51 protein-coding genes and 2 tRNA genes (2 of these 53 running past the window's edge) are annotated in these 57,671 nt (G+C 69.9%); 28 read left to right on the top strand and 25 right to left on the bottom strand.

Translation table 11 applies throughout. The features are described 5' to 3' along the window. A protein-coding gene (dnaB, locus tag ACN9M0_RS18320; RefSeq protein ID WP_116159964.1) for a replicative DNA helicase crosses the window boundary here: on the bottom strand, positions 1–1,011 show its 5' portion. 471 nt of this gene lie to the left of the window's left edge; 1,011 of the gene's 1,482 nt are visible here — the first part of the coding sequence; the start codon lies at positions 1,009–1,011; its stop codon lies off the left edge, out of view. Between the two features lie 424 nt (positions 1,012–1,435). Between dnaB and ACN9M0_RS18315 the strand changes: the two genes are divergently transcribed. Beyond that, positions 1,436–2,773, top strand: a complete 1,338-nt coding sequence (locus ACN9M0_RS18315; RefSeq protein ID WP_426403906.1) for an MATE family efflux transporter — start codon at positions 1,436–1,438, stop codon at positions 2,771–2,773. A gap of 119 nt (positions 2,774–2,892) precedes the next feature. On the opposite strand, the gene rplI is transcribed toward ACN9M0_RS18315, so the two are convergent. From rplI to rpsF, 4 genes are all read right to left on the bottom strand, one after another. Further along, positions 2,893–3,339 carry a 50S ribosomal protein L9 gene (gene rplI, locus ACN9M0_RS18310; RefSeq protein ID WP_053640001.1) on the bottom strand — a complete coding sequence of 149 codons (447 nt, stop codon included), beginning with the start codon at positions 3,337–3,339 and terminating at the stop codon, positions 2,893–2,895. An 18-nt stretch (positions 3,340–3,357) separates the two neighbouring features. Then, positions 3,358–3,594, bottom strand: a complete 237-nt coding sequence (gene rpsR / locus ACN9M0_RS18305; RefSeq protein WP_005315025.1) for a 30S ribosomal protein S18 — start codon at positions 3,592–3,594, stop codon at positions 3,358–3,360. 58 nt (positions 3,595–3,652) lie between these two features. Continuing rightward, positions 3,653–4,255, bottom strand: a complete 603-nt coding sequence (locus ACN9M0_RS18300) for a single-stranded DNA-binding protein (RefSeq protein WP_399696238.1) — start codon at positions 4,253–4,255, stop codon at positions 3,653–3,655. Between the two features lie 74 nt (positions 4,256–4,329). Next, complete coding sequence (rpsF, locus tag ACN9M0_RS18295) at positions 4,330–4,620, bottom strand: 30S ribosomal protein S6 (protein ID WP_017240415.1); 291 nt, start codon at positions 4,618–4,620, stop codon at positions 4,330–4,332. A 284-nt stretch (positions 4,621–4,904) separates the two neighbouring features. Here rpsF and ACN9M0_RS18290 point away from each other — a divergent pair, with 284 nt between their 5' ends. The 3 genes from ACN9M0_RS18290 (at position 4,905) to ACN9M0_RS18280 (ending at position 7,562) form a co-directional block, all read left to right on the top strand. Further along, complete coding sequence (locus tag ACN9M0_RS18290; protein WP_366037090.1) at positions 4,905–5,219, top strand: hypothetical protein; 315 nt, start codon at positions 4,905–4,907, stop codon at positions 5,217–5,219. Between the two features lie 119 nt (positions 5,220–5,338). After that, positions 5,339–6,457 carry a lipid II:glycine glycyltransferase FemX gene (locus ACN9M0_RS18285; RefSeq protein WP_366037089.1) on the top strand — a complete coding sequence of 373 codons (1,119 nt, stop codon included), beginning with the start codon at positions 5,339–5,341 and terminating at the stop codon, positions 6,455–6,457. A 73-nt stretch (positions 6,458–6,530) separates the two neighbouring features. Next, on the top strand, positions 6,531–7,562 hold the full coding sequence (locus ACN9M0_RS18280; RefSeq protein WP_366037088.1) for an alanine racemase: 1,032 nt from the start codon (positions 6,531–6,533) through the stop codon (positions 7,560–7,562). 90 nt (positions 7,563–7,652) lie between these two features. Here ACN9M0_RS18280 and ACN9M0_RS18275 read toward each other — a convergent pair whose 3' ends face one another. Further along, positions 7,653–9,170 (bottom strand): glycosyltransferase family 87 protein, encoded by a 1,518-nt coding sequence (locus tag ACN9M0_RS18275; protein WP_366037087.1) that lies wholly within the window; start codon positions 9,168–9,170, stop codon positions 7,653–7,655. 125 nt (positions 9,171–9,295) lie between these two features. Further along, positions 9,296–12,037 carry a transglycosylase domain-containing protein gene (locus ACN9M0_RS18270; RefSeq protein ID WP_366037086.1) on the bottom strand — a complete coding sequence of 914 codons (2,742 nt, stop codon included), beginning with the start codon at positions 12,035–12,037 and terminating at the stop codon, positions 9,296–9,298. 371 nt (positions 12,038–12,408) lie between these two features. On the opposite strand from ACN9M0_RS18270, the gene ACN9M0_RS18265 reads away from it, so the two are divergent. The 3 genes from ACN9M0_RS18265 to ACN9M0_RS18255 all read left to right on the top strand — a co-directional run bounded on the left by ACN9M0_RS18265 (position 12,409) and on the right by ACN9M0_RS18255 (position 15,554). Continuing rightward, positions 12,409–13,089, top strand: a complete 681-nt coding sequence (locus tag ACN9M0_RS18265; protein ID WP_366037085.1) for a PadR family transcriptional regulator — start codon at positions 12,409–12,411, stop codon at positions 13,087–13,089. Positions 13,090–13,137: 48 nt separating this feature from the next. Beyond that, a complete protein-coding gene (locus ACN9M0_RS18260; RefSeq protein WP_366037084.1) occupies positions 13,138–14,220 on the top strand; it encodes an inositol-3-phosphate synthase in 1,083 nt (360 codons plus the stop codon). A gap of 74 nt (positions 14,221–14,294) precedes the next feature. Then, positions 14,295–15,554, top strand: a complete 1,260-nt coding sequence (locus ACN9M0_RS18255) for an MFS transporter (RefSeq protein WP_366037083.1) — start codon at positions 14,295–14,297, stop codon at positions 15,552–15,554. A gap of 87 nt (positions 15,555–15,641) precedes the next feature. Here the strand turns inward: ACN9M0_RS18255 and ACN9M0_RS18250 are convergent, their stop codons facing one another. Then, complete coding sequence (locus ACN9M0_RS18250) at positions 15,642–17,108, bottom strand: CCA tRNA nucleotidyltransferase (RefSeq protein ID WP_366037082.1); 1,467 nt, start codon at positions 17,106–17,108, stop codon at positions 15,642–15,644. A gap of 212 nt (positions 17,109–17,320) precedes the next feature. On the opposite strand from ACN9M0_RS18250, the gene ACN9M0_RS18245 reads away from it, so the two are divergent. From ACN9M0_RS18245 to trxA, 7 genes are all read left to right on the top strand, one after another. Then, the gene (locus ACN9M0_RS18245; RefSeq protein WP_426403905.1) at positions 17,321–19,672 is read left to right on the top strand and encodes a DUF6049 family protein; all 2,352 of its coding nucleotides are present in this window, start codon (positions 17,321–17,323) and stop codon (positions 19,670–19,672) included. Between the two features lie 45 nt (positions 19,673–19,717). After that, the gene (gene murJ, locus ACN9M0_RS18240) at positions 19,718–21,940 is read left to right on the top strand and encodes a murein biosynthesis integral membrane protein MurJ (RefSeq protein ID WP_366037080.1); all 2,223 of its coding nucleotides are present in this window, start codon (positions 19,718–19,720) and stop codon (positions 21,938–21,940) included. 117 nt (positions 21,941–22,057) lie between these two features. Next, the gene (locus ACN9M0_RS18235; protein WP_366037079.1) at positions 22,058–23,749 is read left to right on the top strand and encodes a protein kinase family protein; all 1,692 of its coding nucleotides are present in this window, start codon (positions 22,058–22,060) and stop codon (positions 23,747–23,749) included. A gap of 25 nt (positions 23,750–23,774) precedes the next feature. Continuing rightward, on the top strand, positions 23,775–24,476 hold the full coding sequence (gene sigM / locus ACN9M0_RS18230; RefSeq protein ID WP_366037077.1) for an RNA polymerase sigma factor SigM: 702 nt from the start codon (positions 23,775–23,777) through the stop codon (positions 24,474–24,476). Further along, positions 24,473–25,411 carry a hypothetical protein gene (locus tag ACN9M0_RS18225; RefSeq protein WP_366037076.1) on the top strand — a complete coding sequence of 313 codons (939 nt, stop codon included), beginning with the start codon at positions 24,473–24,475 and terminating at the stop codon, positions 25,409–25,411. The genes sigM and ACN9M0_RS18225 overlap by 4 nt, the downstream gene beginning before the upstream one ends. Positions 25,412–25,550: 139 nt before the next feature. Further along, positions 25,551–26,516, top strand: a complete 966-nt coding sequence (gene trxB, locus ACN9M0_RS18220; RefSeq protein ID WP_366037075.1) for a thioredoxin-disulfide reductase — start codon at positions 25,551–25,553, stop codon at positions 26,514–26,516. A gap of 46 nt (positions 26,517–26,562) precedes the next feature. After that, on the top strand, positions 26,563–26,898 hold the full coding sequence (gene trxA / locus ACN9M0_RS18215; RefSeq protein ID WP_366037074.1) for a thioredoxin: 336 nt from the start codon (positions 26,563–26,565) through the stop codon (positions 26,896–26,898). Between the two features lie 71 nt (positions 26,899–26,969). On the opposite strand, the gene ACN9M0_RS18210 is transcribed toward trxA, so the two are convergent. The 9 genes from ACN9M0_RS18210 to rpmH form a co-directional block, all read right to left on the bottom strand. Then, on the bottom strand, positions 26,970–27,587 hold the full coding sequence (locus tag ACN9M0_RS18210; protein ID WP_366037073.1) for a GNAT family N-acetyltransferase: 618 nt from the start codon (positions 27,585–27,587) through the stop codon (positions 26,970–26,972). 164 nt (positions 27,588–27,751) lie between these two features. Then, on the bottom strand, positions 27,752–28,792 hold the full coding sequence (locus ACN9M0_RS18205; RefSeq protein ID WP_366037072.1) for a ParB/RepB/Spo0J family partition protein: 1,041 nt from the start codon (positions 28,790–28,792) through the stop codon (positions 27,752–27,754). Further along, a complete protein-coding gene (locus ACN9M0_RS18200; RefSeq protein ID WP_366037141.1) occupies positions 28,789–29,874 on the bottom strand; it encodes a ParA family protein in 1,086 nt (361 codons plus the stop codon). The genes ACN9M0_RS18205 and ACN9M0_RS18200 overlap by 4 nt, the downstream gene beginning before the upstream one ends. A 236-nt stretch (positions 29,875–30,110) precedes the next feature. Beyond that, positions 30,111–30,827, bottom strand: a complete 717-nt coding sequence (gene rsmG, locus ACN9M0_RS18195) for a 16S rRNA (guanine(527)-N(7))-methyltransferase RsmG (protein WP_366037071.1) — start codon at positions 30,825–30,827, stop codon at positions 30,111–30,113. A 118-nt stretch (positions 30,828–30,945) separates the two neighbouring features. Next, positions 30,946–31,458, bottom strand: a complete 513-nt coding sequence (locus ACN9M0_RS18190; protein WP_366037070.1) for a protein jag — start codon at positions 31,456–31,458, stop codon at positions 30,946–30,948. A gap of 29 nt (positions 31,459–31,487) precedes the next feature. Beyond that, positions 31,488–32,813 (bottom strand): membrane protein insertase YidC, encoded by a 1,326-nt coding sequence (gene yidC, locus ACN9M0_RS18185; RefSeq protein WP_366037069.1) that lies wholly within the window; start codon positions 32,811–32,813, stop codon positions 31,488–31,490. Between the two features lie 3 nt (positions 32,814–32,816). Beyond that, positions 32,817–33,143, bottom strand: coding sequence for a membrane protein insertion efficiency factor YidD (yidD, locus tag ACN9M0_RS18180; RefSeq protein WP_366037068.1), 327 nt, complete (start codon positions 33,141–33,143; stop codon positions 32,817–32,819). Continuing rightward, the gene (gene rnpA, locus ACN9M0_RS18175; protein ID WP_366037067.1) at positions 33,140–33,511 is read right to left on the bottom strand and encodes a ribonuclease P protein component; all 372 of its coding nucleotides are present in this window, start codon (positions 33,509–33,511) and stop codon (positions 33,140–33,142) included. Before rnpA ends, yidD begins: the two co-directional genes overlap by 4 nt. A gap of 20 nt (positions 33,512–33,531) precedes the next feature. Next, the gene (gene rpmH, locus ACN9M0_RS18170) at positions 33,532–33,669 is read right to left on the bottom strand and encodes a 50S ribosomal protein L34 (RefSeq protein ID WP_030205020.1); all 138 of its coding nucleotides are present in this window, start codon (positions 33,667–33,669) and stop codon (positions 33,532–33,534) included. A 397-nt stretch (positions 33,670–34,066) separates the two neighbouring features. Between rpmH and dnaA the strand changes: the two genes are divergently transcribed. The 11 genes from dnaA (at position 34,067) to ACN9M0_RS18115 (ending at position 48,193) form a co-directional block, all read left to right on the top strand. Continuing rightward, positions 34,067–35,818 (top strand): chromosomal replication initiator protein DnaA, encoded by a 1,752-nt coding sequence (gene dnaA / locus ACN9M0_RS18165; RefSeq protein ID WP_366037066.1) that lies wholly within the window; start codon positions 34,067–34,069, stop codon positions 35,816–35,818. Positions 35,819–36,637: 819 nt separating this feature from the next. Beyond that, on the top strand, positions 36,638–37,768 hold the full coding sequence (dnaN, locus tag ACN9M0_RS18160; RefSeq protein ID WP_041130169.1) for a DNA polymerase III subunit beta: 1,131 nt from the start codon (positions 36,638–36,640) through the stop codon (positions 37,766–37,768). Between the two features lie 110 nt (positions 37,769–37,878). Then, positions 37,879–38,757, top strand: a complete 879-nt coding sequence (gene gnd, locus ACN9M0_RS18155) for a phosphogluconate dehydrogenase (NAD(+)-dependent, decarboxylating) (RefSeq protein ID WP_150268264.1) — start codon at positions 37,879–37,881, stop codon at positions 38,755–38,757. Between the two features lie 59 nt (positions 38,758–38,816). Beyond that, positions 38,817–39,938 (top strand): DNA replication/repair protein RecF, encoded by a 1,122-nt coding sequence (gene recF, locus ACN9M0_RS18150; RefSeq protein WP_366037065.1) that lies wholly within the window; start codon positions 38,817–38,819, stop codon positions 39,936–39,938. Then, on the top strand, positions 39,935–40,489 hold the full coding sequence (locus tag ACN9M0_RS18145) for a DUF721 domain-containing protein (protein WP_366037064.1): 555 nt from the start codon (positions 39,935–39,937) through the stop codon (positions 40,487–40,489). Before recF ends, ACN9M0_RS18145 begins: the two co-directional genes overlap by 4 nt. Before the next feature lie 415 nt (positions 40,490–40,904). Further along, complete coding sequence (gene gyrB / locus ACN9M0_RS18140) at positions 40,905–42,932, top strand: DNA topoisomerase (ATP-hydrolyzing) subunit B (RefSeq protein ID WP_366037063.1); 2,028 nt, start codon at positions 40,905–40,907, stop codon at positions 42,930–42,932. 41 nt (positions 42,933–42,973) lie between these two features. Then, the gene (gyrA, locus tag ACN9M0_RS18135) at positions 42,974–45,571 is read left to right on the top strand and encodes a DNA gyrase subunit A (RefSeq protein WP_366037062.1); all 2,598 of its coding nucleotides are present in this window, start codon (positions 42,974–42,976) and stop codon (positions 45,569–45,571) included. Positions 45,572–45,677: 106 nt separating this feature from the next. Further along, entirely contained in the window at positions 45,678–46,241 is a 564-nt protein-coding gene (locus ACN9M0_RS18130; RefSeq protein ID WP_366037061.1) for a DUF3566 domain-containing protein, read from the top strand. A 98-nt stretch (positions 46,242–46,339) separates the two neighbouring features. Further along, positions 46,340–46,413, top strand: a tRNA-Ile gene (locus ACN9M0_RS18125). 160 nt (positions 46,414–46,573) lie between these two features. Continuing rightward, positions 46,574–46,708 carry a DLW-39 family protein gene (locus tag ACN9M0_RS18120; protein ID WP_003958712.1) on the top strand — a complete coding sequence of 45 codons (135 nt, stop codon included), beginning with the start codon at positions 46,574–46,576 and terminating at the stop codon, positions 46,706–46,708. A gap of 180 nt (positions 46,709–46,888) precedes the next feature. After that, positions 46,889–48,193 (top strand): hypothetical protein, encoded by a 1,305-nt coding sequence (locus ACN9M0_RS18115; RefSeq protein WP_399696234.1) that lies wholly within the window; start codon positions 46,889–46,891, stop codon positions 48,191–48,193. 1 nt (position 48,194) lies between these two features. On the opposite strand, the gene ACN9M0_RS18110 is transcribed toward ACN9M0_RS18115, so the two are convergent. Both ACN9M0_RS18110 and ACN9M0_RS18105 read right to left on the bottom strand, forming a co-directional pair. Continuing rightward, entirely contained in the window at positions 48,195–49,514 is a 1,320-nt protein-coding gene (locus tag ACN9M0_RS18110) for a serine/threonine-protein kinase (protein WP_426403904.1), read from the bottom strand. A 64-nt stretch (positions 49,515–49,578) separates the two neighbouring features. Further along, positions 49,579–50,127, bottom strand: a complete 549-nt coding sequence (locus ACN9M0_RS18105) for a helix-turn-helix domain-containing protein (RefSeq protein WP_189833709.1) — start codon at positions 50,125–50,127, stop codon at positions 49,579–49,581. A 128-nt stretch (positions 50,128–50,255) separates the two neighbouring features. On the opposite strand from ACN9M0_RS18105, the gene ACN9M0_RS18100 reads away from it, so the two are divergent. Then, positions 50,256–50,328 (top strand) — tRNA-Ala (locus ACN9M0_RS18100). Between the two features lie 82 nt (positions 50,329–50,410). On the opposite strand, the gene ACN9M0_RS18095 is transcribed toward ACN9M0_RS18100, so the two are convergent. Then, a complete protein-coding gene (locus ACN9M0_RS18095) occupies positions 50,411–51,304 on the bottom strand; it encodes a LysR substrate-binding domain-containing protein (protein WP_426403903.1) in 894 nt (297 codons plus the stop codon). 140 nt (positions 51,305–51,444) lie between these two features. Between ACN9M0_RS18095 and ACN9M0_RS18090 the strand changes: the two genes are divergently transcribed. Beyond that, complete coding sequence (locus ACN9M0_RS18090; RefSeq protein ID WP_366037057.1) at positions 51,445–52,221, top strand: SDR family NAD(P)-dependent oxidoreductase; 777 nt, start codon at positions 51,445–51,447, stop codon at positions 52,219–52,221. 31 nt (positions 52,222–52,252) lie between these two features. On the opposite strand, the gene ACN9M0_RS18085 is transcribed toward ACN9M0_RS18090, so the two are convergent. From ACN9M0_RS18085 to ACN9M0_RS18075, 3 genes are all read right to left on the bottom strand, one after another. Then, positions 52,253–52,897: a response regulator transcription factor gene (locus ACN9M0_RS18085; RefSeq protein WP_366037056.1), complete on the bottom strand. Its 645-nt coding sequence runs from the start codon at positions 52,895–52,897 to the stop codon at positions 52,253–52,255. Further along, complete coding sequence (locus ACN9M0_RS18080; protein WP_399696233.1) at positions 52,849–54,090, bottom strand: sensor histidine kinase; 1,242 nt, start codon at positions 54,088–54,090, stop codon at positions 52,849–52,851. The genes ACN9M0_RS18085 and ACN9M0_RS18080 overlap by 49 nt, the downstream gene beginning before the upstream one ends. 106 nt (positions 54,091–54,196) lie before the next feature. Continuing rightward, on the bottom strand, positions 54,197–54,994 hold the full coding sequence (locus ACN9M0_RS18075) for a CPBP family intramembrane glutamic endopeptidase (RefSeq protein WP_366037054.1): 798 nt from the start codon (positions 54,992–54,994) through the stop codon (positions 54,197–54,199). A gap of 360 nt (positions 54,995–55,354) precedes the next feature. Between ACN9M0_RS18075 and ACN9M0_RS18070 the strand changes: the two genes are divergently transcribed. After that, positions 55,355–56,197 carry an AfsR/SARP family transcriptional regulator gene (locus ACN9M0_RS18070; RefSeq protein ID WP_366037053.1) on the top strand — a complete coding sequence of 281 codons (843 nt, stop codon included), beginning with the start codon at positions 55,355–55,357 and terminating at the stop codon, positions 56,195–56,197. A 22-nt stretch (positions 56,198–56,219) separates the two neighbouring features. Here ACN9M0_RS18070 and ACN9M0_RS18065 read toward each other — a convergent pair whose 3' ends face one another. Beyond that, positions 56,220–56,828 (bottom strand): response regulator transcription factor, encoded by a 609-nt coding sequence (locus ACN9M0_RS18065; protein ID WP_366037052.1) that lies wholly within the window; start codon positions 56,826–56,828, stop codon positions 56,220–56,222. 45 nt (positions 56,829–56,873) lie between these two features. Continuing rightward, positions 56,874–57,671: the 3' portion of a sensor histidine kinase gene (locus ACN9M0_RS18060; RefSeq protein ID WP_399696231.1), read on the bottom strand. 459 nt of this gene lie beyond the right edge of the window; the window shows 798 of its 1,257 coding nt (coding positions 460–1,257); its start codon lies off the right edge, out of view; the stop codon is at positions 56,874–56,876.

Here is a 57,671-nt window from a genome sequence, read left to right as displayed (position 1 = left end):
GTACAGCGGGGCCTGGGAGACGTCCGGCATCCGGCGGGCGAGACGGGTCCAGTCCTCGTCGGTCATCGTGCCGGAGCGCATGTGGTGGAGCGCGACGCGGGCCTCGGCCGAGAGCAGACGCATCGCGATCTCGTTGCGGCCCATTTCGAGGGAGAAGATGACGCTGGGCAGGTTGTGCTTGATGGAGGCCGCCCGGGCGAAGTCCAGGGCGAGGGTCGACTTACCCATGGCGGGACGGGCCGCGATGATGATCATCTGGCCGGGGTGCAGCCCGTTGGTGAGCGAGTCGAGATCGGTGAAGCCGGTGGGCACACCGGTCATCTCGCCGCTGCGGGAGCCGATCGCCTCGATCTCGTCGAGCGCGCCCTCCATGATGTCGCCGAGCGGCAGGTAGTCCTCGGTGGTGCGCTGCTCGGTGACCGCGTAGATCTCGGCCTGGGCCGAGTTCACGATCTCGTCGACGTCTCCGTCGGCCGCGTAGCCCATCTGCGTGATCTTGGTGCCGGCCTCCACGAGGCGCCGCAGGACCGCGCGCTCGTGGACGATCTCGGCGTAGTACGAGGCGTTGGCCGCGGTCGGTACCGACTGGACCAGGGTGTGGAGGTAGGAGGCGCCGCCGACACGGGTGATCTCGCCGCGCTTGGTGAGCTCGGCACCGACCGTGATCGGGTCGGCGGGCTCGCCCTTGGCGTAGAGGTCGAGGATCGCCGCGTAGACGGTCTCGTGCGCGGGCTTGTAGAAGTCGTTGCCCTTGATGATCTCCACGACGTCCGCGATGGCGTCCTTGGAGAGCAGCATGCCGCCGAGGACGGACTGCTCTGCGTCGAGATCCTGCGGGGGCACGCGCTCGAAGCCGGAGAGGCCGCCGTCCCAGGGGCCTTCGCTGCCCCGCTCGTGCTGGTCGTCCCGCCCGCGGCCGCGGCCGCGCCCTTCGCCTCGCGTACGGGTGGGCAGCCGGTCGCTCGGTCCGCTGTCGGCCCAAGGGTCGTCCATGGGCTCGGGAACGCTCACCAAGCACCTCCTCCCGTCCGCTCCGCGGACCTCGCCGTGCCACTCTCTTCTTACGCCACGGCCTTGATCAACGAGTGGCTTTGCGACCGCTTCTGGCGAGTCGGGCGCCGGACCACGGTAGGCCCGCGGGGGGCGTCAGCCAATCTGGTTATCCACAGGCCCTGTGGGTGAAGGGCCAGATGCTGTGGAGAACTCGCCGGATCCTGTGCACGGAGCGGGGGACAGCCATGTGGACAAACTCATAACACCCCCGCCCTCACACACCTGACCTGCGCTTTTCCCATCCACGGGCTGTGGGGGAGAAAAACTTTTCCCCCTGGACCAAGATCAGAACAAACGGCCCACACCCGAAGCCTCGCCCCATCGGAAAGTAAGGATCACTGAGGCATTGCATCTCTTACCTGTGGAAGATTAGATTGAGCCCATGACCCAGGCCCCCGCGACCTCCAAGGCCGTCCGCCGACAGCACGACCGCGAGATCGTCTCCCTCGCCCTGCCGGCCTTCGGCGCCCTCGTCGCCGAGCCCCTGTTCCTCATGGTCGACAGCGCCATCGTCGGCCACCTCGGCACACCCCAGCTCGCGGGCCTCGCGATCGCCGCGGCCCTGCTCTCCACCGCCGTCAGCGTCTTCGTCTTCCTCGCCTACGCCACCACGGCCGCCGTCGCCCGGCGGGTGGGCGCGGGCGACCTCCCGGCCGCCATCCGGCAGGGCATGGACGGCATCTGGCTCGCGCTCCTCCTCGGCGCCGCCGTCGTCGTGCTGACCCTGCCCGCGGCGCCGTGGCTCGTCGACCTCTTCGGGGCCTCGGACACGGCCTCCCCGTACGCCGTCACCTACCTCAGGATCTCCAGCCTCGGGATCCCCGCCATGCTGGTGGTCCTCGCGGCCACCGGCGTTCTGCGGGGCCTCCAGGACACCCGTACACCGCTCTACGTGGCCATCGCCGGCTTCGCGACCAACGGCGCGCTCAACGTCGGCCTGGTCTACGGGGCCGGACTGGGCATCGCCGGCTCCGCCTGGGGCACGGTCATCGCCCAGTGCGGCATGGCCGTCGCCTACCTGGTCGTGGTCGTACGGGGAGCTCGGCGCCACGGCGCCTCCCTCCGTCCCGACCCGGCCGGTATACGCGCCTCCGCCCAGGCCGGCGTCCCGCTCCTGGTCCGTACGCTCTCGCTCCGCGCCGTCCTGATGATCGCGACGGCCGTCGCCGCCCGGCTGGGGGACGCGGAGGTCGCCGCCCACCAGATCATCCTGTCCCTGTGGAGCCTGATGGCCTTCGCGCTGGACGCGATCGCCATCGCGGGTCAGGCCATCATCGGCCGCTACCTCGGCGCGGACGACGCCGACGGCGCACGGCAGGTCTGCCGCCGCATGGTCCAGTGGGGCGTGCTCTCCGGGGTGATGCTCGGCGCGCTGCTCATCGTCGCCCGGCCCTTGTTCGTCCCGCTCTTCACCGGCGACACCACCGTGCAGGACACCCTGCTCCCGGCCCTGCTCGTGGTCGCCATCTCGCAGCCGATCTCCGGAGTCGTCTTCGTCCTCGACGGGGTCCTCATGGGCGCGGGAGACGGCCCCTACCTGGCCTGGGCGATGCTGCTCACGCTGCTCGTCTTCGCCCCGGTCGCCCTCCTGGTCCCGACGCTCGGCGGCGGGCTGACGGCGCTCTGGTGGGCGATGACCCTGATGATGTCGGTACGGATGGGCACCCTCTGGTTCCGGATGCGCTCCGGCCGCTGGATCGTCACCGGCGCCACCCGCTGATCTACCCGCGTGTTTCACGTGAAACGGCAGCACGAAACGTCATCGGAAACAGCGGAAGGGCCGCACCCCGAGGGGTACGGCCCTTCCTCACTGCTGAGCGCAGACTGCCAAGGGCAGCGTTACGCGGCGACGACCTCGACGCCGAGCTTCGCGGCAACCTCGGGGTGCAGACGCACGGACACCTGGTGCGAGCCCAGGGTCTTGATCGGCGAACCGAGCTCGACGCGACGCTTGTCGACGTCGGGGCCACCCGCGGTCTTGATCGCCGAGGCGATGTCGGCCGGGGTCACGGAGCCGAAGAGACGGCCGGCGTCGCCGGAGCGAACGGCCAGGCGCACCTTCGTGCCCTCGAGCTGGGCCTTGATCTCGTTGGCCTGCTCGATGGTCGCGATCTCGTGGATCTTGCGGGCGCGGCGGATCTGCGCCACGTCCTTCTCGCCACCCTTGGTCCAGCGGATCGCGAAACCACGCGGGACCAGGTAGTTGCGAGCGTAGCCGTCCTTGACGTCGACGACGTCGCCAGCGGCACCGAGGCCAGAGACCTCGTGGGTGAGGATGATCTTCATTTTTCGGTCACCCTTCCCTTATCGCGCGGTGGACGTGTAGGGCAGCAGCGCCATCTCACGGCTGTTCTTGACGGCCGTGGCGACGTCACGCTGGTGCTGCGTGCAGTTGCCGGTCACGCGGCGGGCACGGATCTTGCCGCGGTCGGAAATGAACTTCCGCAGCATGTTCGTGTCCTTGTAGTCCACGTACGCGGTCTTGTCCTTGCAGAAAGCGCAGACCTTCTTCTTAGGCTTGCGCACAGGCGGCTTCGCCATGGTGTTTCTCCTGTGTGATCAAGAAGTGGGGGTACGAGCTGCTTCGAGGGCGCGAGCCCTAGAAGGGGGGCTCGTCCGAGTAGCCGCCGCCGGAGTTTCCACCCCAGCCGCCACCGCCACCGCTGCCGCCCTGCTGGCCGCCGCCGGAGGAGGGGCTGCCGGTCGCCCACGGGTCGTCGGCGGGAGCACCGCCGCCACCCTGCTGGGAACCGCCGGAGTTTCCACCCCAGCTGCCGCCGCCACCGCCGCCGCCGGCCTGCTGGCCGCCGCCGCCGTATCCACCCTGGCCGCCTCGACCGGTGGTCTTGGTGACCTTGGCCGTGGCGTTCTTGAGGCTGGGGCCGACTTCCTCGACATCCAGCTCGTAGACCGTGCGCTTGACGCCCTCACGGTCCTCGTAGGACCGCTGCTTCAGCCGGCCCTGCACGACGACGCGCATGCCTCGCTGGAGCGACTCGGCGACGTTCTCCGCCGCCTGACGCCAGACCGAGCAGGTCAGGAACAGGCTCTCGCCGTCCTTCCACTCATTGGTCTGACGGTCGAAGGTGCGGGGGGTGGACGCGATACGGAACTTCGCGACCGCCGCACCGGACGGGGTGAAGCGCAGCTCGGGGTCGTCGACAAGATTGCCGACGACCGTGATGACGGTCTCGCCTGCCATGGGGGAACCTCTCGGCGGGTTTGCTTCTGGCTGCTTTGTAGCTACTCGGACCCGATGACCTCTGAGCTAGAAGCTCAGTGGGTCTCGGGACGGAGGACCTTGGTCCGGAGGACCGACTCGTTCAGGTTCATCTGGCGGTCGAGCTCCTTGACGACCGCAGGCTCGGCCTGCAGGTCGATGACCGAGTAGATGCCCTCGGGCTTCTTCTTGATCTCGTACGAGAGACGACGACGGCCCCAGGTGTCGACCTTCTCGACCTTTCCGTTGGCCTCACGGACAACGGAGAGGAAGTTCTCGATCAGGGGGGCGACAGCGCGCTCCTCCAGATCGGGGTCGAGGATGACCATCACCTCGTAGTGACGCATGTGGAACCCACCTCCTTTGGACTCAGCGGCCACGGTCGTTCCGTGGCAGGAGGGTCGTGATGCGTAAGCAACGGTATCCGCCACCACTGACAGTCCCCCTCGGCGAGCGAGGAGTGCTGTCGGGGCCCCGGAGGGACCTGGGCAGACACCGGCGCAGCTGTACAGAGTACCCGCACATCTGCTTCCGGTTGAAATTCCCCGGGGAGGGGACGCAATCTGTACACAACGGATATGGGCGGCGCTACGATGCGCCGCCTTCCGGCAGGCACGCCAGGAGGTGCCCCATGGCACAGGCAATGCGACCCGACCCCGGCCACTCTCTCTTCGCGACCGACGGCAAACCCCATCCGCTCCAGGACACCCTGATGGCTGTGACCCTGGTGCTGGGGATCCTCTCCTTCGTCACCGCGCAGTTCGACAACCTGCATCTGCTGAGTTCCTGGTCGGGCCTGGTCGGCATCCTGACCGGCGCGTACGGACAGTTCATCTCCGTGACGACGCGCGAGCGCTTCCTGCTGATCCTCGGACTCGGCGCCTCGGCGTTCGGGTTCTACCTCGGAATGGCGCACGGCGGCCTCTTCGGCGGCGTCGTCAGCTGAGACGGGCGCCACGTCGGCGCACACACACCCATTCGGGGCGCTCCCCGGTCACAGTAGGCTTCGGCGCGAGAGCCGGAGCCCCTGACCGATGGGGACACACCTGCCGAGGAGCGCCCCGCATGAGCCTGACCCTTCGGACCATCAGCCGTGAGCAGCATCTGGCATTCATCCAGAGCCAGCCCGCGGCGAGCCACTGCCAGGTCCCGGCGTGGGCTGATGTGAAGACCGAGTGGCGCTCGGAGAACCTCGGCTGGTTCGACAAGTCCGGTGAGCTCGTCGGCGCCGGCCTGGTGCTCTACCGCCAGCTCCCGAAGATCAAGCGCTACCTCGCCTATCTGCCCGAGGGCCCGGTCATCAACTGGTACGCGCCGAACCTGGACGACTGGCTGCAGCCGATGCTGGCGCACCTCAAGCAGCAGGGCGCCTTCTCGGTGAAGATGGGTCCGCCGGTGGTCATCCGCCGCTGGGACTCGACCGCCATCAAGGCCGGCATCCAGGACCCGGACGTCAAGCGCCTCAAGGACGTCGAGGCCAGCCACATCGAGCCGCGCGCCTTCGAAGTCGCGGACCGGCTGCGGAAGATGGGCTGGCAGCAGGGCGAGGACGGCGGCGCCGGCTTCGGCGACGTGCAGCCCCGCTACGTCTTCCAGGTCCCGCTGGCGAACCGCTCGCTCGACGACGTCCTCAAGGGCTTCAACCAGCTGTGGCGCCGCAATATCAAGAAGGCCGAGAAGGCCGGTGTCGAGGTCGTCCAGGGCGGCTACGAGGACCTGGCCGAGTGGCAGCGGCTGTACGAGATCACGGCCGTCCGTGACCACTTCCGGCCGCGCCCGCTCTCGTACTTCCAGCGCATGTGGACCGTCCTCAACAACGAGGACCCCAACCGCATGCGGCTCTACTTCGCGCGCCACAACGGTGTGAACCTCTCCGCCGCGACGATGCTCGTCGTCGGCGGGCACGTCTGGTACTCCTACGGCGCCTCCGACAACATCGGCCGTGAGGTCCGGCCCTCGAACGCGATGCAGTGGCGGATGCTCCGCGACGCGTACGCCATGGGTGCGACCGTCTACGACCTGCGGGGCATCTCGGACTCGCTCGACGAGACCGACCACCTCTTCGGCCTCATCCAGTTCAAGGTGGGCACGGGCGGCGAGGCAGTCGAGTACGTCGGCGAGTGGGACTTCCCGCTGAACAAGCTGCTGCACAAGGCGCTCGACATCTACATGTCGCGTCGCTGACCGTTCCGTAGGTTTCGTAGTCTCGTACACACCTCTGACACACCGCTCCCATCAGAAAGGTTCCGGGCCGGCCATGGCGCTCTCCCTCTACGTCGACACCGCTCGCTGGCGGGCGCACCAGAAGACCGTCATCGACCAGTTCCCCGGGCTCATCCCGGTGTGCAAGGGCAACGGGTACGGCTTCGGGCACGAGCGGCTCGCGGACGAGGCGGCCCGGTTCGGCGCCGACATGCTCGCCGTGGGCACCACGTACGAAGCCGCGCGGATCAAGGACTGGTTCGGTGGCGACCTGCTGGTCCTCACCCCCTTCCGCCGGGGCGAGGAACCGGTTCCGCTGCCCGACCGGGTGATCCGTTCCGTGTCGTCCGTGGACGGCGTCCACGCCCTGGTGGGCGCCCGCGTCGTGATCGAGTGCATGAGCTCGATGAAGCGGCACGGAGTCCGCGAGGAGGAGCTCCAGCAGCTCCACGCCGCCATCGAGGACGTCCGCCTGGAGGGCTTCGCCCTCCACCTGCCCCTGGACCGTCCGGACGGCACGGACGCGGTCGAGGAGGTCATCGCCTGGATGGACCGGCTGCGGAACGCCCGGCTGCCGCTGCACACCATGTTCGTGAGCCACCTGCGGGCCGAGGAGCAGGCCCGGCTCCAGCAGCAGTTCCCGCAGACCCGCTTCCGCGCCCGGATCGGCACCCGGCTGTGGCTCGGCGACCACGACTCCACGGAGTACCGGGGCGCCGTCCTCGACGTGACCCGGGTCGCCAAGGGCGACCGGTTCGGCTACCGCCAGCAGAAGGCCGCGTCGGACGGCTGGCTGGTCGTCGTCGCCGGCGGCACCTCCCACGGCGTGGGCCTGGAGGCCCCGAAGGCGATGCACGGCGTCATGCCGCGCGCCAAGGGCGTGGCCCGGGCGGGCCTCGCCACCGTCAACCGGAACCTCTCGCCCTTCGTCTGGGACGGGAAGCAGCGCTGGTTCGCCGAGCCGCCGCACATGCAGGTGTCGATCCTGTTCGTGCCGGCCGACGCCCAGGAGCCCCGGGTGGGCGACGAGCTCGTGGCGCATCTGCGCCACACCACGACGCAGTTCGACCGGATCGTCGAGCGCTGAGCCGTCCGGAAACGATCAACCCCCGGGAGCCCTGCTCCCGGGGGTTGATCGTTTCGGTCCTTGTCCGGTGCTCTCCACGGGGAGTTCCGGCTAGTCGGGGGCGCCCCACGGGTAGTTCGGGTCGTCGGTGGTGCCCCAGCGCACCCGCTGCCCCTCCTCCAGGGCCGGGGCGGCGTGCCGGGCCGGGTGGGCCGCCCTGCCCGCCACGAAGACGTCCTCGGCGCCGTCCAGGACGCCCCCCGACGGGTCGTCCGAGCCGTCCTGCCGGACCGGGTCCTTCTCGGGCGTCAGGATGTCGCGCACGACCATCGCGCACAGGTACAGCGTGCCGAGCAGGTGCAGGACGATCGCGAACTGGTAGCCGTCCACCGGAAGGCCCTGCTTGCTGTTGCCGCTGGTCGTGAAGGCCAGGTACATCCAGACGCCGACGAAGTACGTGACCTCGCAGGCCTGCCAGACCAGGAAGTCGCGCCAGCGCGGCCGGGCGAGCGCCGCCAGCGGGACCAGCCACAGGACGTACTGCGGCGAGTAGACCTTGTTGGTCAGCACGAACGCGGCGACGACCAGGAAGGCCAGCTGGACGAAGCGCGGCCTGCGCGGCGCAGTGAACGCCAGGAACGCGAGACCGGCCACCGCCGCCGCCATCAGCAGCAGGGCGTACAGATTGGCCCGGCCCGGCGCGATCGTGTCACCCGTCCGCTGGCTGACCAGCAGCCAGATCGAACCGAAGTCGACGTTCCGGTCCCGGCTGAAGAGGTAGAACTGCTTCCACCCCTCGGGAGCGAGCAGCATCACGGGCAGGTTCACGACCAGCCACGCACCGCACGCGCCGAGCACCGCGGTCCCGTACGCCCGCCATTTCCCGGCACGCCAGCAGAGCAGCAGCAGCGGGCAGAGGAGCAGTATCGGGTAGAACTTGGCGGCCGTGGCCAGGCCCAGCAGGATCCCGAAGGCCAGCGGCCGGCTCCGCGACCACATGAGGACGGCGGCGGCGGTCAGCGCGACGGCCAGCATGTCCCAGTTGATCGTGGCCGTGAGCGCGACCGCGGGCGCGAGCGCGACCAGCAGACCGTCCCAGGGGCGCAGGCGGTGCGTCCGGGCCACACAGACCGCCAGGACGGCCGCGCAGACCATCAGCAGGCCGGCGTTGACGAGCCAGTACGACTGCTCGCGTTGCGTCATGTCGCCGCCCCCCGGCGTCAGCCAGGCCGCGACCTCCATGAAGAGGCCGGTCAGGACCGGGTACTCCAGGAACGGTATGTCGCCGCCCAGCCGGTCGAAGTACGGGACCAGGCCGTCCGCGAAGCCCCGCCCGGCGAAGAGGTGCGGGATGTCCGAGTAGCAGGCGTGGGTGTACTGGGAGGTCGTGCCCCGGAACCAGGCCCAGTTGTAACAGGGCAGCTTCTGCACCATGCCGAGGGCGTACATGCCGAGGGCCACGAGCGCGATCACCCGCACCGGCGTCAGCTGCCCGGTGCCGGCCGCCGCCCGGCGGCCGTAGGGGCCACCGATCAGCTCGCTGCCCGCGGCGGCCACCTTGTCCCGGTGGGTGGGGATGACCGTCTGCGAGCGGTCCTGCGGCGCGCTCGACTTCTGGAGGCTCGGCATGGGGGACATCCTGCCGTACGTCCCCGGGAAAACGGCGAGGGCCGCCGCGGCCGGTCCGTACGGAAGGTACGGAGCGGACGCGGCGGCCCTCAGGACATCCGGGTTCTCGCCCGAAGGCGAAGGGATCAGGGGAAGGTCCCGCCGGGTTTGCCGTTCCCGCCCCCGGAGGTGTCCGTCGGCGAGTCGGTCGGCGTCGGCGAGTCGGTGGCGGGTGGTGTGGTGGTGGGCTGCCCGGTGTTGCCACCCGAACCGCCCGTGTCGTTGCAGTTGAAGTCCCACACGCCACAGGTCGTCTTGCCCGGCTTCGGCGTCCTGGTCGGCGTCGCCGGGGGAGTCGTCGTCGGCGTGGCCGGCGGAGTCGTCGTCGGCGAGGCGGAGTCGGTCGGCGTCGGGGTGGCCGTCGGCGTCGGCGTCGGGCTCTTCGCGCCACCGCCGAAGACGGCCTCGGCGCCCTCCAGCTTCTCCGGCTCGGGGAAGTCCACGATCGGCATGCCCTCCACGGCATCCGTCATGTAGTCCCGCCAGATCCGCGAGGGGAACGACGAACCGTGGATCGTCGGCTGGGCACCGGTGCCGTACATCGACTGGAACTCGCGGCCCTGCTTCGTCTCGTCGTCGTCGAAGCGGTACATGTCGATGGCGGTCGCCAGCTGCGCCGTGTAGCCCACGAACCAGGCCGACATGTTGTCATCGGTCGTACCGGTCTTGCCGGCCACCGCCCGGCCGGGGATCCGGGCCTTGCGGCCGGTGCCCCGGTCGTCGTCCACGACGGACCGCAGCACGTCGGTGACGTTGCTCGCGATGGCCGGGCTGAAGGCCGCCTTGGGCTTGGCCTCGTGCTTGTGGATGACTTCGCCGCTCCGCTTCACCTGCTCGACGGAGTAGGGGTCGTTCTGCTCACCCTTGTTGGCGAAGGTGGAGTAGGCGCCGGCCATGCGGATGGCGCTCGGGCTGGAGACACCGAGGGAGAAGGAGGGCACGTCGGCCTTGACCAGGGATTCCTCGCGGAGTCCGGCGTCCATCGCGGCCTTGCGGACCTTGTCGATGCCGACGTCCATGCCGAGCTGAACGTACGGCGAGTTGGCCGACTTGATCATGGCGTAGCGCAGGGAGACGGGGCCGTAGCTGGCGTTCTCGTCGTTGCTCTGCTTCCACTCCTTCCCCTTGTCATCGAGCCAGATGTCCCCGTTGTACTTGCGGATCTCCAGATCGTCCTTGCCGTTGTAGAGGCTCTTGTCCGGGTCCAGGATCTTGCGCTCGGAGGCGCCCTGGTCTGGCCCGAGCTTCGGGTTCCGGACGCCGTCCCTCATCGCTGCGGCGAGCACGAAGGGCTTGAACGTCGATCCGACCTGGGCACCGGTGCTGTCGGCGTTGCTCCGGAAGTGCTTGGTGGCGTCGACGCCACCGTAGAGAGCGACGATCTTCCCGGTCGCCGTGTCGACGGAAGCGCCACCGAACTGGACGTTGCTGTCCTCCTTCGGGCGCTTCTTCGGGTCGATGTGCTCCTTGATGACGGCCTTGACCGCTTCTTCCATCTTGTCCACCTTCTTCTTCTCGAAGGTGGTGTAGATCTCGTAGCCGCCGCGCTCCAACTCCTGCTCGGTGATCCCGAACTGGTTCAGCATGTTCTGGTTGGCGGTGCTGACCAGGTAGCCGATCTGACCGCTCAGGTTGGCGCTCTTCCGGAGCTTCTCCGTCTTGGGGAAGGTGGTGTACTTCGCCCGTTCCTCAGCCGAGAGGTGGTTGTCCTTCACCATCTCGTCGAGGATCCACCTCCACCGCTTGGTGGCCCTCGCCGTGTTCTTCACGGCCGATGCCTCGGGATCGATATCCGGGTAGCCGGCGGGGTCGTAGTACGTCGCGCCCTTCAGCACCGAGGCGAGCAGAGCCGACTCGCTGGCGTTGAGGTTCTTCGCGTCCTTGTTGAAGTAGGCGCGGGCCGCCGCCTGGATGCCGTACGCACCACGTCCGTAGTACGAGGTGTTCAGGTAGCCGGTCATGACCTCGTCCTTGCTGAGCTCATTGCCGACCTTCATGGAGATGAAGAGTTCCTTCACCTTCCGGGTGATGGTCTGCGACTGGTCGTCAAGGCGGTTGTTCTTCACGTACTGCTGGGTGATCGTCGATCCACCCTGGGTCTCGCCGCCCTTGGCCATGTTCCACACGGCGCGGGCGATACCCATGGGGTCGATACCGGAGTCGTCCCGGAAGGTCTTGTTCTCCGCCGAGATCACCGCGTCCTGCATGGACAGCGGGATCTGCTCGATGCCCACGATCTGCCGGTTGGTGCCGCTGCCCGTCGCGACCATCCGGGTCTTGTCGGCCCAGTAGTAGATGTTGTTCTGCGAGGTCGCGGTGTCGGCCGTGTTGGGGATCTCCACCTTCGAGTACGCGATCGTCGCAGCGCCCATGAGACTCGCCACGAAGAACAGGAACGTGCCCGTCACGAGCTTCCACGACGGCATCCAGCGACGCCAGCCGTACTTGTTGTGGCGCGGGTAGTCGATCAGCCGCTTCTTGCCCGGCGGGCGACCGCCGGAGCCCCGCCCCGGACCGCTGCCGCGGCCGCCACCACCGCCGCCACGACGTCCCCCACCAGGACCGCCCGGCCCACCGGGGCCGGGGTCGGCACCACGGCGGCGGCTGCCGCGCTGGGCGGCCCGCCGGGCCTCGGCGCGCCCTCCGTAGGGACGCTGCTCCTCTCCGTGGGAGGAGGGAGGGCCGTACGAGGCCGAAGGGGCCCCCGTACCGGCGTCATGGGCCGGGGCCGACCTGCGGCCCATCGGCTGCTGGGCAGCGCGCCGTGCCGCTGCGCGACCGCCCGTCGGCGGCTGCTGCGGCGGCATTTTGCGACGATGCTCGCTCATCGAACGACTACTCCTCGGGCAGGCGCGTACGCCTGGAAGCGGCAGTTGAGTTCCGGTCCCCCCGAAATGCGCACGGCCGGAACCCATCGGAGGTCCCTCCGTACCGCAGCCGGTCACCCGCAGCACTGACGCCCCACGGCATCGCTCGGTTCCCGGTCATCTGCATGCCGCACAGACTACGCACGGCCAAAACCCACCTAGGGCCGGAGTTCACCCCAAATCAGGCAAGTCGCTCCCTATGAATTGACGATGTGACGCCGGTCACGGCCGTCCCGCTTGTCGAGACAGAGTGGCCGTTCTATCGTGCTGATGTATCGAGTCGATACATCAGCACGGCATAAGGGCCCCGAAGGCGGAGGAGGAGGCGACGGATGAGCAGACGCTCCGGCATCCTCGAGTTCGCCGTACTCGGCCTGCTGCGCGAGGCCCCCATGCACGGGTACGAGCTGCGGAAGCGCCTCAACACCTCGCTGGGCGTCTTCCGGGCCTTCAGCTACGGAACGCTGTATCCCTGCCTCAAGACGCTGGTCGCCAACGGCTGGTTGATCGAGGAGCCGGGCAGCGCTCCCGAGGAGGCCCTCGCCGCTTCACTCGCAGGACGCCGGGCCAAGATCGTCTACCGGTTGACCGCGGCAGGTAAGGAGCACTTCGAGGAGCTCCTGTCCCACACCGGCCCGGACGCCTGGGAGGACGAGCACTTCGCGGCACGCTTCGCCTTCTTCGGGCAGACCGAGCGCGAGGTACGGATGCGCGTGCTCGAGGGCCGCCGCAGCCGGCTGGAGGAGCGCCTGGAGAAGATGCGCGCCTCCCTGGCCCGGACGCGCGAGCGCCTCGACGACTACACGCTTGAGCTGCAGCGCCACGGTATGGAGTCCGTGGAGCGCGAAGTGCGCTGGCTGAACGAGCTCATCGAGAGCGAGCGGGCAGGGCGGGATCAGCGATCCGGCCCCGACGGCCACGCTCTGCACGACAACGATTCTGGAGAAACGGGCGGCCTGCCCCGGCACGGGGGCAGTACCCGGCCGGATCCGTCCGACGACACCGCCAAGTGAAACCCTGCGCACAGCAGGGCTTCCACGATCACACAGGGAGCAACCGGAATGGGTTCGGTTCGCGTAGCCATCGTCGGCGTGGGCAACTGCGCCGCCTCGCTGGTGCAGGGCGTCGAGTACTACAAGGACGCCGACCCGGCGGCCAAGGTGCCCGGCCTGATGCACGTCCAGTTCGGCGACTACCACGTCCGTGACATCGAGTTCGTCGCGGCCTTCGACGTCGACGCGAAGAAGGTCGGCCTCGACCTCTCCGACGCCATCGGCGCCAGCGAGAACAACACCATCAAGATCTGCGACGTCCCGAACAAGGGCGTCACGGTCCAGCGCGGTCACACGCTCGACGGTCTCGGCAAGTACTACCGCCTGACCATCGAGGAGTCCGCCGAGGAGCCGGTCGACGTCGTCCAGATCCTCAAGGACCGCCAGGTCGACGTCCTCATCTGCTACCTGCCCGTGGGCTCCGAGGACGCCGCGAAGTTCTACGCGCAGTGCGCCATCGACGCCAAGGTCGCGTTCGTCAACGCCCTTCCGGTCTTCATCGCCGGCACCAAGGAGTGGGCTGACAAGTTCACCGAGGCGGGCGTCCCGATCGTCGGCGACGACATCAAGTCGCAGGTCGGCGCGACCATCACGCACCGCGTGATGGCGAAGCTGTTCGAGGACCGTGGTGTCCGTCTTGAGCGCACGATGCAGCTCAACGTCGGCGGCAACATGGACTTCAAGAACATGCTGGAGCGCGACCGCCTGGAGTCCAAGAAGATCTCCAAGACCCAGGCCGTCACCTCGCAGATCCCGGACCGCGAGCTGGGCGAGAAGAACGTCCACATCGGCCCGTCGGACTACGTGGCCTGGCTGGACGACCGCAAGTGGGCGTACGTGCGCCTCGAGGGCCGCGCCTTCGGTGACGTTCCGCTGAACCTCGAGTACAAGCTCGAGGTGTGGGACTCCCCGAACTCGGCGGGTGTCATCATCGACGCCCTGCGCGCCGCGAAGATCGCCAAGGACCGCGGCATCGGCGGCCCGATCCTCTCCGCGTCCTCGTACTTCATGAAGTCCCCGCCGGTGCAGTACTTCGACGACGAGGCGCTGGCCAACGTCGAGAAGTTCATCAAGGGTGAGGTCGAGCGCTAAAGCGCCGCACGCTTGTCGATCGAGGGTCCCCGAGCCACTGCCCGGGGGCCCTCTTCGTATGTGAGTCTTGCGCCATGTCCGTCGTACGTGATCTGCGCGTACTCCTGCGCCTGACGAACTTCCGCCGCCTGCTCGCCGTCCGGCTGCTCTCCCAGTGCGCCGACGGCGTCTACCAGGTGGCCCTGGCCACGTACGTCGTCTTCTCCCCCGAGAAACAGACCTCCCCCACCGCGATCGCCTCCGCCATGGCGGTGCTCCTGCTCCCGTACTCCCTCGTCGGGCCCTTCGCCGGGGTGCTCCTCGACCGCTGGCAGCGCCGCCAGGTCTTCCTGTACGGGAACCTCCTGCGCGCCCTGCTCGCCTGCGGGACGGCCGTCCTCGTCCTCGCCTCCGTACCGGACTGGCTCTTCTACGCCTCCGCCCTCTCCGTCACCGCCGTCAACCGGTTCGTCCTCGCCGGACTCTCGGCGTCCCTCCCGCGTGTCGTCGACGCGGAGCGGCTCGTCATGGCGAACTCGGTCTCGCCCACCGCGGGCACCCTCGCCGCGACCCTCGGCGGCGGTCTCGCGTTCGGTGTCCGGCTCATCGCCGACAACTCCGACGCGGTCGTCGTGGCCTTAGGCGCCGTTCTCTACCTCTGCGCCGGCCTCGCCTCCCTGCGGATGTCCCGGGAGCTCCTCGGCCCCGATCCCGACGTCACGCCTCGGCCCCTCGCCTCGGCCCTGAGGTCGACGGCCCACGGGCTGGCCGCGGGCCTGCGGCACCTCTCCGAGCGGCGCCCCGCCGCCCGGGCGCTCGCCACGGTCGCCCTCATGCGCTTCTGTTACGGCGCTCTGCTCGTCACCCTGCTCATGCTCTGCCGCTACGCCTGGAGCACCACGGACTCCGAGGGCCTCGGACTCCTCGGCCTCGCCGTCGCCGCCTCGGGCGCCGGTTTTTTCGCGGCCGCCGTGCTCTCCCCGTGGGGGGTGGGACGGTTCGACCCCTTCGGCTGGATGACCGTGTGCACGGCCGCGGCCGCCGTCCTCGTACCGGCGCTCGGCCTGCCCTTCGCCCCGACGCCCTTCCTCATCGAAGCCTTCGTCCTCGGGCTCATCACCCAAGGGGCCAAGATCGCGACGGACACGGTGGTCCAGACGGCTGTGGACGACGTCTATCGGGGCCGGGTCTTCTCGCTCTACGACGTGCTGTTCAACGTCGCCTTCGTGGGCGCGGCGGGCGTCGCCGCCTTGATGCTGCCGCCCGACGGCCGGTCGCCGCTTCTGGTCGTGCTGGTGTCCGTGATCTACGCGGCGATCGCCGTGGTCCTGCACCGGGAACGCCAGAAGGGGTGATGTTTCACGTGAAACACCACCCCTCCACAGCGTCGGCCGTGGCCGTGTTTCACGTGAAACATCGGACCGTCCGGGCGCCGACTCGGCTCAGTCGCGCGCTGCCCACCACTCCTTGAGCGCGGAGACGGCCTGGTCGTGCTCCATCGGCCCGTTCTCCAGCCGGAGCTCCAGCAGGAACTTGTACGCCTGGCCGATGGCCGGCCCCGGACCGATGTCCAGGATCTCCTGGATCTGGTTGCCGTCGAGGTCGGGGCGGATCGAGTCCAGCTCCTCCTGCTCCTGGAGCTGGGCGATCCGGTCCTCAAGGCCGTCGTAGGCACGGGAGAGCGCGCCCGCCTTGCGCTTGTTCCGCGTGGTGCAGTCCGAGCGGGTCAGCTTGTGCAGCCGCGAGAGCAGCGGCCCGGCGTCACGGACGTAGCGCCGCACGGCCGAGTCGGTCCACTCGCCGGTCCCGTAGCCGTGGAAGCGAAGGTGCAGCTCCACCAGGCGCGAGACGTCCTTGATCATCTCGTTGGAGTACTTGAGCGCGGTCATGCGCTTCTTGGTCATCTTCGCGCCGACCACCTCGTGGTGGTGGAAGGAGACCCGGCCGTCCTTCTCGAAGCGGCGGGTGCGCGGCTTGCCGATGTCGTGGAGCAGGGCAGCGAGGCGCAGCACCAGGTCGGGCCCGTCCTCCTCCAGGTCGATCGCCTGGTCGAGCACGGTCAGCGAGTGCTCGTAGACGTCCTTGTGCCGGTGGTGCTCATCGCTCTCCAGGCGCAGCGACGGCAGCTCGGGCAGCACGTGTTCGGCGAGGCCCGTGTCCACGAGGAGCCCGAGCCCCTTCCGGGGGTGCGCCGAGAGCAGCAGCTTGTTGAGCTCCTCACGGACGCGCTCGGCGGAGACGATCTCGATCCGGCCGGACATCTCCTTCATGGCCGTCACGACCTCGGGAGCGACCTCGAAGTCCAGCTGAGCGGCGAACCGCGCGGCCCGCATCATGCGCAGGGGGTCGTCGGAGAAGGACTCCTCCGGCGTACCCGGCGTGCGCAGGACCCGGGCGGAGAGGTCCTCAAGGCCGCCGTACGGGTCGATGAACTCCTTCTCGGGGAGCGCCACGGCCATCGCATTGACGGTGAAGTCACGCCGGACGAGGTCCTCGTCGATGGAGTCGCCGTAGGAGACCTCGGGCTTCCGGGAGGTCCGGTCGTACGCCTCCGAGCGGTACGTGGTGACCTCGATCTGAAAGCTCTGAACAGCGTCTCCGACGCGGGCGTCCTTCTGGGAACCGACCGTCCCGAAGGCGATCCCGACCTCCCACACGGCGTCGGCCCAGGGGCGGACGATCTTCAGCACGTCCTCGGGGCGGGCGTCGGTGGTGAAGTCCAGGTCGTTGCCGAGTCGGCCGAGCAACGCATCCCGCACCGAGCCGCCGACCAGCGCGAGGCTGAACCCGGCCTCCTGGAAACGGCGGGCGAGGTCGTCGGCGACAGGGGACACACGCAGCAGTTCACTGACCGCGCGGCGTTGCACCTGGCTCAGTGCAGTCGGGGTGTCTTCGTTGGCGTTCGGCACAACAGAAAAGGGTACGTGCCCCGGCTCACCGCGACGTCCCCGTTTTCCGCCGGGCAGGGCGCCCGACGGCGTCGGCCGGCGATCGGTCGAAGATCGGCTGGAGCAGTCCCCGGCACTTGCCCCCAGCGTGCCTCGTTACCATGCCTGGACACAGCAACCGGGAACCACCGACACCACTGGCACCAGAGACAACGACGAGGACGGGCGAACGCGTGGCCGAGGCGGCAGACATCCAGGGAACCGGTCCCTCACCTGCCCGCCGATGGCTGCGGCGCACGATCACCGTCGCCTTCGGGGCGCCGCTCCTCGCGGGCCTGCTCCAGGCCCCGGTCGCCCCCTCGGCGGCCGCCGCCGAGGACGGCACCGGATCCAGGACGGTCGATGTGTCCCTCGACACGCTGGCGCCGAGTGCGCCCGTCGAGGGGGACACCGTCACCGTCACCGGCACGGTGACCAACCGGGGCAAGAAGACCGTCACCGACGCGACCGTGAACCTGCGCGTCGGCCCGCGGATGACGAGCCGCAGCGAGATCGAGCAGGTCACGGGGCGCACGGGCTTCCGGAACGACAGCGACCCCGCCCCCCTCGACGACGCCCCCACCGTCAAGATCCCCCGGCTGGGAGCCGGCCTCAGCGCGGACTTCTCCCTGTCCGTGCCCGTCTCCGAGCTCGGACTCGACGAGGACGGCGTCTACCAGCTGGGCGTCTCCCTCACCGGTCAGACCTCGGACCGGCAGTACGACCGGGTGCTCGGCATCGAGCGGACCTTCCTGCCGTACCAGCCCGAGGCCACCGAGAAGAAGACCCAGCTCACCTATCTCTGGCCGCTGATCTCCTCGGCGCACGTCTCGGCGCAGACGGCCACGGACGACCAGCAGACCCCGGTCTTCGAGGACGACGATCTGGCGGCCGAACTGCGTCCGGGCGGGCGCCTGGACCAGCTGGTCTCCCTGGGCAAGGACCTCCCGGTCACCTGGGTGGTCGACCCGGACCTGCTGGCCTCCGTCGACGCCATGGCGAACGGCTACCGCGTCAAGGACGGCGACCTGGACGTCCCCGGCCGGAACCAGGCCGTCGCCGAGCGGTGGCTGGACGCGCTGGAGAAGGCCGTCCAGGGGCACAAGGTCGTCGCCCTTCCCTTCGCCGACCCCGACCTGGCCTCGCTGGCCCACCGCGGCAAGGACGTCCCCGGCTCCCTCGGACACCTCCAGTCGGCGACCGCGCTGGCGGGCATGACGGTCGAGACCGTCCTCCACGTACCGGCGTCCACCGACTTCGCCTGGCCCGCCGACGGCGCGGTCGACCCCTCCATCGTGGCGGTCGCGACCTCGGCCGGCGCCGACAAGGTGATCGCCCGCAGCGACAGCGTCCGCGACGACCTCCCGTACACGCCCACTGCCGCCCGCCCGCTCGGCAACGGCAGCACCACGGCCGTGGTGAGCGACGCGCTCCTGTCCACCGCCTTCGAAGGCGACATGGTCCGCGCGGAGAACTCCACGCTCGCGGTCCAGGAGTTCCTCGCCCAGTCCCTCGCGGTCACCCTGGAGCAGCCGGAGGACCAGCGCAGCGTCGTGGTGGCCCCGCAGCGGATGCCGAGCGTGGCCCAGGCCCAGGCCATGGCGACGGCTCTGGAGGGCCTCTCCGGCCGCCGCTGGACCCAGCCGACCGACCTCCTCGCGGCCGCCGTCGTCAAGCCGGACCCGGACGCCTCCACCCAGGTGCCGAGCAGCTCCCGCTACCCCAAGAAGCTCCGCGACCGGGAGCTTCCGGTCCAGGCCTTCCGTGACATGAAGACCACGCGGGACGAGCTGGACGACTTCAAGGTCATCCTGACCCAGCCGGAACGCGTCGTGACGCCGTTCGGCAACGCGATCAACCGCGAGATGTCGACGTCCTGGCGTGGTGAGGCCCGGGCGGCCGCGATCTACCGGAACGACGTCCTGGACTATCTGCAGACCCTCACCAAGGGCGTCCAGCTGGTCGACAAGTCGGACCTCACGCTCTCCGGCCGCAGCGCGACGATCCCCGTGACCGTCCAGAACAAGCTGCTCCAGGGCGTGGACCACCTGAAGCTGCGCCTCACCTCCGCGAACAAGAACCGGCTGGAGCTGAACGGCGAGCGGTACACCGAGCTCCCGGTGAAGGTCGGCGGCGGGCACAGCCAGTCGGTGAAGTTCACCGCCTCGGCCAACGTCAACGGCCAGGTGCCGATGACGGCCCAGCTCTACACCGAGGACGGCACCCCGTACGGACAGCCGATGAACTTCACCGTGAAGGTCTCCGAGATCACCGCCACGGTGATGCTCGTGATCGCCGGCGGTGTCCTCCTCCTCGTCCTCGCCGGCGTGCGCATGTACAGCCAGCGCAAGCGGGTGGCCGCCCGGAACGCCGAGGCCGAGGCGGCCGAGACCGCCGAGGACGACACGGCCTCCGGGCCCGGCACGGAGGCTCCCGCCGAGGAGGAGCCCGACGGGGACGAACCCGTGCAGCCGAGTGACCCGACAGCGGACACCGGGCCCGAAAGCGGCGACCCGTCGGGCCCGGGTGAGAAAGTGGACCGTTGAGCGATGTCGTGGCCGGTCGGCCGGGGACGATGAGGTGGGGTAACCATGAACGCGCCGTACGACGGTGACCGCGGCCAGGGCGCGGGCGGCCCGGCGCCGTCCGGTGGGACGCCCGCCGCGCCTACCGGTTCCGGCCACCCGCCGGTGCCGCCCCCGCAGCAGGGCGCCCCTGACCCGCAGGGACAGGACCCCTACGCGCAGAACCCGTACGCCCAGGACCCCTACGTCCAGGACGCCTTCGCCCACGACCCGTACCGGGCCCAGGACGTGTCCGCGCAGGATCCGGTGACCGAGGCGCTCTACGACCGCGCCGCGCACCCGCCGCCCCCGCCCGGCACGTACCAGGACCCCCACGCGCTCTACCAGCAGCCGGCCGCGCCCCAGCACGCCCCCGACCCCCGGGTGTGGGCGCAGACCCCGGCGCCCGAGCCGGACGGTCCCTCGCGCCACCTGCCGTACGGCGACGACGCGCGCACGGTCCAGTTCACCGGGGTCGACGACCTGGTGACCCGGGCCGGTGAGGAGACGCCCGAGCCGGACGCGTTCGCGCACCTCTACCGGGACCAGCAGGCGCCCGGCCAGGTGCCCCCGCCCGCTCCGGAGCCGGACCCCCTGCCCGCGCCCGCGCCCAAGAAGTCCGGGCGCGCCTCCGGACTGCTGAAGTCGAGCGCGGTGATGGCGGCCGGCACCCTGGTCTCCCGGCTGACCGGCTTCGTCCGCAGCCTGGTGATCACCGGTGCGCTCGGTGCGGCCCTGCTGGGTGACACCTTCACGATCGCCTACACCCTGCCGACGATGATCTACATCCTCACCGTCGGCGGTGGCCTCAACTCGGTCTTCGTCCCCCAGCTCGTGCGCTCGATGAAGAACGACGAGGACGGCGGCGAGGCCTACGCCAACCGCCTGCTCACCCTGGTCATGGTGGCGCTCGGCCTCATCGTGGCGCTGGCCGTCTTCGCGGCGCCGCTGCTGATCCGGCTGATGTCGAACACCATCGCCGACGACGCCGCGGCCAACAGCGTGGCCGTGACCTTCGCCCGCTACTGCCTTCCCACGATCTTCTTCATGGGCGTGCACGTGGTGATGGGCCAGATCCTCAACGCCCGCGGCAAGTTCGGCGCGATGATGTGGACCCCGGTCCTCAACAACATCGTCATGATCGTCACCTTCGGCCTGTTCATCTGGGTCTACGGCACCTCCGCCGAGTCCCACATGGGCGTGCAGACCATCCCGGACGAGGGCATCCGCCTCCTGGGCATCGGCACCCTGCTCGGCCTCGTCGTCCAGGCGCTGGCGATGATCCCGTACCTGCGCGAGACGGGCTTCCGCTTCCGGCCCCGCTTCGACTGGAAGGGCCACGGGCTCGGCAAGACGGTCAAGCTGGCCAAGTGGACCGTGCTCTTCGTCCTCGCCAACCAGGCGGGCGTCCTGGTCGTCACCCAGCTCGCCACCGCCGCCGGTGAGGAGTCCGGGAAGAACGGTGCCGGCTTCCTGGCCTACTCCAACGCCCAGTTGATCTGGGGCATGCCGCAGGCCATCATCACGGTCTCCGTCATGGCCGCGCTGCTGCCGCGGATCTCCCGCGCCGCGCACGACGACGACCCCGGCGCCGTCCGGGACGACATCTCGCAGGGCCTGCGGAACTCGGCCGTCGCGATCGTCCCGGTCTCCTTCGCCTTCCTGGCTCTCGGCGTCCCGATGTGCACCCTGCTCTACGCCTCCAGCGGCGTCGAGGCCGCCCAGGGCATGGGCTTCATCCTGATGGCCTTCGGCCTCGGTCTGATCCCCTACTCCGTCCAGTACGTCGTGCTCCGTGGCTTCTACGCCTACGAGGACACCCGAACGCCCTTCTACAACACGGTGATCGTCGCCGCCGTCAACGCGGCCGCCTCGGCGATCTGTTACGTCGTCCTGCCCGCCCAGTGGGCCGTCGTCGGCATGGCCGCCTCGTACGGGCTCGCCTACGCCGTCGGCGTCGGCATCGCGTGGCGCCGGCTCCGCAAGCGCCTGGGCGGCGACCTGGACGGCACCCACGTGCTGCGGACCTACGCGCGGCTCTGCATGGCCTCCGTACCTGCCGCGATCGTCTCCGGCGCCGTCGGTTTCGGTCTGCTGAAGCTGCTCGGCGAGGGCGCGCTCGGCTCGCTCGTCGCCCTGGTGGTCGGCGGGGTGGTGCTCCTCGGCGTCTTCTTCGTCGCGGCGAAGCGCATGCGGATCGCCGAACTGAACACCCTGGTCGGCATGGTTCGCGGACGCCTGGGACGCTGAACCGGCGGTCCCGCACAACCATCGGCGGGAACCGCGTGTCGTGCATAGCGTCCGACTGTGGGCACAATTGGCTTGGCTGTTGGATGTGGCGCAACGGATGGGGAGGCAGGAACGACGGTGGCGGAACGTAGCACGGCTGCCGTCGACGTGGCCGACAACAGCGGTGACGACCCGCTGACCGCCAAGGCGGACACGGCCGCGACCGACGGGGTGGCGGAAGATCAGAAGACGGCGGAGAAGACCGCCGAGGCCACGGAGAACAAGGCGGTCGATCGACAGAGCGGCGAACAGCCCTCCATCACGGCACCCGAACTGCACAGCGGCCACAAGCTGGCCAGACGCTATCGGTTGGAGGAGTGCGTCACCCGTCTGGACGGGTTCAGCAGTTGGCGCGCCGTCGACGAGAAGCTCCGTCGAGCCGTCGGGGTCCACCTGTTGCCGGCCGACCATCCCAGAGCCCGGTCGGTGCTGGCCGCGGCCCGCTCCTCGGCCCTGCTCGGCGACCCCCGGTTCGTCCAGGTCCTCGACGCCGTCGAAGAGAACGACCTCGTGTACGTCGTGCACGAGTGGCTGCCGGACTCCACCGAGCTGACCGCACTGCTCGCGACCGGGCCGCTGGAGCCCCACGACGCGTACCAGCTCGTCAGCCAGGTCTCCCAGGCCATGGCGGCCGCCCACCGCGAGGGCCTCGCGCACCTCCGGCTCACGCCGAGCGCCGTCCTGCGCAGCTCCACCGGCCAGTACCGGATCCGCGGCCTCGCCGTGAACGCCGCCCTGCGCGGCATCACCGCCGAGCGTCCGCAGCGCAGCGACACCGAAGCCATCGGCGCCCTGCTGTACGCCGCGCTCACACAGCGCTGGCCGTACGACAGCGACGCCTACGGGCTCTCCGGGCTGCCCAAGGGCGTCGGACTGCTGCCTCCGGACCAGGTCCGTGCCGGCGTCCACCGGGGCCTCTCCGAGATCGCCATGCGCGCCCTCGTCAACGACGGGGCCACCGCCTCGCGTCAGGAGCCGCCCTGCACGACTCCGGACGAACTGGCCAAGGCCGTGGCGGCGATGCCCCGCGTCAGGCCGCCGGAGCCGGAGTTCACGGCCCCGCCCGAGTACCAGCACACGACGTACCAGCAGGGCACCTACGGCCGCCCCCAGCCGCGGCCCCCGGTCACCCAGCCGGTCGTCGTCCCGCCGCCCCCGCTGCAGAGCCGCACCGGCAAGGCACTGAAGTGGGCCGTCTCGGCGCTGCTGATCGCCGCCCTGGGTCTCGGCAGCTGGCAGATCGCGGACCGGCTGCTCGCCCCGGAGCACAAGGACGAGACGCCGATCGTGCAGCCCCCGGCCGACGAGAAGCCCGAGCCGCCGAAGCCGATCACGATCTCGTCCGCCCAGGACTTCGACCCGCCCCCCGGGGGCAACGGCGAGGAGTACCCGGAGTCTGTGCAGGACGCCTTCGACGGTGATCCGAACACCTTCTGGCACACCAAGAACTACACCACCGCGAAGTTCGGCAACCTGAAGAGCGGCGTCGGGATCGTGCTGGACCTGGGCTCGGCCCAGAAGGTCCGCGCGGTCGATCTGTCGTTCGTCGGGCAGACCTCGGTGGAGGTCCGCACGGCGCCCGACGGCGCCTCCTCGGCGCCGTCCACGGCCGAAGGGTTCACCACCCAGGCGTCCGGATCCGACAGCGATGTGAAGCTGAAGCTCACCAAGCCGGTCACGACCCGCTACGTTCTGGTCTGGCTGACGGAGCTGCCCCTCACGGACGGCGAGTTCCGCGGCCAGTTGACCGAAGTCAAGGTCATGGGCTGACGACCACAGGGGAGGGGGCTCACCGTTGGACCGTCCGATAGACGCCGCAGACGACCGGGAACTCCTGGCGCGTCATGTCGCCGGGGACCCCGACGCCTTCGGTGAGCTCGTGCGGCGCCACCGCGACCGGCTGTGGGCGGTGGCCCTGCGCACCCTGGGGGACCGCGAGGAGGCCGCTGACGCCGTCCAGGACGCCCTGATCTCCGCCTTCCGGGCCGCCGCCACCTTCCGCGGCCAGTCGGCCGTCACGACCTGGCTCCACCGCATCACGGTGAACGCCTGCATCGACCGTGCCCGTAAGACCGCCTCCCGTAAGACCTCGTCCGTCGACGACACCGACCGCTTCGAGCAGCTCCTCGAACCCCACGAGTCCGCCGAGGCACCCGCCGAGCGCCAGGACCTCCACAGGGAGCTGCTGGCCGCGCTCGCCACGCTTCCCCCGGACCAGCGGGCCGCCCTCGTCCTGGTCGACATGCAGGGATACCCGGTGGCGGAGGCGGCCCGTATCCTCGGCGTCCCCACCGGGACCGTGAAGAGCCGCTGCGCACGCGGGCGGGCACGCCTCCTTCCGATGGTCACTCATCTGCGCGCCGACACCGTGGGTAACGAGGCCACTGAAGGGGGAAGGAACCGGACGCCGGGGACATCCGTCCCACCGGTGCCGGGGCCGACAGATACCGGACCGACTGATCCAGCTGCTGTGAAGGGCGGAGGTGGGCGCACGTGACTTCCACGGCCGGCAGGGCCGACACCACACAGCACCCGGACGTCTCGGAGATCTCCGATCTGACCGAAGGACTGCTCTCGCCGACCCGGTCGGCGGCCGTACGACGGCATGTGGACGGCTGCCCCCTCTGCGCGGACGTACGGTCCTCCCTGGAGGAGATCCGGGGTCTGCTCGGCACCCTGCCCGGGCCGCCCCGCATGCCTGCCGAGATCGCCGGGCGGATCGACGCCGCCCTGGCCGCCGAAGCCCTCCTCAACGCCACCTCGCCGGAGAGCGCCGCCCCCGTTTCACGTGAAACATCGCGCGCCTCGACCGAGACCGCTCCTCCCGCCCCTTCCACTCCTGGCGCGGACCGCCCTGCCGGACGCCCTCGGGCGGGCACCGGCCCCGGACGCCGCGGTACGCCCCGCCGTCGCCGGATCGCGCTGCTCTCCACCATCGGCGCCGCCTTCGGAGCCGTGGTGCTCGGCACGAGCCTGTACCTCAGCCAGGCGGGCAACCTGACCGCCGGCAGTCCGGACAGCGGCGCCAAGAAGGCCGACACGCTCGCGGGAGCGGCTCTCAGCCCCTTCTCCGGTGCACCCGTCGAGGACCGCGTCCACGCCCTCCTGGCCGAGAACGGCGCGCCCAAGACCCCCCAAGGGGTCGGGCCCGAATCCATGTCCGCCGAGACCGGAGGCGACACCCCCCGGCGCAGCAGGGAGACCGCCGTTCCCGGCTGTGTTCTGGCCGGCACCGGCCGCACCGACGGGGTGCTCGGCTACGAGCGCGGCGAATACCGGGGAACGCCCGCCTACCTGCTCGTCCTGACGGACCCGGCGGACAGCACCCGGGTCCGGGCCTATGTGCTCGACGCCTCCTGCGCCGCAACGCCGGCGAAGAGCGGAAACCCGGCCGCCGAGCTCCTGCTCAGCCAGACGTACCCTCGCTCCTGACCCCTCTCCTCGTCCGGGCACAGTGCCGCGCGGCGGTCTCGGGAATGCTCGCCCCTTAGGATCCGTTGGGTGGGGTGAGAGCGACCGAGAGAACCGCCCCCGTAGGTAGTGGCAGTCTGCAGAGACGAGGAAGAAACCCGTGAGCGACGTCCGTAACGTGATCATCATCGGCTCGGGGCCCGCGGGTTACACCGCAGCGCTCTACACGGCCCGAGCGTCGCTGAAGCCTCTGGTCTTCGAGGGGGCCGTCACCGCCGGTGGCGCCCTCATGAACACCACCGAGGTCGAGAACTTCCCCGGCTTCCGTGACGGGATCATGGGTCCGGACCTGATGGACAACATGCGGGCCCAGGCCGAGCGCTTCGGCGCCGAGCTGGTCCCGGACGATGTCATCGCCGTGGACCTGACCGGTGACATCAAGACCGTCACCGACACCGCCGGCACCGTGCACCGCGCGAAGGCCGTGATCGTCACCACCGGTTCCCAGCACCGCAAGCTCGGCCTCCCCAACGAGGACGCCCTCTCGGGCCGCGGTGTCTCCTGGTGCGCCACCTGCGACGGGTTCTTCTTCAAGGACCAGGACATCGCCGTCGTCGGCGGCGGCGACACCGCGATCGAGGAGGCCACCTTCCTTTCGCGCTTCGCCAAGTCCGTGACGATCGTCCACCGCCGCGACACCCTGCGGGCCTCCAAGGCCATGCAGGAGCGCGCCTTCGCCGACCCGAAGATCTCGTTCGCCTGGGACAGCGAGGTCACCGAGATCCACGGCGAGCAGAAGCTCAGCGGTCTGACCCTGCGCGACACGAAGACCGGTGAGACCCGCCAGCTCCCCGTCACCGGCCTCTTCATCGCCGTCGGCCACGACCCGCGCACCGAGCTCTTCAAGGGCCAGCTGGACCTGGACGAGGAGGGCTACCTCAAGGTCGCCGCCCCCTCCACGCGCACGAACCTCACGGGTGTCTTCGCCGCCGGCGACGTCGTCGACCACACCTACCGCCAGGCCATCACGGCCGCCGGCACCGGCTGCTCCTCCGCGCTCGACGCCGAGCGCTTCCTGGCCGCCCTCGCCGACAGCGAGAAGCTGGCCGAGACCCCCGCGGTCTGACCCCCGTCTCCCCCCACCCCACACCCCGCGAAATAAGGAGGTCGCCGTGGCCGGCGCCCTGAAGAACGTGACCGACGCAGACTTCGAGGATGTCGTCCTCAAGAGCGACAAGCCCGTCCTCGTGGACTTCTGGGCGGCCTGGTGCGGCCCGTGCCGTCAGATCGCCCCGTCGCTGGAGGCCATCGCCGCCGAGCACGGCGAGATCGAGGTCGTGAAGCTCAACATCGACGAGAACCCGGGCACGGCTGCCAAGTACGGCGTCATGTCGATCCCGACGCTCAACGTCTACCAGGGCGGCGAGGTCGTGAAGACCATCGTCGGCGCCAAGCCGAAGGCGGCCATCCTGCGCGACCTGGACCCGTTCGTCGAGGCCAAGGCCTGACAGCCCTCGCATGTTTCACGTGAAACGGCCCGTCCCCGTCAGGGGGCGGGCCGTTTCTCATGCCTCCGGAGCTACAGCGGCCGCAGGGCAGGTTCCTTCTTCACGGCCCCGAGCAGGCGGTCCAGTGCCATCTCGACGTCCTCCTTCCAGGAGAGCGTCGTCCTGAGCTCCAGCCTCAGCCGGGGGTAGGCGTGGTGCGGTCGGACGGTCTTGAAGCCCACCGCGAGGAGATGGTCGGCCGGCAGCACACAGGCCGGCTCCTTCCACCGGGCGTCCCCGAACGCCTCGATCGCCTTGAACCCCCGCCTCATCACGTCCTTGGCCACGGTCTGCACCATCACACGGCCCAGCCCCTGCCCCTGGTACCCCGGCATGATCCACGCCGTCATCAACTGGACCGCGTCCGCCGCCACGGGGCTCGTCGGGAAGGCCGTCGAGCGCGGCACATAGGCCGGGGGAGCGTAGAGGACATAGCCGACCGGTACCTCGTCGACGTAGACCACCCGGCCGCAGGAACCCCACTCCAGGAGAACGGCCGAGATCCAGGCCTCCTTCTCCAGCTCCGGGCGCCCCGACTTCACCGCCGCCTCACCGCTGACCGGGTCGAGCTCCCAGAAGACACAGGAGCGACAGCGCTTGGGCAGATCCGGAAGGTTGTCCAGCGTGAGCGGTACGAGCCGACGCCCCACGGCTGCTCCTCGTTTCCCTCGCCATCGAGCACGGATACGCCTGTCGGAATCGTATCGATCGGGCGATCGGGGCGATACCGCTCACAGGCAAAGGGCGGGCCGGGCTCCGGTGAAGACCGGAGCACGGCCCGCCCTGGGCGGCCTCAGTGAGAGCTCGGAGGGGATCAGCCCTCAGCGCCCTGCTCGGCGTTCTTGCGGTCCATGACCCGTCCCTCGCCCGGAGCGAGGGTCGAGAGGATCCGCTCCAGATCATCCATCGAGGCGAACTCGACGACGATCTTGCCCTTCTTCTGCCCGAGGTCGACCTTCACCCGGGTCTCGAAGCGGTCCGAGAGCCGCGTGGCGAGGTCCGAGAGCGCGGGCGAGACACGAGCGCCGGCACGCGGTCCCTTCGGCTTGACCGCGGACGCGGGCTCCTCGGAGCCCATGAGGCTCACGATCTCCTCGACGCTGCGCACCGAGAGGCCTTCGGCGACGATCCGGTACGCCAGCTTGTCCTGGGCGTCCGGGTCCTCCACACCGAGCAGGGCCCGCGCGTGGCCGGCGGAGAGCACTCCGGCGGCGACCCGGCGCTGCACCGGCAGGGACAGCCGCAGCAGACGCAGCGTGTTGGAGATCTGCGGGCGGGAACGCCCGATCCGCTCCGCGAGCTGGTCATGGGTGCAGCCGAAGTCCTTCAGCAGCTGCTCGTAGGCGTGCGCCTCTTCGATCGCGTTCAGCTGGGCCCGGTGGAGGTTCTCCAGGAGCGCGTCCAGGAGCATCTTCTCGTCGTCGGTGTCCCGGACGATCGCCGGGATCCGCTCCAGGCCGGCCGCCGTCGAAGCCCGCAGACGACGCTCACCCATGACGAGTTCGTAGCGGTCGGCCTCGACCTTGCGCACGACCACGGGCTGGAGCAGGCCGACCTCCTTGATGGAGGTGACGAGCTCCGCCAGCGCGTCCTCGTCGAAGATCTCACGCGGCTGGTGGCGGTTGGGAACGATGGCGTCGATCGGAAGCTCGGTGAAGTACGCCCCGGCCGGAGGCTCCGGAAGAGCCACCGCCTCGGGTCCGTTCCACGACGGCGTCGACTCCGGGGCCTGCGCGCTCTGCGGCAGCGTCGCCAGCTTCGCGGCGGCCACCCCTCGCTCCACCTGCCGTTCCTGGGGAGCAGCAGGGATCAGCGCACCGAGCCCACGCCCCAATCCCCTACGTCGGTCACTCACTGGATCCCCTCCGACATGCTGCGCTGGCTGTGCTGGTTGTTCTGGTGCCCCACATGGGCGTGCTGCGGGTCGTAGTGCACGGCGGCCCCCCGCAGGGCGATCTCACGGGCCGCTTCGAGATACGACAGGGCGCCACTGGAGCCCGGGTCGTAGGTGAGGACCGTCTGCCCGTAGCTCGGCGCCTCCGAGATGCGGACGGACCTCGGAATGCTGGTCCGGAGCACCTCCTCGGCGAAGTGGCTGCGCACCTCGTCGGCGACCTGGGAGGCGAGCCTCGTCCTGCCGTCGTACATGGTGAGCAGAATCGTCGAGACGTGGAGCGCCGGGTTGAGGTGCCCTCGCACCAGGTCGACGTTCCGCAGGAGCTGCCCGAGCCCCTCCAGCGCGTAGTACTCGCACTGGATCGGGATCAGTACCTCCGCGCCCGCCACCATCGCGTTCACCGTGAGGAGACCGAGCGAGGGCGGGCAGTCGATCAGGATGTAGTCCAGCGGCTGCTCATAGGCCTGGATCGCCCGCTGCAGGCGGCTCTCTCGCGCCACCAGCGACACCAGCTCGATCTCCGCGCCGGCGAGATCGATGGTGGCGGGGGCGCAGAAGAGACCCTCGACATCCATGACCGGCTGCACCACGTCGGAGAGCGGCTTGCTGTCCACCAGCACGTCGTAGATCGAGGGGACCTCGGCGTGGTGGTCGATGCCGAGCGCCGTCGAGGCGTTGCCCTGCGGGTCCAGGTCGATGACCAGGACCCGGGCGCCGTGCAGTGCCAGGGACGCGGCAAGGTTGACCGTCGTGGTCGTCTTGCCCACGCCGCCCTTCTGATTGGCGACCACCATCACGCGAGTCTGGGCCGGGCGGGGAAGTCCCTCACCGGCACGACCCAGGGCCTCTACTGCCAGCTGGGCAGCACGACCAATGGGGGTGTCGTCCATCGGGGGCAATGTTTCACGTGAAACATCCTCCCCCACCGATTCGGTTCGGGGACCGGGGACCGGATCGGTCATCGGTCCCGCGATGTTGGCGTCGGACCGCAAGGATTCACTCTCCTCGGCTTCAGGCTCGCGATGAGGAGAGCCTGCCATGCTTTCGGGGTCGTGAACCAGCGAGGTCGGTGGTTCTGTGGGGGAATCCACCTCTGTGGACAACTCCGTAACCCTCGCGGGTGGCTTCACGCGGGGTCTACGGTCCCGGGGCGTGGCAGCCGCGCGACCGCGGCTGATGATCCCCTGCAGCAGTGAGCGACGTTTCACGTGAAACACCATGCCCCTGCCGCCCCGCCGGGACCGTTCGACACTCCGAAATGGTACGTATGCGACGCTCAGCGGCGCCGACGGGTCTTGCTCGTACGGGCGGCCTTGGCCCGCTTGGCCGCGAACCGCACACCGCCGGGGCTCTCACCGCACTCCACCCGGACGACCGTGGACAGCGGATCGACGATGCCCTCGCCCACCTGAAGCACCGAGGTCGCCACCACACCGAGCCGGGAGAGCGCGGCGCGAGCACCGTCGATCTCCTCCTGCGCGGTGTCGCCCTTGAGCGCCAGCATCTCTCCGTACGGACGCAGCAGGGGAACGCCCCAGCCGGCCAGCCGGTCGAGCGGGGCCACCGCGCGGGCGGTCACCACGTGCACGGGCGTGATCTTGCCGAGCATCTCCTCCGCACGCCCCCGGACCACGGTCACATGGTCGAGGCCGAGCAGCTCGACGACCTCCTGGAGGAAGTTCGTCCTGCGGAGGAGCGGCTCCAGGAGCGTGATCTTCAGATCGGGCCGGACCAGAGCCAGGGGGATACCGGGCAGACCGGCGCCCGAGCCCACGTCGCAGACGGTGACGCCCTCGGGGACGACCTCCGAGAGGACGGCGCAGTTCAGCAGGTGGCGCTCCCAGAGACGCGGGACCTCGCGCGGGCCGATCAGACCACGCTTCACACCCGCGTCCGCGAGGAGCTCCGCGTACCGCACGGCCTCCTGGTAGTACTCACCGAAGACTGTCCGCGCCTGCTCCGGCGCCTCGGGGAGCTCCACTGCCTCCGTCACGGGAACCGTCCTTCCGTACCGCACGCCTCGCGCACGAGCGCACTGTGGTGGCTGACTATCAAGGCTGACAAAGATCGGCCCCGCCTGCGAACAGACGGGGCCGACACTACGTGAGGGGTCAGGCCGGGAGCACAACGACGAAGCGCTCCGGCTCCTCGCCCTCGGACTCGCTGCGCAGACCGGCGGCGGCGATCGCGTCGTGCACGACCTTGCGCTCGAACGGCGTCATCGGGTCCAGCTTGACCGGCTCGCCCGTGGACTTCACCTCGGCCGCGGCCTTGGCGCCCAGCTCGGCGAGCTCGGAGCGCTTCTTGGCCCGGAAGCCGGCGATGTCGAGCATCAGTCGGCTGCGGTCGCCGGTCTCGCGATGCACGGCAAGACGCGTCAGCTCCTGGAGCGCCTCCAGGACCTCGCCGTCGCGGCCCACGAGCTTCTGCAGGTCGCGGCTGCTGGAGTCGCTGATGATCGAGACCGCGGCCCGGTCCGCCTCGACGTCCATGTCGATGTCGCCGTCCAGGTCGGCGATGTCGAGCAGGCCCTCGAGGTAGTCGGCCGCGATCTCACCCTCCTGCTCCAGGCGGGTCAGGGTGTCGCCACCCTCGGCGGCGGCGGAGGTGGTGCCTTCCGTCACGGATGGACTCCTTCTAGCTTCTGGGAGGCTTACTTCTTGGAGGACGGGTGCTTGGGCCGCTGCTGGCCCTTGCGCTGGCCCTGACCGGACTTGCCCTGACGGGAGCCTCCGGAGTTGGCGCGGCTCGGACGCTGGGGCTTGTCGCCCTGTGCCGCGTCCTTCGGCTCTTCCTCGGCCGCGGTCCCGGCCGGACTCTGAGGCTTCTTCTCGAGCGAGGTGGTCGCCTCTTCGGCGGCCTCCTCGGAGACTTCCTCGGTGTCCTTGGCCGCGTGCTGAACGGCGGCCTGGCGCTGGGCCTTGGTCTGGCGCTTGGGCTGCTGACGCTTGGCGGTCGCAGCGCCGCCTTCGGCCTCGGCCACGAGCGTGTCGCTCTTGATCACGGTGCCGTCGGCCTGGGCGGCGAAGCCGGCCTTGGAGAGGCCCACGAAGAAGCGGCGCTCGTTCTCGTTGCGGTCGCTGCCCTTGGCGACGATCACCTTGACGATGCTCTTCCGGCGGCGGCCGCGGACCTCACCGTGCTCCGTGACGCTCTTGAGCAGGCGCTGGAGGTAGGAGTCCTGCGCCTTGCTGCCCGGGGTCGGGTTCTGGTTGATCACGTACATCTGCTGGCCCATGGTCCACACGTTGGTGGTCAGCCAGTAGACGAGGACACCGACGGGGAAGTTGATGCCCATGCCGGCGAAGATCAGCGGGAAGATGTACATGAGCATCTTCTGCTGCTGCATGTACGGGGTCTTCACCGAGAGGTCGACGTTCTTCATCATCAGCTGGCGCTGCGTGAAGAACTGCGAGGCCGACATCATCACGATCATGACCGCGGTGACGATGCGCACGTTGGTGATCGAGGCGCCGAGGGCCTCGGCCTCCGCAGCCGTGTCCATGAACTTGGCGGCCAGCGGGGCACCGAAGATGTGGGCCTGCCGGGCGCTCTCGAGCAGCGGCTGGTTGATGACGCCGATGGTCTCGCCGTTGGCGATGGCCGAGAGCACGTGGTACAGGGCGAAGAAGAACGGCGACTGCGCCAGGATGGGAAGGCACGAGGAGAGCGGGTTGGTGCCCGTCTCCTTGTACAGCTTCATCATCTCTTCGGACTGACGCTGCTTGTCGCTCTTGTAGCGCTCCTGGATCGCCTTCATCTTCGGCTGGAGCGCCTGCATGTTCCGCGTCGACTTGATCTGCTTGACGAACAGCGGGATCAGGCAGATACGGATCAGCACCACCAGGGACACGATGGACAGACCCCAGGCCCAGCCCGTGTCAGGGCCGAAGATCGCCCCGTACATCTTGTGGAACTGGACGATGACCCAGGAAACGGGCCAGGTGATGAAGCTGAACAGACTGGCAATCGTGTCCACTAATCAGGCTCCTTGAGCATTGGGCGAGGTCTCGGCGGCCGGGCTCGTCTCGGCGGTGGACCCGCCCTCGTCGCCGCTCAGCGCGCTCCGCAGCATCTCGTGCCAGCGGGGGCGCTTACGCGGGGGGACGTGATCCACGCCGCCGGGCGACCACGGGTTGCACCGCAGGATGCGCCAGGCGGTCAGGGCCGTGCCCTTGATCGCGCCATGCCGGTCGATGGCCGTGAATCCGTAGTGGGAACACGACGGGTAGTACCGGCAGACGGGGCCCAGAAGAGGGCTGATCGTCCACTGGTACAGCTTGATGAGAGCCAGCAGCGGGTACTTCATCGCGCGCCCCCTCCCAGAAGCCGCTGGAGAGCGGCGTCCAGGTCTCGGGCCAGCTGTGCGTGGTCGGCGTCGCCGGCTCCGGGCAACGCCCGTACGACCACCAGGCTACCGGGGGGCAGCTCGGTGAGGCGGTCGCGGACGAGATGGCGCAGACGTCGCTTCACCTGGTTGCGTACGACCGCAACACCCACGGCCTTGCTCACGACGAAACCCGCACGCGTCGGGGGAGCGCTCTCCCCAGGCGCGTGCGGGTTCGTTGCACCGCTGCTCAGGTGGACGACGAGGAGCGGGCGACCGGCCCGGCGACCTCGGCGTACCGCGGTTGCGAAGTCCTCGCGCCGCCTCAGCCGATTCTCGGTAGGCAGCACGTCATGACCTGTTAAACAGATCAGGCGGACAGCTCAGAGCGACCCTTGGAACGGCGGTTCGCAAGGATGGCTCGACCGGCACGCGTACGCATCCGCAGGCGGAAGCCGTGGGTCTTGGCGCGACGACGGTTGTTCGGCTGGAAGGTGCGCTTGCTCACTCGGGGGCTCCAGAAATGATTCGTAGATGGCGGGACATCGCCTGGCTGTCACCGTGCGCCCACGAGTAGCTCGCAATACGCCCGAGTGCACCGCTTCACGATCACTGACCGTGATCTTTGCCCATCGGAGGCAGGCGGCAGCAGCCATCGACAACTCGACCTGGTTACGGTACGCGCGGCTACGCCATCCGGTCAAACCGACCTGTCGCCACCCCCCATTGTGCACAGGCTGTGGACAACAACTTGAACCACGTCATCCGCCCCGACTACCGTGGACGGTCTCCACAATCTTTTTCCGTTCTGTCCTCACCTGTCCCGGGCGGACCCGTCCTCACGGACTTCGCCCCACTGTCCCCGAGAACCACACCATCGGCGGACCTGCGAGAAAGCGTGCCCTGTGGCTGACGTACCAGCTGATCTTGCCGCAGTGTGGCCACGTGTCCTCGAGCAGCTCCTCGCCGAGGGCCAGCAGGGAATCGAGCCCAAGGACAAGCAGTGGATCGAGCGCTGCCAGCCACTCGCCCTGGTCGCGGACACGGCGCTGCTCGCCGTGCCCAACGAGTGGGGCAAGCGGGTCCTGGAGGGCCGGCTCGCCCCGCTGATCAGCGAGACCCTCAGCCGTGAGTGCGGCCGGCCGATCCGTATCGCGATCACCGTCGACGACTCCGTCGGCGAGCCGACGCCGCCGGCGCCGCCGGTGCAGCCGCAGCAGCCCCGGTACGACGAGCGCGCGCAGCCCGAGCCGTACGAGAAGTACGACGGCTACGGCCACCGGCCGATGCCCGACGACGGGCTGCCCACCGCACGCCCCGCCTATCCGGACTACCCGCAGCAGCAGCGGCCCGACCCCGGCGCCTGGCCGCGCACCCAGGAGGACCTCTCCTGGCAGCAGCCGCGGCTCGGCGGCTACCAGGAGCGCGCGCCGTACACCGGCCCGGAGCAGTCCCGGCAGACCCGGTACGACGAGCCCGCCCGCGGCTACGAGCAGCAGCGGCCCGAGCGCGCCGAGCTGCCCGACCCGCAGAACCACGGGCCCCGTCCCGGTCCCCGCCCCGGCGGTGTGCCGGGCGGCGGGCACGGCTCCTCGTCCTCCGGGCAGGGCGCCCCGGGTGAGCAGCACGCGCGGCTGAACCCCAAGTACCTCTTCGACACCTTCGTCATCGGTTCCTCGAACCGGTTCGCGCACGCGGCCGCCGTCGCGGTGGCCGAGGCGCCGGCGAAGGCGTACAACCCGCTCTTCATCTACGGGGAGTCGGGCCTCGGCAAGACCCACCTGCTGCACGCGATCGGGCACTACGCGCGGAGCCTCTACCCGGGCACGCGCGTGCGGTACGTGAGCTCCGAGGAGTTCACCAACGAGTTCATCAACTCGATCCGCGACGGCAAGGGCGACGCCTTCCGCAAGCGCTACCGCGACGTGGACATCCTGCTCGTCGACGACATCCAGTTCCTGGCGAGCAAGGAGTCGACGCAGGAGGAGTTCTTCCACACCTTCAACACCCTGCACAACGCGAACAAGCAGATCGTGCTCTCCTCGGACCGGCCGCCCAAGCAGCTGGTCACCCTGGAGGACCGGCTCCGCAACCGCTTCGAGTGGGGTCTCACCACCGATGTGCAGCCGCCGGAGCTGGAGACGCGCATCGCGATCCTCCGCAAGAAGGCGGTGCAGGAGCAGCTCAACGCTCCGCCGGAGGTGCTGGAGTTCATCGCGTCCCGGATCTCACGGAACATCCGTGAGCTGGAGGGCGCGCTGATCCGGGTGACGGCCTTCGCGAGCCTCAACCGGCAGCCGGTGGACCTCGGGCTCACCGAGATCGTCCTCAAGGACCTGATCCCCGGTGGCGAGGACAGCGCTCCGGAGATCACGGCTCCCGCGATCATGGCGGCCACCGCCGACTACTTCGGTCTGACGGTGGAGGACCTCTGTGGATCCTCGCGCAGCCGCGTCCTGGTGACGGCCCGGCAGATCGCCATGTACCTGTGCCGTGAGCTCACGGACCTGTCGCTGCCGAAGATCGGCGCACAGTTCGGCGGCCGCGACCACACGACGGTGATGCACGCGGACCGGAAGATCCGTGCCCTGATGGCGGAGCGGCGCTCCATCTACAACCAGGTCACCGAGCTCACCAACCGCATCAAGAACGGCTGACGCAGGGCCGTCAGAGCCTCTCGAAGGGCGCTCCGGGACACCTCCCGGGGCGCCCTTCGGCGTCTCCGGAGATGTGCACAGCCCTGGGGACGGGCAGCCGCTGTTCGATTACTCCGTTCCGGTGGCAGGTTCTCCACAGATTGGGGGATGATCTCCCGTCCACAGGGTGGGGACTGTCGAGTTATCCGGATCGTGTCCACAGGCCGGCCTGGTGACAGATCATCACCCCAGGTCAGACCCTTGTGGAATTGTTGGCAAACGATCTCCACAGGCTGTGGATGAATCTTTCGTCCACAGGGGGGCCCGAAGGTTGTCCACCGGCTGCCCACAGGGGGCGGCGGGTTGCCCACAGCTTCTCCACACCGCTGTCCACTGTTCGGCAACGAAACACCCCCGCTCACCGGGCCGAGTGAAAGCGGTCACACCAAGGGAGACGTTTGGGCTGTGGGGAACCTGGGGAAAGCTGGGGACAGCGCTGGGGAGAACTCCCCGTGGCCTGTGTACCGGGTGTGCAGAACTTTCGGGTGTCCACAGAAACCCCTAGTTGTCCACGGGCTCCACCCACAGGCTCGGTGGACAAAAAACCGGGCCTGACCTGCGCAGACGACGTTATCCACGGTTTCCACAGGCCCTACTACTACTCCCACATAGAGTTAGCCCGGAATTCGCTTCGAAGTGGGACCTGTGCACAACTCGGCGCCGGAGCTCCGACGCGCTCTTGTCGCGACTTGACCCCGAGCAGCACCGAGTGTCTGCGGCGTACGTCAGACTGGTTCCCGCAGTCGACGAAGAGCCAGCAACAAGCAGGAGGCGGTTCCGGTGAAGATCCGGGTGGAGCGCGACGTACTTGCCGAGGCGGTGGCCTGGGTGGCCCGCAGCCTCCCGGCCCGTCCGCCGGCGCCCGTGCTCGCGGGCCTTCTCCTGAAGGCCGAGGACGGCGCCCTGAGCTTCTCGAGCTTCGACTACGAGGTCTCCGCACGGGTCTCCGTCGAGGCCGAGGTGGAGGAGGACGGCACCGTCCTCGTCTCCGGCCGGCTGCTCGCCGACATCTGCCGCGCCCTCCCCAACCGCCCCGTGGAGATCTCCACAGACGGTGTACGGGCGACCGTGGTCTGCGGCTCCTCCCGCTTCACCCTCCACACCCTGCCTGTGGAGGAGTACCCGGCACTGCCGGAGATGCCCACCGCGACCGGCACCGTGCCCGGTGAGGTCTTCGCCTCCGCCGCCGCGCAGGTCGCCATCGCCGCCGGCCGTGACGACACGCTGCCCGTCCTCACCGGTGTGCGCATCGAGATCGAGGGCGACACGGTCACCCTGGCCTCCACCGACCGCTACCGCTTCGCGGTCCGCGAGTTCCTGTGGAAGCCGGAGTCCCCGGACGCCTCCGCGGTCGCCCTGGTGCCCGCGAAGACCCTCCTGGACACCGCCAAGGCGCTCACCAGCGGCGACACGGTGACCCTGGCGCTCTCGGGCTCCGGCAAGGGCGAGGGCCTCATCGGCTTCGAGGGCGCGGGCCGCCGCACCACCACCCGCCTCCTGGAGGGCGACCTCCCGAAGTACCGGACCCTCTTCCCCACCGAGTTCAACTCGGTCGCGGTGATCGAGACCGCCCCCTTCGTGGAGGCCGTGAAGCGTGTGGCCCTGGTGGCCGAGCGCAACACCCCGGTCCGGCTCAGCTTCGAGCAGGGCGTGCTGATCCTGGAGGCCGGCTCCAGCGACGACGCACAGGCTGTGGAGCGTGTCGACGCGCAGCTGGACGGCGACGACATCTCGATCGCCTTCAACCCGACCTTCCTGCTGGACGGCCTGAGCGCGATCGACTCCCCGGTCGCCCAGCTCTCCTTCACGACCTCCACGAAGCCGGCGCTGCTGAGCGGCAAGCCCGCGCTCGACGCCGAGGCGGACGAGGCCTACAAGTACCTGATCATGCCGGTGCGGCTGAGCGGCTGATGCCGGTTCTCGGGGCCATCGCCTGAGCGGCTGACCCCACAGGTGTGCACCCGGGTCCGGGCGTAGGCTCGGACCCGGGTAAACCGCACACGACGCTTAAGGAATCTCTGATGGAGCTCGGTCTCGTCGGTCTCGGCAAGATGGGCGGCAACATGCGTGAGCGCATCCGCCGCGCAGGCCACACCGTCATCGGATACGACCGCAACCCGGACCTCGCCGATGTCCACAGCCTCGAAGAGCTTGTGGGCAAGCTCAAGGGTCCGCGCGTCGTGTGGGTCATGGTTCCGGCCGGTGCCGCGACCCAGTCCACCATCGACGAGCTGGCCGACCTGCTCTCCCCCGGCGACATCGTCGTGGACGGTGGGAACTCGCGCTGGACGGACGACGAGAAGCACGCCGAGGAGCTCGCGGCCAAGGGCATCGGCTTCGTCGACTGCGGCGTCTCCGGCGGTGTGTGGGGCCTGGAGAACGGCTACGCGCTGATGTACGGCGGCTCCGCCGAGGACGTGGCGAAGGTCCAGCCGATCTTCGACGCGCTCAAGCCCGAGGGCGAGTTCGGCTCGGTCCACGCGGGCAAGGTCGGCGCCGGCCACTTCGCGAAGATGGTCCACAACGGCATCGAGTACGCGATGATGCAGGCCTACGCCGAGGGCTGGGAGCTCCTGGAGAAGGTCGACTCCGTCACCGATGTGCGCGAGGTCTTCCGCTCCTGGCAGGAGGGCACGGTCATCCGTTCCTGGCTGCTCGACCTCGCGGTGAACGCGCTGGACGAGGACGAGCACCTGGACAAGCTGCGGGGCTACGCGTCGGACTCCGGCGAGGGCCGGTGGACGGTCGAGGCCGCCATCGACAACGCCGTCCCGCTCCCGGCGATCACCGCCTCGCTGTTCGCGCGGTTCGCCTCGCGTCAGGACGACTCCCCGCAGATGAAGATGATCGCCGCGCTGCGCAACCAGTTCGGTGGCCACGCGGTCGAGACGAAGAAGTAATCCACAGGCTGTGCACCCCGCGGTGCACAGCCGCCGGGGGAAGAAGGTCGGCGCCCACCATGCACGTCACGCACCTCTCGCTGGCCGACTTCCGCTCCTACGCCCGGGTCGAGGTCCCGCTCGACCCGGGCGTCACCGCTTTCGTGGGCGCGAACGGCCAGGGCAAGACCAATCTGGTCGAGGCCGTCGGCTATCTCGCGACCCTCGGCAGCCACCGCGTCGCCTCCGACGCCCCGCTCGTCCGGATGGGCGCCGAGCGGGCCGTCATCCGGGCCGCGGTCACCCAGGGCGAGCGCTCCCAGCTGGTCGAGCTCGAACTCAACCCGGGCCGCGCCAACCGCGCCAGGATCAACAGGTCCTCGCAGGTCAGACCGCGTGACGTCCTTGGAATCGTACGGACGGTGCTGTTCGCCCCCGAGGATCTGGCGCTGATCAAGGGCGACCCCGGTGAGCGCCGGCGCTTCCTCGACGAGCTGATCACCGCGCGTACGCCGCGGATGGCGGGCGTGCGCTCCGACTACGAGCGCGTGCTGAAGCAGCGCAACACCCTCCTGAAGTCGGCGGCGATGGCCCGGCGGCACGGCGGGCGGGGCATGGACCTGTCGACCCTGGACGTCTGGGACCAGCACCTGGCCAGGGCCGGCGCCGAGCTGCTCGCCCAGCGGCTCGACCTCATCGGCGTACTGCAGCCGCTCGCCGACAAGGCGTACGAGCAGCTGGCGCCCGGCGGTGGACCGATTCTGCTGGAGTACCGCCCCTCCGCACCGGGCACCGGGCACACCCGCGAGGAGCTGTACGAGCAGCTGCTCGCCGCCCTCGCCGAGGTCCGCAAGCAGGAGGTCGAGCGGGGCGTCACGCTCGTCGGACCCCACCGGGACGAGCTGCTCCTCAAGCTCGGCGACCTCCCCGCGAAGGGGTACGCGAGCCACGGAGAGTCCTGGTCGTACGCGCTCGCGCTGCGGCTCGCCTCGTACGACCTGCTGCGGTCCGAGGGCAACGAGCCGGTCCTCGTCCTCGACGACGTCTTCGCCGAGCTGGACGCGCGGCGGCGCGAGCGGCTCGCGGAGCTGGTGGCGCCGGGCGAGCAGGTGCTCGTCACGGCGGCGGTGGACGACGACGTGCCGGGCGTGCTGGCGGGCACGCGGTACGCCGTGTCCGGCGGGACCGTGGAGCGGGTATGAGCGAGGAAAAGCTTCCCCAGCCTGTGGACAGTCCCGCCGTTCCCGAAGCCTCGGGCGTCGATCTCGCGCGGGTCGCGCTGCGCGCCGCCAAGGAACAGGCGAAGGCGCGGGGCGCGGCGGCGGCGCAGAAGAAGCAGGCCCGGCGCGGCGGCGGGCTGCGCTCCGGCGCGCGCGCCGACGGACGCGATCCGATGGCGCTCGGCGCCGCGATCAACCGGCTGATCACCGAGCGGGGCTGGGAGACGCCCGCGGCGGTCGGCGGGGTCATGGGCCGCTGGCCGCAGATCGTCGGCGAGGACCTGGCCAAGCACTGCGTACCGCTGAAGTTCGACGACGAGCCGGATGCGCGGGTGCTGACGGTGCAGTGCGACTCGACGGCGTGGGCCACACAGCTGCGGCTGCTCGCGCCGACGCTGGTCGCCCGGCTCAACGAGGACCTCGGGCACGGGACCGTGCGGATGATCAAGGTGCTGGGGCCGGGGGCGCCTCGGCGGGGGTACGGGCCGCTGCGGGCGCCGGGCAGTGTCGGGCCCGGGGACACGTACGGCTAGAGCGCCGGGCGGATCGGTGCGGGCCCTTTAGCGGGGAGTACGTGGGGTGCGGGTCCGGGGAAGGGCGCCCACCTGGTGGTTCCGTGCCCACCCTCCCCCAGGCTCCGTCCGGGGGGACCCCCACGCCCTGCGGAACGATTGTCCACAGAGGTGCGGAACGCATGCCCACGAGGGGTTCGGAGCGCATGCCCACAACGCGCTACGGCTCGAAGCGCTGGGTGGCCGTCAGGGGCCTCTGGAGCCCCTGTCTGGATATGGGGAGTCGTCTTGGTCCCGCTCAGGGCGGCACATGCGCATTCAGGTACCGGCAAACCCCCATGACTGTCGGCGCTACCGGTAGACTGGGAGACAATCCCGCCACCCTGCGGAACATGTCGAACGACGCAGCCGCTCCCGTATGCCCGGAGAACGGCCTGTGCTGTGCCAGAAAGGGCGCTTCGTGGCCGATTCCGGCGACCCCAACGAGAACAACCAGTACACCGCCAGCAACATCCAGGTCCTCGAAGGCCTGGATGCGGTGCGCAAGCGCCCCGGTATGTACATCGGCTCGACCGGTGAGCGCGGTCTGCACCACATGGTGCAGGAGGTCGTCGACAACTCGGTCGACGAAGCCCTGGCCGGCCACGCGGACACCATCGACGTGACGATCCTGCCCGACGGCGCCGTGCGCGTCGTCGACAACGGCCGTGGCATCCCGGTCGGCATCGTCGCGTCCGAGGGCAAGCCGGCCGTCGAGGTCGTGCTGACGGTGCTGCACGCGGGCGGCAAGTTCGGCGGCGGCGGCTACGCGGTCTCCGGCGGTCTGCACGGCGTCGGCGTCTCCGTCGTCAACGCCCTCTCCACCAGGGTCTCGGTGGAGATCAAGACCGACGGCCACCGCTGGACCCAGGACTACAAGATGGGTGCCCCGACCGCGCCCCTCGCCCAGCACGAGGCGACCGACGAGACCGGCACCTCGGTCACGTTCTGGGCCGACCCGGACATCTTCGAGACCACCGAGTACTCCTTCGAGACGCTCGCGCGCCGCTTCCAGGAGATGGCCTTCCTCAACAAGGGCCTCACCCTGACGCTCACGGACGAGCGCGAGTCGGCGAAGGCCACGGTCGGTGCGGACGACCCGGAGGCGGAGGCCGCCGAGCCGACCGCGCGCACGGTGAAGTACCACTACGAGGGCGGCATCGTCGACTTCGTGAAGTACCTCAACTCGCGCAAGGGCGAGCTGGTCCACCCCACCGTGATCGACCTGGAGGCGGAGGACAAGGACAAGGCCCTGTCCCTCGAGGTCGCGATGCAGTGGAACAGCGGCTACAGCGAGGGCGTGTACTCCTTCGCCAACATCATCCACACCCACGAGGGCGGCACGCACGAGGAGGGCTTCCGGGCGGCGCTGACCTCGCTGATCAACAAGTACGCGCGCGACAAGAAGCTGCTCCGCGAGAAGGACGACAACCTCACGGGTGACGACATCCGCGAGGGTCTGACGGCGATCATCTCGGTCAAGCTGAGCGAGCCGCAGTTCGAGGGCCAGACCAAGACCAAGCTGGGCAACACGGAGGCGAAGACCTTCGTCCAGAAGGCGGTCTACGAGCACCTCAACGACTGGCTGGACCGCAACCCGGTCGAGGCCGCGGACATCATCCGCAAGTCGATCCAGGCCGCCACCGCGCGCGTGGCCGCGCGCAAGGCGCGTGACCTGACCCGCCGCAAGGGCCTCCTGGAGTCGGCCTCGCTGCCGGGCAAGCTCTCCGACTGCCAGTCGAACGACCCGTCCAAGTGCGAGATCTTCATCGTCGAGGGTGACTCCGCCGGCGGCTCGGCCAAGTCCGGCCGCAACCCGATGTACCAGGCCATCCTGCCGATCCGCGGCAAGATCCTGAACGTCGAGAAGGCCAGGATCGACAAGATCCTGCAGAACACCGAGGTCCAGGCCCTGATCTCGGCCTTCGGCACCGGTGTGCACGAGGACTTCGACATCGAGAAGCTCCGCTATCACAAGATCATCCTGATGGCGGACGCCGACGTCGACGGTCAGCACATCAACACCCTGCTGCTGACCTTCCTCTTCCGCTTCATGCGGCCGCTGGTCGAGGCCGGGCACGTCTACCTCTCCCGTCCGCCGCTCTACAAGATCAAGTGGGGCCGGGACGACTTCGAGTACGCGTACTCGGACCGCGAGCGGGACGCGCTCGTCGCGCTCGGCAAGCAGAACGGCAAGCGGATCAAGGAAGACTCGATCCAGCGCTTCAAGGGTCTCGGCGAGATGAACGCCGAGGAGCTGCGCGTCACCACCATGGACGTCGAGCACCGCGTGCTCGGTCAGGTCACCCTGGACGACGCCGCCCAGGCCGACGACCTGTTCTCGGTGCTGATGGGCGAGGACGTCGAGGCACGGCGCTCGTTCATCCAGCGCAACGCCAAGGACGTTCGCTTCCTCGACATCTGAGTCGGTCTCAGCTGACCGTACGAAAGGACTGACGACCAGCAATGGCCGACGAAAACACTTCCGGCACCACCGAAGAGCAGGGGCCCGTGCTGCGGATCGAGCCCGTCGGGCTCGAGACCGAGATGCAGCGCTCGTACCTCGACTACGCGATGTCCGTCATCGTGTCCCGCGCGCTGCCCGACGTACGGGACGGCCTCAAGCCCGTCCACCGCCGCGTGCTGTACGCGATGTACGACGGCGGCTACCGGCCCGAGAAGGGCTTCTACAAGTGCGCCCGCGTCGTCGGCGACGTCATGGGTACGTACCACCCGCACGGCGACTCCTCGATCTACGACGCGCTCGTCCGCCTCGCCCAGCCCTGGTCGATGCGCATGCCGCTCGTCGACTCCAACGGCAACTTCGGCTCCCCGGGCAACGACCCGGCCGCCGCCATGCGTTACACCGAGTGCAAGCTCATGACGCTGTCGATGGAGATGCTCCGGGACATCGACGAGGAGACCGTCGACTTCCAGGACAACTACGACGGCCGCAACCAGGAGCCGACGGTCCTGCCGTCCCGCTTCCCGAACCTGCTGATCAACGGCAGCGCCGGCATCGCGGTCGGCATGGCGACCAACATCCCGCCGCACAACCTGCGCGAGGTCGCGGCCGGTGCCCAGTGGGCGCTCGAACACCCCGACGCCAGCCACGAGGAGCTCCTCGACGCGCTGATCGAGCGGATCAAGGGCCCGGACTTCCCCACCGGCGCGCTCGTCGTCGGCCGCAAGGGCATCGAGGAGGCGTACCGCACCGGCCGTGGCTCGATCACGATGCGCGCGGTCGTCGAGGTCGAGGAGATCCACAACCGCCAGTGCCTGGTGGTCACGGAACTCCCGTACCAGACCAACCCGGACAACCTCGCGCAGAAGATCGCCGACCTGGTCAAGGACGGCAAGATCGGCGGCATCGCCGACGTCCGCGACGAGACCTCGTCCCGTACCGGTCAGCGCCTGGTCATCGTGCTCAAGCGCGACGCCGTCGCCAAGGTCGTCCTGAACAACCTGTACAAGCACACCGACCTGCAGACGAACTTCGGCGCGAACATGCTGGCGCTCGTCGACGGCGTGCCGCGCACCCTCTCGCTCGACGCGTTCATCCGCCACTGGGTGACGCACCAGATCGAGGTCATCGTCCGCCGGACGAAGTTCCGGCTGCGCAAGGCCGAGGAGCGCGCCCACATCCTGCGCGGTCTGCTCAAGGCCCTCGACGCGATCGACGAGGTCATCGCGCTCATCCGGCGCAGCGACACGGTCGAGGTCGCCCGCGCGGGCCTGATGGACCTGCTCCAGATCGACGAGATCCAGGCCAACGCGATCCTGGAGATGCAGCTCCGCCGGCTCGCCGCCCTGGAGCGCCAGAAGATCATCGCGGAGCACGACGAGCTCCAGGCGAAGATCAACGAGTACAACGCGATCCTGGCCTCCCCGGAGCGCCAGCGGGCGATCGTCAGCGAGGAACTGGCCGCGCTCGTCGAGAAGTTCGGCGACGACCGCCGCTCCAAGCTCGTGCCCTTCGACGGTGACATGTCCATCGAGGACCTGATCGCCGAGGAGGACATCGTCGTCACCATCTCGCGCGGCGGCTATGTGAAGCGGACGAAGACCGAGGACTACCGCTCGCAGAAGCGCGGCGGCAAGGGCGTGCGGGGCACGAAGCTGAAGCAGGACGACATCGTCGACCACTTCTTCGTGTCCACCACCCACCACTGGCTGCTGTTCTTCACGAACAAGGGCCGGGTCTACCGGGCCAAGGCGTACGAGCTGCCGGACGCCGGCCGGGACGCCCGCGGCCAGCACGTGGCCAACCTGCTGGCCTTCCAGCCGGACGAGCAGATCGCCCAGATCCTGGCGATCCGCGACTACGAGGCCGCGCCGTACCTGGTGCTCGGCACCAAGGCCGGCCTCGTGAAGAAGACCGCGCTGAAGGACTACGACTCGCCCCGCTCGGGCGGTGTCATCGCGATCAACCTGCGGGAGCGCGAGGACGGCAGTGACGACGAGCTGATCGGCGCCGAGCTGGTCTCCTCCGAGGACGATCTGCTGCTCATCTCGAAGAAGGCGCAGTCGATCCGCTTCACCGCCACGGACGACGCGCTGCGTCCGATGGGGCGCGCCACGTCGGGCGTCAAGGGGATGAGTTTCCGCGAGGACGACGAGCTGCTCTCGATGAATGTCGTCCGGCCCGGTACGTTCGTCTTCACCGCGACCGACGGCGGGTACGCGAAGCGCACCCCCGTCGACGAGTACCGCGTCCAGGGCCGTGGCGGCCTCGGCATCAAGGCCGCCAAGATCGTGGAGGACCGTGGCTCGCTCGTGGGCGCGCTGGTGGTCGAGGAGACGGATGAGATCCTCGCCATCACGCTGTCCGGCGGTGTGATTCGTACGCGAGTCAACGAAGTCAGGGAGACCGGCCGTGACACCATGGGCGTCCAGCTGATCAACCTGGGCAAGCGCGATGCCGTCGTCGGCATCGCACGGAACGCCGAGGCGGGCAGCGAGGACGAGTACGCCGACGACGCCGAGGGCGTGGTCGAGACGGTCGAGGTCGAGGCCGAGGCAGTCGAGGGCACGGAGCCCTCGGCCGGGGAGCACGAGGAGTAAGAGCGTGAGTGGAGCCACGGGCGCCGGATCGGCGGCTGCCGGAGCTTCTGCTGGTGCTGGAGCGAACGGCGCCCGTGGCCCCGCCACGGACTCCCAGGGGGTTGCGGTGACGGACACTCGAGGGCAGCAGCCCTCGTACGAGACCTACAACGGGCCGCTGCCCGGCGAGCGCGCGGGCGCTCAGCAGCCGGGCGGTCCCTACCACCCGCCGCAGGCGTACGGCGCCCCGGCGGGCGGTACGGCGGGCGGTCAGACCGGGGCCGTGCGCCGGCCGCGTACCGGGGCGCGCACGACGCCCAGGACGCGCAAGGCGCGGCTGCGGGTGGCCAAGGCCGATCCGTGGTCGGTGATGAAGGTGAGCTTCCTGCTCTCCATCGCGCTGGGCGTGTGCACGGTCGTGGCCGCGGCGGTGCTGTGGATGGTCATGGACGCCATGGGCGTCTTCTCGACGGTCGGCGGCACGATCAGCGAGGCCACGGGCTCGAACGAGTCCAACGGCTTCGACCTGCAGTCGTTCCTGTCGCTGCCGCGGGTGCTGATGTTCACCTCGGTGATCGCCGTGATCGACGTGGTCCTGATGACCGCGCTCGCGACGCTGGGCGCCTTCATCTACAACCTGTCCGCCGGTTTCGTGGGCGGTGTGGAGCTCACGCTCGCCGAGGACGAGTGACCTGCTCGGGGGCCGGGTGGTGACCGATTTTGGGACTGGCCCCCACGTGCGCTAATGTTCAGGAGTCAGCGCGCGGGACACACACCGCAAAGCGCGGCGGGGCTATAGCTCAGTTGGTTAGAGCGCATCCCTGATAAGGATGAGGCCACAGGTTCAAATCCTGTTAGCCCCACAGACGAGATCGACCCGGATGGTTCCTCCATCCGGGTCGATCTGTTTGTGCGACGTTTGAAGCAGGGGTGCGAAGCCCGTACAGGTCACCGATCGGTATCGGTCGATGTGTAGAGTGGGCGTCAGAAGTCTCCTACGTCAACGAAAGACGAGGTCGCGCGGTGAAGAAGCTTCTCCTGGTCGCACTGGCCGCCATCGGCGGGCTCCTCGTGTACCGCCAGATCCAGGCGGATCGCGCCGAGCAGGACCTGTGGACGGAGGCGACCGACTCCGTGCCCGCAGGTTCCGGTGTCTGAGCCACACACACTCTGTGGGTGAAGCCCCGGCCGCGTGAGCGGACCGGGGCTTCGCTGTTCCCGATCGCCTTGGGGTTCGCCGCCGCGAATGATGCGCTTGCTCAAGCAAAGTCTTCGTGTGGCGGCCCCGCGGAGGGCAGGATGGACCGGCACCGCAGGGGGAACGGACGGGAGAGACGCGTGAGCACGCAGGCCGGGAGGCGGGCCGGGATCGGCCGGAGGGCGGGAGCCCTGATCGCGGCGGCCGCGGCCGTGGGCGCGGTGACGGGCCTGCCCGCCCAGGCCCACGCTGCCGAGGGGGCCGGAGGGGCGGCGGTACCGCCGTACGCCTTCGACGGCTCGGCACAGCGTGTCCAGGGGGCCGCCTCCAGCCTCGACGCCAAGCCCCTGCAGCCCGGGAAGACGTACCGGGACACCCTCAAGAAGGACGGCAAGGTCTACTACCGCGTCGACCTCGACACCAAGCGGAACACGTACGTCTCCGTCGTCGCCGTCCCGAAGCCCGGCGGCAAGGTCGCGTACGGCGACGGCTTCAAGGTCAGCATCCAGGACGGCTCCGGGGCCGACTGCGGCTACCAGGACGTCGACTTCGGCTCCGGGCAGTACGCCCGGCCGCTCGCCGGCTACGCCCGCCGGATCGTCGACCCGGACTCCTCGACCTGCCAGAAGCAGGGTGCCTACTACGTGCTCGTCGAGCGCGAGTCGGCGGCGGACTCCACCCCGGACGACTGGGAGCTGGAGCTCCGGCACGTCTCCGAGCCGCTCCTCAAGAAGGCCGTGCCGACCGCGCTGCCCGAGGTCTGGCCCTCGGGCACGCCCGCGCCGCCGGGCGGAGGGCCGCAGCCGCGGCAGGGCGGCGCCGGGTTCCACGACGCCGTCTCGGCGCGCGAGGGCGAGTGGCGGGCCGACATCCGGCCCGGCCAGACGCTCTTCTACCGGGTCCCGGTCGACTGGGGGCAGCAGCTCTTCGCCAGCGCCGAGCTGGGCAGCGGCACCGACGGGGACCTCGTGAGCAACGCGCTCACCCTCTCGCTCGACAACCCGGCCCTCGGCTTCGTCGACATGAACACGGTCAGCTACAGCGGGGAGCCCGCGACGCTCGCGCTCGACCCGCTGCGGCCGGTGGCCCACGAGAACCGCACCACCTACGACAACGCGACCAGCGGCATGCGGTTCGCCGGCTGGTACTACCTGACGGCCACCCTGAGCCCGGAGATGGCCGCCGCGTACGGCGACAAGCCGGTGCCGCTGACGCTCCGGGTGAACGTCACCGGCAGCGCGCAGCCGGGCCCCGGGTACGACGGCGACCCCGGGATGTTCACGGTGACCGCCGACGACCGGGACGCGGCGGCGAACGGCGCCACCGGGGCGGACGCCGGGAGCGACGGCACGATGATCGCCGTCGCGGCGGCCGGGATCGGCACCGGGACCGTGCTGCTGCTCGGCCTCGGGGCCTGGACCCTGCTGGCCCGGCGGCGGGCCTGAGTCAGATCTGCGCCAGGGCCCAGAAACCGACCGCGAACGACACGAGCGCGAGCAGCAGCACCGGGACCGTCACCTTCGGGGGCGGTCCCGGCCGGCGTACGGGGGTGGGCGCCGGCGCGTGGGGCGGCGCGGGTGGCGTGTGCGGTGCGGGAACCTGATCGGGCCGAGCGGTGTAGGGATGCGTGGGGGCTTGTCCGTACGGCGTCGCGGGAGCGGGCGCCTGCTCGAAGGCGGGGATCGGGTGCGTGACCGGCGGAGGCAGGTGGAAACTGCCCGTCTCGGAGGGGCCGGGCGGTGACTGGGGCGCCGGGACCTGGGCGGTGGGCAGGTAGGGCTGTGGCTGGTGCTGCGACTGGGGCTGGGGCTGTGCGGGCTGCACCGGCTGTGCGGGCTGTTCCTGGGCCGGTACGGGTGCGGGTGCGGGGGCAGGCGTCGCGGTGCTCGTGGGGCCTTCCGGGCCGAAGCCGGCCGGAAGCGGGCCGAGCTGGTCGAAGATCTCGATCGGCTGCTCGTCGGGGCGCGGCTCGGGCAGCATCTCGACGGCGGCGCTCAGCGCCTTGCGCGCCCCCGTGGCCGTCCGGAACCGGGCCTGCGGATCGGGCTGGAGCAGACCCGCGAGCACCTGCCACAGGGGCTCCGGGATGCCCTCAGGGGCGCTCGGAGTGCCGTACGCGAGGAAATGCTCCACCAGGGCCTGGGAGTCCGGCTTGCGGCCCTGGAGCAGATAGAGCGCGACCAGGCCGACGGCGAAGAGGTCGGCGGTGAAGTCCGGCTCGGCGCCGAGGAGCTGCTCGGGCGCGAAGTAACCGGGCGTCCCCACCACGTAGTTGGTCTCGGTGAGGCGGGGTTCGCCCTTGCGCATGGAGATGCCGAAGTCGGACAGCCGCAGGTGCGGCCGCCCGGTGCCGGTGACCTCCATGAGGATGTTGGCCGGCTTGATGTCACGGTGCACGACCCCCTCGGCGTGCACCGTGGCCAGCCCCGACAGCAGCTGGTCGAGCAGGGCGCAGACGAAACGGGGCGGCAGCGGGCCGTAGTCCCCGATGACGTGGGCCAGCGAGCCCCCGGCCACCAGGTCCATGGTGAAGAGGACCTTGTCGTCGTCGGCGGCCCAGCTGGCCGGGGCGAGGACGTGCGGATGGTCGATCCGCAGCGCCTGCTCGCGGACGAAGCGGAGCAGCGTGTGCGCGTCGCTCTGCAGGAGCACCTTGGCCGCCACGTAGCGGCGGCGCCGGTGGTCCCAGGCGCGCCACACCGCGCCCGCCCCGCCGCGTCCGATCGGGTCGATCAGCTCGTACCGACCAGCGAAGACCTCACCCATCGCGCTGCGCCCGCTCCCCGTCTGCGTCGTCTCCCCGCGGAACCGGCCGGCTGCCGGACCCGCGTCAGTTCTGGTGCGACTCGTAGTGGGCGACCGCGTCGGCGGTGCGCCCGGCGCCGTACACCCGGAGGAACTCTGCCAGTTCCGGGTGGGCCGGGGCGAGCGAGTCGGCGGCGTCGATGATGTCACCGGCGGCCGCCACGGAGCGCAGCAGCGACTGGATCTCGCGGACCACGCGGCGCACGGTCGGCGCACCGGAACCGGTGGTGGTCTGGCCCGTGCTGGTGAGGACGGAGCCGCCCTGCGACTTCTTGACCTCGTCCATCCGGTCGGTGGCCTCGGCGGCGCTGACGCTGCCGTCGGCGACCTGGACGGCGAGCTCCTGGAGGGCCTGGACGCGCTGGACGACGGCCGGGTTGCCGATCTTGGCCCGCTGGCCGCTCATCAGCTGGGACAGCATGGGCGCGGAGAGCCCGAGCACGGCCGCGAGCCTGGCCTGATTGAGCCCGAGATCGTCGATCAGGCGACGGAAGAGCGCCCCCAGCGGCTCTCCGTACCAACTGCGCTGAAGCTCTCTGGCTCTTGCCGTGGCTTCCTGCTGCGCTGCGTCCATTGCTTCTCCCCATCCCTTAGGTTCGCCACTGCGAACCTCGGTCAGCATCTTACGGAGAGTGGTCGCCGACCGGGAGTCCTATCCTTTTGCCGGACATGGGGGGTGACCCGGTACGCTGTTCTCGTTCCGGGGCCTTAGCTCAGTTGGTAGAGCGCTGTCTTTGCATGGCAGATGTCAGGGGTTCGACTCCCCTAGGCTCCACAGAGGAAGACCCCTCTGACCTGCGATAACGCAGTCAGGGGGGTCTTTTTGTCCCCATTTTCGGCGGCCGGGGGGTGTCCGCTCAGCCCGTCGGGGCGGGTGGCTGCGGCGTCGCGTCGGCGGCCGTGCGGGCCAGGGCGCGGATGACGGGCGTGTGGCCGGTGGTGCGCCAGACCAGGGCCCAGTGGCAGTGCGGCGCGTCACGGACGGGCAGATACGCGATGGTGGGCCAGGGGTAGAAGCGGGCGGTCTCGGCCACCACGGCGCACACCGTGTCCCCGCCGGCGACGAGGGACATCTGCTCGTGCCAGCTCGACGCGGTGGGCCCGCGCCGGATGGGACGCCCCGACGGTGTGCGCCGGGGATGGAAGGCCTCCTCCATGCCGGACGGGAGTGCGGGCGAAGCCAGGACGGTGCAGTCGCCCAGGTCCTCCAGGCAGACCGAGGCGCGGGTGGCGAGCGGATGTCCGGTGCTGACCATCAGGACCACGGGGGAGACGTGGGTGACGGGTCCGACGGTCAGATCGGTCTCGTCGACCGGCAGCCAGACCAGCGCCGCGTCCACCTCTCCGGCACGCAACTCGTCGAAGGGCGCGGTGGGTCGGATCTCGCGGTAGCGAAGCTCGACGGCGGGATGGCGGGCCCGGAACGGTTCGAGGACATGGCCGATCATCAGCGTCTCGGAGCCCATGACACCCAGCGTCAGCGTGCCGCACACCCCGCCCGCGGCGGCGGTCGCACTGTGGATCCCCTCCATGATCTGCCGGTAGCCGGAGGCCAGGTCGCGCCGGAGCCGCTCGCCGAGCGGCGTCAGCCGCACCGTGCGCGAGGTCCGTTCGAACAGCGGGGCGCCGATGCGCCGTTCCTGCTTCTTCACGGACTGGCTGACCCGGGCCGGAGTGACGTGCAGCCGCTCGGCGGTGCGTCCGAAGTGCAGCTCCTCGGCCAGAGCCAGGAAGATCTCGATGTCCCTCAACTCAACGCGCCCGCCCCCGGATTGTGAACCCGCCGCTTAACAGAACGGTACCGAGACGGCCGTTGATGGCCAGGGTCCCGGCGACGGAATCTGAGACTGCGCCGCGACATCGCGGAGGCATTCCGAGGGGAGTGGGACCGATGGCAGCACTCACGGGCAGGACCGCGCTGGTCACCGGCGCGTCGCGGGGCATCGGGCGGGGCATCGCCCAGCGCCTGGCCGCCGACGGTGCCCTGGTGGCCGTGCACTACGGACGGGACGAGGGCGCCGCCAAGGAGACGGTGGCCGCGATCGAGGCCGCGGGCGGGCAGGCGTTCGCGGTGCGGGCGGAACTCGGTGTGCCCGGCGACGCGGACACCCTCGTCGAGGCGGTCGTGGCGGGCCTTCGGGAACGGACGGGAACCGACCGACTCGACATCCTGGTGAACAACGCGGCCGTCGACGAAGGCGGCAACGGCGAGACCCCCGAAGCCTTCGACCGCCTCTTCGCGGTGAACGTCAGAGCGCCGTACTTCGTCATCCGGCGCGCGCTGCCGCTGATGGGCGAGGGGGGCCGGATCATCGACATCGGCTCCGGCGTGACCCGCATCTCGGTGCCGGGCGAGCTGGTGTACTCGATGTCCAAGGCGGCCCTGGCCACGCTGGGCCGCAACCTCGCCAACGAGGTCGGCCCGCGCGGGATCACCGTCAACACGGTCGAACCCGGCACCGTCCACACCGACCGCACCGCGTGGCTGTTCAGCCATCCCCAGGCCGAGCAGATGGTCACGGGCAGCCAGGCGATCGAACGCGTGGGTGAACCCGCCGACATCGCCGGGGTCGTCGCCTTCCTCGCCTCCCCCGACAGCGGCTTCGTCACCGCGAACACCATCGACGCCAGCGGTGGCACGTATCTGGGCCCCAAGAACCTCGGCTGACCGGGGTGATCCGGTGCCGTGGGCGCCGCCGTCAGCGTCTGAGGTAGGCCAGGACGGCCAGCACGCGGCGGTTGTCGTCGGCGGACGACTCGATCCGCAGCTTGGCGAAGATGCTCGCGGTGTGCTTGGCGACCGCGCTCTCGCTGATGTGCAGGGTGTTCATGATGGCGGCGTTCGAGCGGCCCTCGGCCATCAGCTTCAGTACGTCGTGTTCGCGCGGGGTGAGTCCGGAGGTGTCACCCCGGGCGTCGCTGCGGGCGAGGAGCCGGGCGATGACCTGCGGGTCCATGACCGTGCCGCCGGACGCCACCGTCCGTACGGCGTCGATGAACTGGGCGGTGTGGGTGACCCGGTCCTTGAGCAGGTAGCCGATGGCGCCCTGGCCGCCGGCGAGCAGCTCGTGGGCGTACAGCTGGTCCACGTACTGGGAGAGGATCAGAACCGGGAAGGCCGGGCGGGTACGGCGGGCCTCCAGGGCGGCCTGCAGGCCCTCGTCGGTGAAGGTCGGCGGCAGCCGGATGTCGACCACGGCGACGTCCGGCCGCTCCTCGCGCAGGGCGCGCAGCAGGGCGGGGCCGTTGTCCACGGCCGAGACCACGTCGAAGCCGTGCTCCCGGAGCATGCGGCTCAGCCCGTCCCGGAGCAGGAAGAGGTCTTCGGCGAGGGCGATGCGCACGGTATCTCCAGGGTCGCGGTGGTCGGTCCGCCCGGCGGGCTGTGCAGGTCGAGGGACCCGTCGAAGGTACTCAACCTCCGCCGGACGCCGTGCAGTCCGCTGCCCCGGGAGGGGTCCGCCCCGCCGTGGCCGTCGTCGGTGACCGTGATGCGTAGTACGGGGCCGCCGGCGAGCTCGATGCGGATGTGGACCCGGCGGCCGCCGGAGTGCTTGGCCGCGTTGGCGAGGAGCTCGCTCACCGCGAAGTAGCCGGCGGACTCGACGGGGGCCTGCAGCCGCCCGGGCAGCTGCGCGTCGACCAGCACGTCGAGGAAGCTGTCGAGTGCCAGGGACCGTACCGCGTCACCGAGTCCGCGGTCGGCCAGCAAGGGCGGCTGGATGCCGTGGACCAGGTCCCGGAGGTCCTTCAGCGCCCGTGACGAGGTGGCGCGGACCTCGTCGAGGAGAGCGCGGGCGGCCCGCGGATCGGTGTCGAGGAGCAGGGACGCCCGGTCCAGGGTCATCCCCAGGGCGACCAGCCGGGCCTGCGCCCCGTCGTGCAGGTCCCGTTCGATGCGGCGGAGTTCGGCGGCCTGCGTGTCGAGCGCGTCGGCGCGGGTGTCGGTGAGGTGCTCGATGCGGCGCTCCAGTTCGGTGCGGTAGGGAGCGGACAGCACCCGTCGGCTCCAGCGGGCGTGCCACCTCAGTGCGGTGGGGGCCAGCCGCAGCCCGGCCATGGTGAACGCGAGGCCCAGGAGGAGGGCGGCGAGCATGGTGGCGGTGGAGTGGACGGGGATGAACGCATACCAGTTGCCGTCGCCGAGGAGCCGCCAGACGAACGGCTGCACCAGCGCGCCGAACAGCCCGTAGTCGACGAGCGCGAGGGGCAGCGCGACCAGGAGCGCACCGGTCCACGGCTCCAGCCAAGCCCATCGGAGGTCGTGCCAGAACCCTTCGTCGCCGAGGATCCGCGGTGCCCGTCGGTGACGGTTCCCGGTACGGCCACCGGGGTCCTCGGGGGCGAGCGGCTCGGGCGGGCTGATCCGCGTGCCCGTCCAACGGAGGGTCCAGGAGCGGTAGCGGTCGGAGAGCCGGCGCAGGGCCAGCGCGGCGGGCGGCAGCAGGGGAAAGCCCACGCCCACCGGGAGCAGGAGCAGTACGCCCACCACGAGCCCGCCGACCGCGGTCGTCGCGAAGGCGGCGAGCGACAGCAACTGACACCGCCCTACGGCGACCCAGCCGCGTCCCACCGCACCACCGCGGCCACGCGCGTCCGTCCGTCCGTCCCCCACTGCCCCGGCCACCCGTCCTCCCGTCACGTCAGCGTGCGCCGTACACCGGCGTCACGTCCCGCACCGCGGGTGCGCGTACGACCCACAGAACCGCCGTCAGCAGGCACGCGCCGCCGAACAGCACCATCGGCAGCACCGCGCCCGACTCCTCGTCCATGAACAGCAGCATCCCCAGGTTGACCAGGGTATGGAAACCGCCCGCGAGCAGCAGACGGCCCGCTCGCACGCGCTCCAGGCCGAGCCCGAGGACGACCGACATCGCCACGGTGGCCAGCAGGAACCCGGCGGCGTAGGCCGGAGCCTGGGTGAAGACCTGGACGTGCCACACGCCCCACACCACGCCCACCAGCGCGGAGGCCGAAAGGGGACCGAACCGCGTGCGCACCAGGGGCTGGAGCAGGCAGCGCCAGCCGATCTCCTCGCCGCACGCGCCGACGAACTGGGCCACGACGACCAGCGCGAAGGGGTGTCCGAGGGACCACGGACCGGTCGCCCGGGGTGTGCCCTCCACGGCGGTGTAGGCGGCCACGCTCAGGACGGTGATCAGTGGTGCCGTGAGCAGCAGCAGGAGCCCCCGCCCGGCCCGTTCCTCTCCGGCGCCCTCCGCCTCGTGCGCCCGGCGGCCGGGCAGGGCCCCGGCGAGCCGGCCCCGGATACGGGACGGCCACAGCAGGGCCGCCGCCAACACTCCCAGGGCGGGGCCGAACTGGGTCAGCTGCACCACCTCCGCCGGTATCCCGGTCGCGGGCTGCACCGCCCCCAACACGCCTGCCGCCACGAACGCGACGGCGAGGAACACCCCTGCCTCCGCCTTCCAGTCCCGCATGCCGCCCGGCCTCCCGCTCGATCGGTTCGTGCGCGTCCCCCTCGGACGCCTCACCGTCGACCCTGCCGGTCTCCGCGGGGCGGGCCATTGCAGGTAGCTGCCCAAGGGGGGTGTATCCAGGTGCACTGTCCCGAGCGGGCCGTTCCGAAATCCGCCCGGCTTGTGGGCAACCCAGGGCGGGGGGCATTTCTGGTGCGTGCGGAGGTGTGGTCGCTGGACTCCCGCTCGGGGCCCGCTCGAGTGATCTGGTCATGGGGCGATCCATGACGACGGCCCTGGGAGGCGCGGACGAGCCGTGTCATCGTCGATACGACATCGCTGGTCAGTCCCTCCAATATCGGATCACTCCGGGGGAGTTTCATGGATGTGGGGATTCTCGGGCCGCTCGCGGTCCGTCTGAACGGACAGTCGATCGTTCCCAGTGCGGGCAAGCCGCGCCAGTTGCTGGCGCTGCTCGCCATCAGAGCGGAGCGGGTGGTGACCGTGCCGACGCTCATGGAGGAGATCTGGGGGGACGCGATCCCCAAGAGCGCGGCCACCACACTGCAGACGTACATCCTTCATCTGCGCCGGAAGGTGACCGCGGCGCTGCGTGCCGGGGGGCCGGGCTGCGGGCCCGACCGGGACGGGGACGCCAAGGAGGTGCTCACGACCTGCTTCGGGGGCTACCGGCTCGCCGTGCGTCCGGAGGACAGTGATCTGCGGGAGTTCCAGTCGCTGGCGGCCCGCGGGTCGGTGGCGCTGGAGGCGGGCGACGCGCGGGCCGCGTCCGTGACGCTGGAGCGGGCGCTCGGGCTGTGGCGGGGACCCGCACTGGTGGACGTGCCGGTCGGGCGGGTGCTGGGGGTCGAGGTGCTCGGGATGGAGGAGCAGCGCACCCGGGCGCTCGAACAGCGGATCGAGGCGGATCTGCTGCTCGGGCGGCACGCCTCGCTCCTGGCCGAGCTGCGGATGCTGGTCGCCCGGCACCCGATGAACGAGAACCTGGCCGCGCAGCTGATGACGGCGCTGTACCGCTCGGGCGGGGTGTGGCGGGCGCTCGAGGTGTTCCAGGAGCTGCGCAGGACCCTCATCGAGGAGCTGGGGGTGGAGCCCTCGCACCGTCTGCAGCGGCTGCACCAGGCGGTGCTGTCCGGTGAGCCGGGTCTCGAGCTGGAGTGGGAGCAGGCGCAGTACGCCGGGCTGCATCTGATGCGCACCTGACGCGTACGAGTCCGGCCGGGGGTCAGACCAGCCAGCCGGACTCGTGCGCGATGCGCACCGCGTCGACGCGGTTGCGGGCGTTCAGCTTGGTGACGACCGAGGTCAGGTAGTTGCGGACGGTCCCCGTGGACAGGTGCAGCCGGGCCGCGATCTCCGGGGCCTCGTCGCCCGCGGCGGTGAGGCGGAGCACCTCCAGCTCCCGTTTGGTGAGCGGGCTCTCGGCGCCGTCCCAGGCCGCGAGGGCGAGCTGGAGGTCGATGGCGCGGTGACCTGCCGCGATCCGGCGGATGGCCTCGGTGAGGTCCTGGGGGGAGGCGTCCTTCGGCAGGAAGCCGGCGACCTTGGCGTCCAGGGCCCGGCGGAGGACACCGGGGCGGCTGAGGCTCGTGAGGATGAGGGTGCGGCAGGAGGGGAGCTCCTCGGCGAGCAGTGCCGCCGCCGTCAGGCCGTCGATGCCGGGGAGCCCGATGTCGATGATCGCCACGTCGGGGCGGTGCTCCAGGGCGGTCGGGAGGATCCTGTCGCCGCGTTCGACCTGCGCGACCACCTCGAGGTCGTCCTCCAGGCCGAGCAGTGCTACCAGAGCACCGCGGACCATGCCCATGTCCTCGGCCAGCAATATCCGTATCACTGCGGTGAACCCCCCCTGGTTCGACTGTATTCACACTACAATTGTTTACTTCTGTGCGTTCTCCTTCCGGTTAAGGCCGACTGTGTCAGGTCGGGTGTGCAGTGGTGCGCGGGCGGTCATCCGGAACCAGCCGTCCTCGCTCAGTTCGGTGGTGAGGCTGCCGCCGACGCGGCCCAGGCGGTGGGTGAGGTTGCCCAGGCCGGTGCCGCCGGGTTCGTCCGCCGCCGCCTGCCGGGGCACGGGCCCGACCCCGTAGGGGCTCCGGTCGGCGGGCTCCACGCCGTCGTTGGCGATGCTCAGCGTGACCACGCCGTCCTCCTCCCCGCACCGGATCGTGCACCGGTGGACGTGGCTGTGCCGCAGCGCGTTGGTGACGCCCTCGCGCAGCACGGTGGCGAGCACGGTGTCGATCCGCGGCGGCAGCGGGCCCGTGTCGATGGCCGTCACCACCTCGATGCCCGCCGCCTCCAGCATCGAGCGGGTGACGGCCACCTCCTCGCGCAGCGACATGTCGCGGTAGCCGGTCGCGACCTTGCGCACGTCGGCGAGCGACTGGCGGGACAGGGCGAGGATGGAGTCGGTCTCCGCCCTGGCGGGGCCGGGCATCTCCGGCACCAGCCGGCGGACCAGTTCGGTCTTCAGGGTGATCGCGGACAGGTTGTACCCGAGCAGGTCGTGGAGGTCCCGGGAGAAGCGGAGCCGCTCGTCGGCCACGGCCAGCCTGGCCAGGTCGGAACGCTGCGCGTGCAGGCGGGTCACCAGACCGGTCAGGCTGCTCAGCCCGAACACCACGAGCCCGGTGACGAGGGTGGTCTCCAGCGTGTAGACGCTGTCGAAGAGGCC

It is taken from the genome of Streptomyces sp. R-07 (assembly GCF_049913175.1).
GTDB lineage: Bacteria > Actinomycetota > Actinomycetes > Streptomycetales > Streptomycetaceae > Streptomyces.
Note: the sequence above shows the minus strand (reverse complement) of the source record. Positions and strands in the feature narration are given on the sequence as shown.

Bases quoted from the DNA above. Each gene is read 5' to 3' on its own strand.
- murJ (WP_366037080.1), top strand. From the start codon at position 19,718: ATGAACGCGCCGTACGACGGTGACCGCGGCCAGGGCGCGGGCGGCCCG.
- ACN9M0_RS18090 (WP_366037057.1), top strand. From the start codon at position 51,445: ATGGCAGCACTCACGGGCAGGACCGCGCTGGTCACCGGCGCGTCGCGG.
- recF (WP_366037065.1), top strand. From the start codon at position 38,817: ATGCACGTCACGCACCTCTCGCTGGCCGACTTCCGCTCCTACGCCCGG.
- rplI (WP_053640001.1), bottom strand. From the start codon at position 3,339: ATGAAGATCATCCTCACCCACGAGGTCTCTGGCCTCGGTGCCGCTGGC.
- ACN9M0_RS18280 (WP_366037088.1), top strand. From the start codon at position 6,531: ATGGCGCTCTCCCTCTACGTCGACACCGCTCGCTGGCGGGCGCACCAG.
- ACN9M0_RS18260 (WP_366037084.1), top strand. From the start codon at position 13,138: ATGGGTTCGGTTCGCGTAGCCATCGTCGGCGTGGGCAACTGCGCCGCC.
- ACN9M0_RS18200 (WP_366037141.1), bottom strand. From the start codon at position 29,874: ATGGCAGGCTCTCCTCATCGCGAGCCTGAAGCCGAGGAGAGTGAATCC.
- ACN9M0_RS18265 (WP_366037085.1), top strand. From the start codon at position 12,409: ATGAGCAGACGCTCCGGCATCCTCGAGTTCGCCGTACTCGGCCTGCTG.
- ACN9M0_RS18110 (WP_426403904.1), bottom strand. From the start codon at position 49,514: ATGGGTGAGGTCTTCGCTGGTCGGTACGAGCTGATCGACCCGATCGGA.
- ACN9M0_RS18075 (WP_366037054.1), bottom strand. From the start codon at position 54,994: ATGCGGGACTGGAAGGCGGAGGCAGGGGTGTTCCTCGCCGTCGCGTTC.
- ACN9M0_RS18275 (WP_366037087.1), bottom strand. From the start codon at position 9,170: ATGCCGAGCCTCCAGAAGTCGAGCGCGCCGCAGGACCGCTCGCAGACG.
- rpsR (WP_005315025.1), bottom strand. From the start codon at position 3,594: ATGGCGAAGCCGCCTGTGCGCAAGCCTAAGAAGAAGGTCTGCGCTTTC.
- ACN9M0_RS18255 (WP_366037083.1), top strand. From the start codon at position 14,295: ATGTCCGTCGTACGTGATCTGCGCGTACTCCTGCGCCTGACGAACTTC.
- yidD (WP_366037068.1), bottom strand. From the start codon at position 33,143: ATGAAGTACCCGCTGCTGGCTCTCATCAAGCTGTACCAGTGGACGATC.
- ACN9M0_RS18270 (WP_366037086.1), bottom strand. From the start codon at position 12,037: ATGAGCGAGCATCGTCGCAAAATGCCGCCGCAGCAGCCGCCGACGGGC.
- ACN9M0_RS18300 (WP_399696238.1), bottom strand. From the start codon at position 4,255: ATGGCAGGCGAGACCGTCATCACGGTCGTCGGCAATCTTGTCGACGAC.
- ACN9M0_RS18070 (WP_366037053.1), top strand. From the start codon at position 55,355: ATGGATGTGGGGATTCTCGGGCCGCTCGCGGTCCGTCTGAACGGACAG.
- gyrA (WP_366037062.1), top strand. From the start codon at position 42,974: ATGGCCGACGAAAACACTTCCGGCACCACCGAAGAGCAGGGGCCCGTG.
- ACN9M0_RS18285 (WP_366037089.1), top strand. From the start codon at position 5,339: ATGAGCCTGACCCTTCGGACCATCAGCCGTGAGCAGCATCTGGCATTC.
- ACN9M0_RS18145 (WP_366037064.1), top strand. From the start codon at position 39,935: ATGAGCGAGGAAAAGCTTCCCCAGCCTGTGGACAGTCCCGCCGTTCCC.
- rpsF (WP_017240415.1), bottom strand. From the start codon at position 4,620: ATGCGTCACTACGAGGTGATGGTCATCCTCGACCCCGATCTGGAGGAG.
- ACN9M0_RS18315 (WP_426403906.1), top strand. From the start codon at position 1,436: ATGACCCAGGCCCCCGCGACCTCCAAGGCCGTCCGCCGACAGCACGAC.
- ACN9M0_RS18105 (WP_189833709.1), bottom strand. From the start codon at position 50,127: ATGGACGCAGCGCAGCAGGAAGCCACGGCAAGAGCCAGAGAGCTTCAG.
- gnd (WP_150268264.1), top strand. From the start codon at position 37,879: ATGGAGCTCGGTCTCGTCGGTCTCGGCAAGATGGGCGGCAACATGCGT.
- ACN9M0_RS18290 (WP_366037090.1), top strand. From the start codon at position 4,905: ATGGCACAGGCAATGCGACCCGACCCCGGCCACTCTCTCTTCGCGACC.